The sequence below is a fragment of the Nitrosococcus halophilus Nc 4 genome (genome assembly GCF_000024725.1).
Taxonomy (GTDB): Bacteria; Pseudomonadota; Gammaproteobacteria; order Nitrosococcales; family Nitrosococcaceae; genus Nitrosococcus; species Nitrosococcus halophilus.
Genome location: NC_013960.1, coordinates 1770367 through 1828037, shown reverse-complemented (window position 1 = coordinate 1828037; position 57671 = coordinate 1770367). Strand labels below are relative to the sequence as shown.

General features: G+C 56.3%; 43 protein-coding genes and 2 pseudogenes (2 of these 45 only partly in view). 22 read left to right on the top strand and 23 right to left on the bottom strand.

The features are described from left to right. The 6 genes from NHAL_RS08665 to NHAL_RS08640 all read right to left on the bottom strand — a co-directional run. On the bottom strand, positions 1-805 hold the beginning of the coding sequence (locus NHAL_RS08665) for an amino acid adenylation domain-containing protein (protein WP_013032793.1). Its footprint begins 4577 nt before the window's first position; only the first 805 of its 5382 coding nucleotides appear in the window; its start codon is at positions 803-805; its stop codon lies off the left edge, out of view. Further along, a complete protein-coding gene (locus NHAL_RS21885) occupies positions 802-11628 on the bottom strand; it encodes a non-ribosomal peptide synthetase (RefSeq protein WP_013032792.1) in 10827 nt (3608 codons plus the stop codon). The genes NHAL_RS08665 and NHAL_RS21885 overlap by 4 nt, the downstream gene beginning before the upstream one ends. Before the next feature lie 40 nt (positions 11629-11668). Next, positions 11669-11872 carry an MbtH family protein gene (locus tag NHAL_RS08655; RefSeq protein WP_013032791.1) on the bottom strand — a complete coding sequence of 68 codons (204 nt, stop codon included), beginning with the start codon at positions 11870-11872 and terminating at the stop codon, positions 11669-11671. A gap of 99 nt (positions 11873-11971) precedes the next feature. Further along, positions 11972-13633, bottom strand: coding sequence for a multidrug ABC transporter permease/ATP-binding protein (locus NHAL_RS08650; RefSeq protein ID WP_013032790.1), 1662 nt, complete (start codon positions 13631-13633; stop codon positions 11972-11974). Continuing rightward, on the bottom strand, positions 13630-13857 hold the full coding sequence (locus NHAL_RS08645; RefSeq protein WP_013032789.1) for a TonB-dependent receptor: 228 nt from the start codon (positions 13855-13857) through the stop codon (positions 13630-13632). Before NHAL_RS08645 ends, NHAL_RS08650 begins: the two co-directional genes overlap by 4 nt. Positions 13858-14087: 230 nt before the next feature. Continuing rightward, entirely contained in the window at positions 14088-16049 is a 1962-nt protein-coding gene (locus NHAL_RS08640) for a cytochrome c/FTR1 family iron permease (RefSeq protein ID WP_013032788.1), read from the bottom strand. 363 nt (positions 16050-16412) lie between these two features. Between NHAL_RS08640 and NHAL_RS08635 the strand changes: the two genes are divergently transcribed. Then, the gene (locus NHAL_RS08635) at positions 16413-18152 is read left to right on the top strand and encodes a SulP family inorganic anion transporter (RefSeq protein ID WP_013032787.1); all 1740 of its coding nucleotides are present in this window, start codon (positions 16413-16415) and stop codon (positions 18150-18152) included. Positions 18153-18174: 22 nt separating this feature from the next. Here NHAL_RS08635 and NHAL_RS08630 read toward each other — a convergent pair whose 3' ends face one another. Continuing rightward, positions 18175-19515, bottom strand: a complete 1341-nt coding sequence (locus NHAL_RS08630; protein WP_013032786.1) for a KamA family radical SAM protein — start codon at positions 19513-19515, stop codon at positions 18175-18177. Positions 19516-19938: 423 nt separating this feature from the next. Here NHAL_RS08630 and NHAL_RS08620 point away from each other — a divergent pair, with 423 nt between their 5' ends. After that, a complete protein-coding gene (locus tag NHAL_RS08620) occupies positions 19939-20217 on the top strand; it encodes a transcriptional regulator (RefSeq protein ID WP_013032785.1) in 279 nt (92 codons plus the stop codon). Between the two features lie 112 nt (positions 20218-20329). Next, positions 20330-22009, top strand: a complete 1680-nt coding sequence (locus tag NHAL_RS19790; protein WP_013032784.1) for a phosphoenolpyruvate--protein phosphotransferase — start codon at positions 20330-20332, stop codon at positions 22007-22009. Here NHAL_RS19790 and NHAL_RS20340 read toward each other — a convergent pair. Further along, positions 21950-22249: a hypothetical protein gene (locus tag NHAL_RS20340; RefSeq protein WP_013032783.1), complete on the bottom strand. Its 300-nt coding sequence runs from the start codon at positions 22247-22249 to the stop codon at positions 21950-21952. The two genes, NHAL_RS19790 and NHAL_RS20340, sit on opposite strands and share 60 nt — an antisense overlap. A 3-nt stretch (positions 22250-22252) precedes the next feature. Next, positions 22253-22636 (bottom strand): PH domain-containing protein, encoded by a 384-nt coding sequence (locus tag NHAL_RS08605; RefSeq protein WP_013032782.1) that lies wholly within the window; start codon positions 22634-22636, stop codon positions 22253-22255. A 347-nt stretch (positions 22637-22983) separates the two neighbouring features. Here NHAL_RS08605 and NHAL_RS08600 point away from each other — a divergent pair, with 347 nt between their 5' ends. Continuing rightward, positions 22984-23385, top strand: a complete 402-nt coding sequence (locus NHAL_RS08600; RefSeq protein WP_013032781.1) for a DUF1523 family protein — start codon at positions 22984-22986, stop codon at positions 23383-23385. A 67-nt stretch (positions 23386-23452) separates the two neighbouring features. Here NHAL_RS08600 and NHAL_RS08595 read toward each other — a convergent pair whose 3' ends face one another. Both NHAL_RS08595 and NHAL_RS08590 read right to left on the bottom strand, forming a co-directional pair. Next, positions 23453-24100, bottom strand: coding sequence for a class I SAM-dependent methyltransferase (locus tag NHAL_RS08595; RefSeq protein ID WP_013032780.1), 648 nt, complete (start codon positions 24098-24100; stop codon positions 23453-23455). 4 nt (positions 24101-24104) lie between these two features. Continuing rightward, positions 24105-25151: a hemin-degrading factor gene (locus NHAL_RS08590; protein ID WP_013032779.1), complete on the bottom strand. Its 1047-nt coding sequence runs from the start codon at positions 25149-25151 to the stop codon at positions 24105-24107. A gap of 179 nt (positions 25152-25330) precedes the next feature. Here NHAL_RS08590 and NHAL_RS08585 point away from each other — a divergent pair, with 179 nt between their 5' ends. Next, positions 25331-25957: a hypothetical protein gene (locus NHAL_RS08585; RefSeq protein ID WP_013032778.1), complete on the top strand. Its 627-nt coding sequence runs from the start codon at positions 25331-25333 to the stop codon at positions 25955-25957. A gap of 120 nt (positions 25958-26077) precedes the next feature. Further along, positions 26078-27436, top strand: coding sequence for an FAD-dependent oxidoreductase (locus NHAL_RS08580; protein ID WP_013032777.1), 1359 nt, complete (start codon positions 26078-26080; stop codon positions 27434-27436). Positions 27437-27462: 26 nt separating this feature from the next. On the opposite strand, the gene NHAL_RS08575 is transcribed toward NHAL_RS08580, so the two are convergent. Beyond that, positions 27463-28410 (bottom strand): LysR family transcriptional regulator, encoded by a 948-nt coding sequence (locus NHAL_RS08575; protein WP_013032776.1) that lies wholly within the window; start codon positions 28408-28410, stop codon positions 27463-27465. A 106-nt stretch (positions 28411-28516) separates the two neighbouring features. On the opposite strand from NHAL_RS08575, the gene NHAL_RS08570 reads away from it, so the two are divergent. The 16 genes and pseudogenes from NHAL_RS08570 to NHAL_RS08500 all read left to right on the top strand — a co-directional run bounded on the left by NHAL_RS08570 (position 28517) and on the right by NHAL_RS08500 (position 45862). Further along, positions 28517-28981, top strand: coding sequence for a DoxX family protein (locus NHAL_RS08570; RefSeq protein ID WP_013032775.1), 465 nt, complete (start codon positions 28517-28519; stop codon positions 28979-28981). 129 nt (positions 28982-29110) lie between these two features. Continuing rightward, entirely contained in the window at positions 29111-29935 is an 825-nt protein-coding gene (locus NHAL_RS08565; protein WP_013032774.1) for a DODA-type extradiol aromatic ring-opening family dioxygenase, read from the top strand. Positions 29936-30111: 176 nt separating this feature from the next. Beyond that, positions 30112-30714, top strand: coding sequence for an NAD(P)H:quinone oxidoreductase (gene wrbA / locus NHAL_RS08560; RefSeq protein WP_013032772.1), 603 nt, complete (start codon positions 30112-30114; stop codon positions 30712-30714). 39 nt (positions 30715-30753) lie between these two features. After that, on the top strand, positions 30754-31668 hold the full coding sequence (locus NHAL_RS08555) for a DUF5996 family protein (protein ID WP_013032771.1): 915 nt from the start codon (positions 30754-30756) through the stop codon (positions 31666-31668). 77 nt (positions 31669-31745) lie between these two features. Continuing rightward, complete coding sequence (locus NHAL_RS08550; protein WP_013032770.1) at positions 31746-32486, top strand: intradiol ring-cleavage dioxygenase; 741 nt, start codon at positions 31746-31748, stop codon at positions 32484-32486. A 150-nt stretch (positions 32487-32636) separates the two neighbouring features. After that, the gene (locus NHAL_RS20335) at positions 32637-33569 is read left to right on the top strand and encodes an aldehyde dehydrogenase family protein (RefSeq protein ID WP_013032769.1); all 933 of its coding nucleotides are present in this window, start codon (positions 32637-32639) and stop codon (positions 33567-33569) included. 116 nt (positions 33570-33685) lie between these two features. Beyond that, positions 33686-35521, top strand: a complete 1836-nt coding sequence (nhaA, locus tag NHAL_RS08540; RefSeq protein WP_013032768.1) for a Na+/H+ antiporter NhaA — start codon at positions 33686-33688, stop codon at positions 35519-35521. 36 nt (positions 35522-35557) lie between these two features. Beyond that, positions 35558-36022, top strand: a complete 465-nt coding sequence (locus NHAL_RS08535; RefSeq protein ID WP_013032767.1) for a c-type cytochrome — start codon at positions 35558-35560, stop codon at positions 36020-36022. Beyond that, entirely contained in the window at positions 36012-36725 is a 714-nt protein-coding gene (locus NHAL_RS08530; RefSeq protein WP_013032766.1) for a twin-arginine translocation signal domain-containing protein, read from the top strand. The genes NHAL_RS08535 and NHAL_RS08530 overlap by 11 nt, the downstream gene beginning before the upstream one ends. A 12-nt stretch (positions 36726-36737) precedes the next feature. Next, on the top strand, positions 36738-38294 hold the full coding sequence (locus NHAL_RS08525) for an FAD-binding oxidoreductase (protein WP_013032765.1): 1557 nt from the start codon (positions 36738-36740) through the stop codon (positions 38292-38294). A gap of 81 nt (positions 38295-38375) precedes the next feature. Further along, positions 38376-39926: a phospholipase D family protein gene (locus NHAL_RS08520; protein WP_157862523.1), complete on the top strand. Its 1551-nt coding sequence runs from the start codon at positions 38376-38378 to the stop codon at positions 39924-39926. Between the two features lie 116 nt (positions 39927-40042). Then, positions 40043-40213, top strand: a complete 171-nt coding sequence (locus NHAL_RS20330) for a nitroreductase family protein (RefSeq protein ID WP_238985482.1) — start codon at positions 40043-40045, stop codon at positions 40211-40213. A gap of 78 nt (positions 40214-40291) precedes the next feature. Next, positions 40292-41017, top strand: coding sequence for an IS1 family transposase (locus NHAL_RS08515; protein WP_083761439.1), 726 nt, complete (start codon positions 40292-40294; stop codon positions 41015-41017). Between the two features lie 27 nt (positions 41018-41044). Next, positions 41045-41509 (top strand): annotated as a pseudogene (locus tag NHAL_RS21880) (nitroreductase family protein); the annotation flags it as partial. A 52-nt stretch (positions 41510-41561) separates the two neighbouring features. Further along, positions 41562-42695, top strand: a complete 1134-nt coding sequence (locus NHAL_RS08505; RefSeq protein ID WP_203434377.1) for an efflux RND transporter periplasmic adaptor subunit — start codon at positions 41562-41564, stop codon at positions 42693-42695. Continuing rightward, complete coding sequence (locus NHAL_RS08500; RefSeq protein ID WP_013032762.1) at positions 42692-45862, top strand: efflux RND transporter permease subunit; 3171 nt, start codon at positions 42692-42694, stop codon at positions 45860-45862. Before NHAL_RS08505 ends, NHAL_RS08500 begins: the two co-directional genes overlap by 4 nt. Positions 45863-45968: 106 nt before the next feature. Here the strand turns inward: NHAL_RS08500 and NHAL_RS20325 are convergent. The 11 genes and pseudogenes from NHAL_RS20325 to NHAL_RS08435 form a co-directional block, all read right to left on the bottom strand. Then, positions 45969-46469 (bottom strand): annotated as a pseudogene (locus tag NHAL_RS20325) (IS607 family transposase); the annotation flags it as partial. 181 nt (positions 46470-46650) lie between these two features. After that, positions 46651-47685, bottom strand: coding sequence for a methyltransferase (locus NHAL_RS08490; RefSeq protein WP_013032761.1), 1035 nt, complete (start codon positions 47683-47685; stop codon positions 46651-46653). A gap of 76 nt (positions 47686-47761) precedes the next feature. Continuing rightward, positions 47762-48271, bottom strand: a complete 510-nt coding sequence (locus NHAL_RS08485; protein ID WP_013032760.1) for an SRPBCC family protein — start codon at positions 48269-48271, stop codon at positions 47762-47764. Positions 48272-48627: 356 nt separating this feature from the next. Continuing rightward, on the bottom strand, positions 48628-49029 hold the full coding sequence (locus tag NHAL_RS21530) for a hypothetical protein (protein WP_013032759.1): 402 nt from the start codon (positions 49027-49029) through the stop codon (positions 48628-48630). Positions 49030-49793: 764 nt separating this feature from the next. After that, positions 49794-52901 (bottom strand): efflux RND transporter permease subunit, encoded by a 3108-nt coding sequence (locus tag NHAL_RS08465; protein ID WP_013032756.1) that lies wholly within the window; start codon positions 52899-52901, stop codon positions 49794-49796. 7 nt (positions 52902-52908) lie between these two features. After that, positions 52909-54456 (bottom strand): efflux RND transporter periplasmic adaptor subunit, encoded by a 1548-nt coding sequence (locus tag NHAL_RS08460; RefSeq protein WP_013032755.1) that lies wholly within the window; start codon positions 54454-54456, stop codon positions 52909-52911. Then, complete coding sequence (locus NHAL_RS08455) at positions 54453-55757, bottom strand: TolC family protein (protein ID WP_013032754.1); 1305 nt, start codon at positions 55755-55757, stop codon at positions 54453-54455. The genes NHAL_RS08460 and NHAL_RS08455 overlap by 4 nt, the downstream gene beginning before the upstream one ends. A gap of 3 nt (positions 55758-55760) precedes the next feature. Beyond that, positions 55761-56756, bottom strand: coding sequence for a M56 family metallopeptidase (locus tag NHAL_RS08450; RefSeq protein ID WP_013032753.1), 996 nt, complete (start codon positions 56754-56756; stop codon positions 55761-55763). Further along, on the bottom strand, positions 56756-57160 hold the full coding sequence (locus tag NHAL_RS08445) for a BlaI/MecI/CopY family transcriptional regulator (protein ID WP_013032752.1): 405 nt from the start codon (positions 57158-57160) through the stop codon (positions 56756-56758). Before NHAL_RS08445 ends, NHAL_RS08450 begins: the two co-directional genes overlap by 1 nt. A gap of 156 nt (positions 57161-57316) precedes the next feature. Then, complete coding sequence (locus NHAL_RS08440; RefSeq protein WP_013032751.1) at positions 57317-57631, bottom strand: DUF2442 domain-containing protein; 315 nt, start codon at positions 57629-57631, stop codon at positions 57317-57319. Further along, positions 57586-57671: the 3' portion of a DUF4160 domain-containing protein gene (locus NHAL_RS08435; RefSeq protein ID WP_338040071.1), read on the bottom strand. 142 nt of this gene lie beyond the right edge of the window; only the last 86 of its 228 coding nucleotides appear in the window; its start codon lies beyond the right edge, outside the window; the stop codon is at positions 57586-57588. The genes NHAL_RS08440 and NHAL_RS08435 overlap by 46 nt, the downstream gene beginning before the upstream one ends.

The following is a 57671-nucleotide window of genomic DNA, read 5'->3' as shown; positions in this document are numbered from 1 at the left end:
ACCGCTCCGCGGCAGCCTGACGGAGATCACTGTCAGCCACTGGCGTGTCATAGGGCAGCAACAAGGGCGGTTGTCCCGGCTCCAGCTGATCACGCCAATAGGCCAGTTGGCGCTCCCGCTCACCGGCATTCAACCAGGCCCGCTGCCAGATGGCGTAATCCGCATACTGCACTGCCAGCGCTGGCAGCCCTTCGGTGTTGCCGGCTTGGCGGGTCCGCCAAGCCTGTTCCAATTCCTTGAAAAAGATGCCGATAGACCAGCCATCGGAAATAATATGGTGCATCACCACCTGCAAACGCCAACGCTGGGATGTCAACCGGAGCAGCTGGATTCGCAGCAGGGGCCCACGGCTCAGGTCAAACCCAGCCTGGGCATGATCATCCGCCAGATGCTCAATGGTACTGCTGTCTGCGTCAGTCATGTCCTGTTCGGTAAGCGCCAGGGGCGGATGCTCGTCAATCACCTGCCAGGGTTCACCGTCAATCTCAACAAAACGGGTACGCAGCGCTTCATGACGGCGCTGAATATCCGCCAGCGCTCCGCGCAGTGCTTCACTCTGTACCACTCCGCTAAGTTCAAATGCGCCTACCATGTGATAGGCGCTGTTGTCCGGCTCCATCTGGTGCAATAACCATAATCGGCGTTGGGCCGGTGCCAACGGTGCCCGATTGCTCCTTTTTCCTTTGACGATGGGCAAGCGATCGAAACGGAGACTTTTTTCCCGCAACGCAGCTAAAAAGCGCTCTTGATCAGCGTCACCTAAGGCTAGAAAACGCTGGGCCAGCGCCTGCTTATCTAAACTCATAGTTCCCCCAATTCATTCAGCAGAGCAGCCATGGCATCCAACTCGTTCTGTTCTTCCTCTTCACCCGCCCTGGATTCGTATTCCAGCTGACTGGCCAGTGCCTCCAGGCTCTCACATTGGAAAAATTGCCGTAGAGAAATCTCCAGGCCCAGTTGCTCACGAATTTGTGCCACGGCGCGAACCGCTAGCAAAGAGTGTCCGCCGAGGGCAAAAAAGTTGTCATCCAACCCAATGCGGGGCTGCTCCAACAAACATCGCCAACACTCGGCCAACTGCTGCTGCAATGGGGTTTGCGGTGCGCGATATCCCTTGCGTTGCCCCTCCGGTGCTGGCAATGCCTTACGATCCAGCTTGCCGTTCGGCGAAATGGGAAACCCATCCAGGGACATAAATAGCGCCGGCACCATGTAATCCGGCAACTGGGCTGACAAGGCTGCTTTTAGCTGTTCCCGCCAATCCTCTGCCGGCACCCCATCCAAGATGACATAGGCCACCAACTGGTCTCCAATGCTGTAGGGCTGGGCAATCACAAGGGCATCCGACACGGACGGTTGCTGGCGCAGCAGACTCTCAATCTCACCCAACTCGATGCGCAGTCCACGAATTTTGACTTGGTGATCCAACCGCCCCAGATATTCCAGCACCCCATCCACTCCCCGCTTGACTTTGTCGCCGGTGCGATACATACGGCTGCCGGGAGCGCCAAAGGGGTTGGGCAGAAACCGCTCGGCGGTGAGATCGGCACGGCCGAAATACCCCCTGGCCAGTCCCACACCCGCTAGATACAGTTCACCGGGTATTCCTATGGGCACCAGGTTTAGCTGCTCATCCAGCACGTGCAATTGAATATTGCTAATGGGCATTCCAATGGGCACCGTATGCCGGTTATCCGCTTGACACTGCCAATAGCTGACATCAATCGCAGCTTCCGTAGGCCCATAGAGGTTGTGCAGCTGTAATTTCGGCCTTGCCTGTAACACCTGCTGCTGCAGATCCATGCTCAGCGCTTCGCCGCTGCAAATCACCTTTCTAAGGGAAGCGCAACCGACCAGATGGGTGGCCGCGATAAAGGCCTGCAGCATGGACGGCACAAAATGCAGCGTCGTGACCTGTTCAGCCTCGATCACCCGCTGCAATGCAACTGGATCACGGTGCGCCTCCGGCGGCGCCACCGCCAAACGGGCGCCTACCATGAAGGGCCAAAAGAATTCCCAAACCGATACGTCGAAACTGAAAGGCGTTTTCTGCAAAACACAATCATCGCCGCCCAGCGAATATTGCTCCTGCATCCACAGCAAGCGATTTTCCAAGGCGGCATGGGTATTGACCACCCCCTTGGGACGCCCCGTGGACCCGGAGGTGTAAATCACATAGAGGGCCTGATCTGGATGCCAATCGACCATCGGCGGGTAGGCGGGCTCATCACTGCAGTCCAGATCATCCAGAGACCAGCAAGGACAACCGGGATCTTCCAACCCAGTCAAAGCCAGGGTGCTCTGCGTCAACACCAGCGCCGGCTCCGCCGCCGCCAAAATGTAGCGCAAGCGTTCCTCCGGGTAACTGGGATCCAGGGGCACATAGCCCCCCCCTGCCCGGGTAATCGCCAGAATACCGACCACCAGCTCCACCGAGCGGTGCAGGCTGATGGCAACCCGAATCTCAGGACCTACGCCGGCGCGCTGCAATCGGTGGGCAAGTTGATTAACCCAGCGTTCCAATTCGCCATAGCTCAATTGCCGGCCATTAAAACTCAAAGCAACGGCCTCAGGGGTTTCCATCGCCTGCCGGCTCTGCCTAATGGGTATGGGCACAAACGGATCTCGCGCGACACCGCTATCATTCCAACGCCCCAACTGCTGCTGCTCGGTTTGGCTCAGTAGCGGAAAATTGGCCACAGGCCGACTCCCATCGTTTAATACGGCATCCAGCAGGTTCAAATAATGCCCCCACAAACGCTCAATAGTGGCCTTGTGAAACAACTGGCTGGCATAGCTGAGGTAACCGCGGATACTACCGTCACTATGGAGTTCCGTATCCATAGCCAGGTCAAACTGCACCCCGGCGGCACCAGGATCAAAGGGAGTCACACTCCCATGGGGCCACTCCGCCAATGCCTCTGTAACCATTTGCTGATGATTAAAGGTCACCTGAAACAGGGGATGGTATTCCAGGCTGTGTCCTACTCCCAGGGCCTCCACCAGAGCTTCGAAGGGCAGCTCCTGATGGCTTTGGGCTTCGGCCGAGCGCCCCTTGACCTGCTCCATCAGCCCAGCAAAGGAACTATTCGGGTCGATCTGAACCCCTAGCACCACGGTATTGATAAAGCAACCTAGCAGGGTTTCAGTTTCAGGGCGGACCCGCCCCGCTACAGGAATGCCGACTCGAATATCCCGCCGGCCGCTGTAACGAGATAAGAGCAGCAACCACAAGCTTAGAAGCGGGGTAAAAAGGGTCGTCTCATGGGCTCTCGCCAGTTGCTGTAATCCCTGGGCCTGGACCGTAGTCAAGCGAAAATGGTAGCGCGCACCCTGGGGAGGAGTCGTCCTGCTCCGGGGAAAGTCGGTGGGAAGCTCCAGCGGCTCGGTATCCGTTCCCAGAGCTTGGCGCCAATAATCCAGTTGCTGCTGCGCCTTTTTACCTTGCAGCCAGCGCTGTTGCCAGATTGCGTAATCGGCGTATTGCAGCCGCGGCGGAGCTTCCGACAACAGCTCCCCGGCCACAATGGCCCGATATGCATTGATTAGGGATTCGAGGAAATGGGCGGTTGAGCGGCCGTCGGTGATGATATGATGCTGCACCAGCAACAATTGGTAGCAACGCTCATCCAGCCGGACCACACCCAAGCGCAGCAAGGGATCTCTGGCCAGATCAAAGGGCTGCCTTAACCATTCCTGGAACAGCTCCGCCGCCCTATCCTGGGGCTGTGGCTGCTCGCGCAAATCAATATAGTTTATTTTGAGTGGCGCTTCGGGGAGAATCCGCTGCCACGGCTCACCATTATGCTCCACAAAACGGGTGCGCAATATTTCGTGCTGTTCGACCAAGTGATCCAGCGCCGCTTGCAGCGCAGTCAAATCCAGCGTCCCTTGCAATCTTAACCCGAGCGGTAAATGGTAGGCCCCGCCTTCAGGATTGAGCTGTTGCACAAACCAAAGACGGCGTTGAGCAGATGAGGTGGGCAGATCTTGGTCCCTGGGCGCGGCCACAATGATTTCGTCCTCATCAACGGCATCGATCAAGCGCGCCGCACAGTCGGCCAACCGAGGAGAGTCAAACAGTACCTGCAACGGTACCTGCTTTTGATAATCCCGGCGCAACAGGCTCACGGCCTGCATTGCCAGCAGAGAGTGCCCCCCCAGTTCAAAGAAGCGGTCCTGGCGTCCGACCCGCTCGACCCCCAGCAACTGCCCCCACACCTGGGCCAATACCGCCTCGGCCTCGGTCTGCGGCGGCTCATACCCCTCGGCTGACCACCGCGGCTCCGGCAACCCCTGCCGGTCCACCTTCCCCGCCGGGGTCAGCGGCAACGCCTCCAATCTCACCACCTGGCTCGGCACCATATACTCGGGCAACTGCCCCGCCAACGCCGCCCGTAACCGCTCTCCCTCAACCTCCGGCGGCGCCGCCACATACCCCACCAGCCGCTCGCCCCCCGGCCCCCGGCGCATCACCACCACCGCTTCCCGCACCTGCGCTAACGCCAATAGCCGCGTCTCAATCTCTCCCAGCTCTATCCGAAAACCGCGCAGCTTGACTTGGCCGTCCACCCGGCCTAAATATTCCACCACCCCGTCTGCTCGCCACCGCACCCAGTCCCCCGTGCGGTACATCCGCTCTCCCGGCGCTCCCCACCGGTCCGGCAAAAACCGCTCGGCCGTCTGCCCCGCTCGACCCCAATACCCCCGCGCTAAACCCACCTCTCCGCCAATATAGAGCTCGCCACTGACCCCCGGCGGCACCCGGTTTAATTCTCCATCCAGTACGTACAGCCGCCGCGCTCCCACCGCCGTGCCGATGGGCGCATAGGCGCTGCTCATCGCCGTGCCCTCATCAGCTTCCCACAGCAGCGGCGTGACCACCGTCTCCGTCGGCCCGTAGCCGTTGAGAACCCGCCGCGGCTTGAGCACCCGCTGCAGCCGCTCATAAAGCTCCCGCGTGAAGGCCTCTCCCCCCAACGTCCAGGAGCGCACCTTGAGCTGCGGGCGGCGGTGCTCAATCCAATCCAGCAGGGGCCCCACGTAGCTCGGTGGAAAACAGGCAATCGTCACCCCTTCTTCTTCCAATACCTGGCAGGTCCGCTCCGCGCTCCATAACCCTTGATCCCGTATCACCAGCCGACTGCCAAAGGCCAGCGGCACCGCCCAACGCTCCACCGCTCCGTCAAAACTAATAGAAGCAAAGTGCAGCTCCACATCTTCCGGGCCCATCCCGTAGCGCTCCCCGATGCTTTGCACGTGCATGCTTAGCCCCCCTTGGGTCACCCCCACTCCTTTGGGTTGTCCCGTGGACCCAGAGGTGTAAATCACATAGGCCAGTTGCTCCGGATGCACGGGGACTGCTAAATCCCCGGACTCCTCCGCCCCGTAGTCCAGCCGGTCCAACGCCACTACCCGCAGCCCCTCCACCGCCGGCAGCCGACCCGCCAAACCGCTCTCGCTCAGCAGCAGCTCTACCCCGCTGTCTCGGAGCATGTACCCCAGCCGCTCTTCGGGATAGTCCGGGTCCAGCGGTAAAAACGCTCCCCCCGCTTTGAGTATCCCTAAAAAGCTTTCTATCATCCCCACCCCTCGCTCGAGCAGCACCCCCACCACGGTCTCCGCGCTCACTCCTTGCGAACGCAACCAGCGCCCCAAACGCTCGCTCCTCGACTCCAGCTCGCCGTAGCTGACCCGCTCCTCTCCACTGACCAGCGCTTCCGACTCCGGTCGCCGCGCCGCCTGCGCCGATATCAATCCCGCTAATGTCACCCCACGCCCATACGCCTCACTCCCCCCTGACCACAACTTGAGACGTTCCCTTTGCTCCGGGGTAATGCTTGCAATAGAGGCCAGCGGCGCCTCGGGCTGTGTAGCCAACGCCATTAACGCTTGCTTGAAGGCCTCCGCCAGCGGCGCTATCACCCTTGGCGGCAACACCGCCGCATTATAGGCAAACACCACTTGCAACTCGGTGCCCGGCAATACCGCCAACGTCAGAGGATAATGGGTAAACTCGTAGCTATCTGGAGCGCCAATGGTCAATCCATCAGCCTTACTGTTAAGCAGGTTGTCATCCAGAGGGTAGTTCTCAAATACCATCAGGGTGTCGAACAGTCCCTCACCGGCCCAACCGGCAGCCTGCTGTATTTCAAACAGGGGCAGATGGCCATGCTCCCGAGTATCCAAGCCCGCCTGCTGTAGCGCCAATAGCCAACGCCCGCAGGGCTCAACGGCAGGTATCTTGACTGCTACCGGCAAGGTATTAATAAACAGCCCCAACATACGCTCGCTGCCGGGCAGCTCAGGCGGCCGTCCGGCAACGGTATTGCCGAAGACCACCTGCTGCTGGCCGGTATAACGGGACAATATCAGCGCCCAAGCCCCCTGCATCAGGGTACTCAAGGTAACGCCCTGCTGGCGGGCCTGTTCCTGGAGATGTTGCTGCAGCTTGGAATCCAAGATCACAGAATGACGGCGGAAATCCTTTGCTTCTGAAACCTGCCCCACACTGGAAGCTAGCCAAGTAGGGGAAGCGATAGCTGATAGGTAATCTTGCCAGAAGGCCCGCGCGCGCATTTGATCCTTATCCGCCAACCATTGCAGAAAGGCACTGAATGGAGGCGGTTCAGGCAGGAGCGCCCGGCCATGATACAATTGCAGCAACTCCTGCAGCAGGATACCGGTGCTCCAACCATCCATAAGCAAATGATGCAAGGTCAGCACACAGTGATAATCCTCGTCCCCCGTTTGCAACAGATCCACATGCCACAAAGGAGGGCGGTACAAATTAAACCCCTGCTGCCGGCGCTCGGCCCGAACCCTCTCCATAGCCTGGACCGCATCCTCCTCCCCACGCAGATCCTGCCGGCTCCAGGGCAGCGTTATTGACCGCCACACCCCTAGCAGGGGCTGCTCGACTTTCCCCTCACCAGCCAGCAGGGCGCTTCTCAATATGGAATGACGCTGTACCAGGCGCTGCCAGGCCTGCTCAAAACGAGCGGAATCCAAGCCTGACAGGGGCAAGCTTAGCTGGTTGACATAGGTATCGGTTTGTTGACTCAATTCGCTATGAAATAGCAAGCCCTGCTGCAAGGGTGAGAGGGGCAGAACATTTTCCAGCTCCAACTTCGACAGCTGATCCAAGGCTTCCTGATTGAGGCCGGACAGGGGGACATCGAACGGTGTCAACCAAGGTCCATGCTGCTCGCAGCAATCCATCAGGGCCTTCAGTTCTGCTTCAAAAGCGGCCATCAGTGCCTGCTGCAAGGAAGGCTCAAAATGGACAGGGCTGAATTCCAGCGCCATTATCAACTCCCCCTCCTGCTGGTGGGCATTGATCACCAAGGGGGCATCCCGCCTGCTTCCTGGCGACCGCCAGAGCCCTGCACTCAGAAATGACAACATCCCCTGGCCATCCCACTGCAACTGCCCCAGATAGTTAAACAGCACCTCGATACGATGATCTGCCGGTTCCCAATCACTCCAATGGGATAAGGCCCCAAAGGCCAAGCCTTGATTCTGAACCGCATGGAGCTGTTCTTTGAGCGTTTTAAGCGCTTCCTCCCGAGCCGTGGGCACCCTCAACAGCAGGGGATAAAGACTGGTAAACCAACCCACTGTTCGGCTCAGATCCAAGCCGCTGAAGCTGAGATCCCGGCCATGGCTTTCTCGGTATATGCGCACAGCGGATTGACCACTATGTTGTGCCAAAACCCGGGCTAGAGTCATCACCAATAGATCGTCCAGATTGCTTCGCAAATGGGTCTGCGCGACCTGCATGGCCCGTCGCGTCACCTCGGCAGGGATAACCAGGCGCAACGTCTGCGCCTCGGTGGGTTGTGGGTTCATATTCCAGAGGGAAGGAACATCCGCAGTCATCGCTTGCCAAAAGGCCTGCTGCGCCTGGGCTTCATCCTGGGCCCACGCCGCCAGCGCTCCTGTCCAATCGCGAAGACTGTGTGTTTTGGCGGGCAGATGAAGCGGCTGACCAGCGGCGGATTGTCGATAAGCCAGCAGCAGATCCTCCAGCAAAATACGCCAGGAGACTCCGTCCACGGCCAGATGGTGAATGCACAACAGCAGCCGATCCGGCTGACCGGGGCTGCTGACATACAGGGCGCGCAACAGCTCCCCGGATTCAATATCCAGGCTCTGCTGTGCCGATGCGGCAAACCTTTGGATCTCAGCCTTTGTCTGTGCTTCTCTTACCCACAGCAGTTCCGATTTAACCTTCTCAGGGGCCTGAAAGATTTGATGCCACTGACCCTTATGACGGTAGAAACGGGAACGCAACACATCATGATGGGCGCACAACGCTTGCAACGCCGCCCGCAAATCTTCCGGGTTTAAGGGCGCATCCAGTTGAAACCAAAAATACTGATTGCAGATTGCCACCCCTTCCCGCTCTAGAAAACGCGCCTGGATGGGGGTCATTTCAACCTCACCCACCAAGGGCGTCTGCTCTATCATCGTCGTTTCCGTGGTTTCGGCCACGGCGGCCAGGGCGCTTAGGGTGGGCTGCTCGAACAGGTCCCGGGGACGGAGCGACCAGCCCGCCTGACGGGCCCGGCTGACCACCTGCAAGGCAATAATGGAATCCCCCCCCAGTTCAAAGAAGCGGTCCTGGCGTCCGACCCGCTCGACCCCCAACAACTGCCCCCACACCTGGGCCAATACCGCCTCGGCCTCGGTCTGCGGCGGCTCATACCCCTCGGCTGACCACCGCGGCTCCGGCAACCCCTGCCGGTCCACCTTCCCCGCCGGGGTCAGCGGCAACGCCTCCAATCTCACCACCTGGCTCGGTACCATATACTCGGGCAACTGCCCCGCCAACGCCGCCCGTAACCGCTCTCCCTCAACCTCCGGCGGCGCCGCCACATACCCCACCAGCCGCTCGCCCCCCGGCCCCCGGCGCATCACCACCACCGCTTCCCGCACCTGCGCTAACGCCAATAGCCGCGTCTCAATCTCTCCCAGCTCTATCCGAAAACCGCGCAGCTTGACTTGGCCGTCCACCCGGCCTAAATATTCCACCACCCCGTCTGCTCGCCACCGCACCCAGTCCCCCGTGCGGTACATCCGCTCTCCCGGCGCTCCCCACCGGTCCGGCAAAAACCGCTCGGCCGTCTGCCCCGCTCGACCCCAATACCCCCGCGCTAAACCCACCTCTCCGCCAATATAGAGCTCGCCACTGACCCCCGGCGGCACCCGGTTTAATTCTCCATCCAGTACGTACAGCCGCCGCGCTCCCACCGCCGTGCCGATGGGCGCATAGGCGCTGCTCATCGCCGTGCCCTCATCAGCTTCCCACAGCAGCGGCGTGACCACCGTCTCCGTCGGCCCGTAGCCGTTGAGAACCCGCCGCGGCTTGAGCACCCGCTGCAGCCGCTCATAAAGCTCCCGCGTGAAGGCCTCTCCCCCCAACGTCCAGGAGCGCACCTTGAGCTGCGGGCGGCGGTGCTCAATCCAATCCAGCAGGGGCCCCACGTAGCTCGGTGGAAAACAGGCAATCGTCACCCCTTCTTCTTCCAATACCTGGCAGGTCCGCTCCGCGCTCCATAACCCTTGATCCCGTATCACCAGCCGACTGCCAAAGGCCAGCGGCACCGCCCAACGCTCCACCGCTCCGTCAAAACTAATAGAAGCAAAGTGCAGCTCCACATCTTCCGGGCCCATCCCGTAGCGCTCCCCGATGCTTTGCACGTGCATGCTTAGCCCCCCTTGGGTCACCCCCACTCCTTTGGGTTGTCCCGTGGACCCAGAGGTGTAAATCACATAGGCCAGTTGCTCCGGATGCACGGGGACTGCTAAATCCCCGGACTCCTCCGCCCCGTAGTCCAGCCGGTCCAACGCCACTACCCGCAGCCCCTCCACCGCCGGCAGCCGACCCGCCAAACCGCTCTCGCTCAGCAGCAGCTCTACCCCGCTGTCTCGGAGCATGTACCCCAGCCGCTCTTCGGGATAGTCCGGGTCCAGCGGTAAAAACGCTCCCCCCGCTTTGAGTATCCCTAAAAAGCTTTCTATCATCCCCACCCCTCGCTCGAGCAGCACCCCCACCACGGTCTCCGCGCTCACTCCTTGCGAACGCAACCAGCGCCCCAAACGCTCGCTCCTCGACTCCAGCTCGCCGTAGCTGACCCGCTCCTCTCCACTGACCAGCGCTTCCGACTCCGGTCGCCGCGCCGCCTGCGCCGATATCAATCCCGCTAATGTCACCCCACGCCCATACGCCTCACTCCCCCCTGACCACAACTTGAGTTGCTGCCGGCTGGAGGCTGTCAACATATCTAGCATCGCCAAGGTGGCGTTGGGTTGCTCGGTACACTGTTCAAGCAACCGAAGATACCCCTCGGTCAACTGTTCCATGAACCGATCGCTGAATGTCCCTTGTCCGGCAATAAACCGCAGGGTCAGGCCGTCATCCAGAGCTGGCGCCACATCCAACACCAGGCTAAAGGGCGTTTCAACCGCCGTCATTTCTTCAAAACGAGCGTCCAGCCCCCCGGTAGACCAGGTCTGCTGACCGCCCTGCTGACGGTAATTGAAGGCCACCTGAAACAATGGGTGCAGACCCGGATAACGTTCCGGCGCCAGTGCTTCGACCAAGGTTTCAAAGGGCAACCGGCCATTGTGCCGCGCCTCAGTCAGATGATTTTTGACTTGTTCAATCCATTGCCTCACAGAGAGCGAGGGCAAGGGCCGCCCCGCCACCACCCAATTATTGACCAAGAAACCGACCATCTTTGCCGTATCCGCAGAGCGATTAGCACTAGGGACGCCGACACGCACTTCTTCCTGCCCGGACAAGCGCGCCAGCAAAAGCTTTAAAACCGCCAGCAACACCGTAAAACGACTTGCCCCTACCTGCCTGGACAGCTTATCCAGGCGCTTAGTCAGATCTCCTGCTATCTGAATAGGATAATGCTCTGCCCTCTGGACGCCCCCTGATGGCCGTTGCATGGGCAAATTCAATGGCCCGTGATGTTGCCCTAGGCGTGTCTGCCAATAAGCCAGCTGATCCGCCGCCTGCTCACCTTGCAACCATTGTTGTTGTCTTAGGCTGTAATCCACATAGTGCTGTCGTAGGCGCGGCAACTTGAGCGGTTTGTGGGTAATGCCGCTCTCATAGCGGGACATCAATTCCCCCATAAACACACCAAACGACCAGGCATCAAACACGATATGATGGAATCCCAAGGCCAACATATGGCGTTTTGGCCCTAAATAGTAGAGACGATAACGAAACACCTCCCCTTCATTTAGATCATAGGGTTGAAGAACAAGCTCCCGGCCACGCTCTTTGGCCACCGCCTCAGGTTCAGAAAGAGTGCTTAGATCTTCGTAGCCAAGGGTAAACGGCATCATGGGCATAATCGTCTGCAGGGGCTCCCCCTGATAGTCGCGAAAACAGGCCCGTAGCATCTCATGCCGCTCTACCAGCCCGTTTAAGGCCTGGGTCAGTGCCGCCCGATCCAGTTCGCCTTCGAGCCAGAGCCAGCCGCCAAGGTTATAAGCGCAACTCTCGGGTTCCAGTTGAGCAAAAAACCACAACTGCCGCTGCGCCGCCGACAGCGGATACCACCCATGGTGATTATCAGTGGCGACTAGCGACGGGGACTGACTCATAACTTCCTCCTCATAATGTCAATGCAAACACTTATGCTACTTACTGCTCCAGCGCTTCACGCAGGCTCCGCGGGCGCATATCCACCCAAGTCTCAGAGATATATTGGAGACAGGTTTGCCGGTTTCCCTTAACGCCGACTGACTGCCAGCCCTCGGGAATAGGGTGATATGTCGGCCAAATGCTGTACTGATCCTGATCATTCACAACTACTTCGAACTGGGTATCCTCATGATCGATACTCATTGCACACCTCTAAATAACAATAAATTTAATAATAGTACTAATGCTTATCATTTATATTTAGTAATAAGTAAAACCTACCTAGAGATTCATCCCGCGATGTCAGCCGATACTGATTGCCCGAACCGCATCGGCTGACACTCGGGCCCGTTCGTCACCATGCAATTCTATGAGCTGACCACCATCCATCTTAAGAATCCGATCCGCCCCATCAAAATAATGATCATCGTGGGTAATGGCGACAATAGACTTGCCGGCGATACGCAGTTCCGGTAGCAGCTGACGATAGAAAAAACGTCGAAACTGGGGATCTTGATCGGCCGCCCATTCGTCAAGCACCAAGAAATCGCGCTGTTCGAGCACCATCATCAACAGCGCCAACCGCTTACGCTGCCCTTGGGAAAAACGGGTATCACTAAGCCGACCATCACTGTGCCTCACCTTGTGCTGCATCCCTAAACGTTGCAGCCAATTATCCACCTGTTCAACAGGCACTTCCTGACCTTCTCCCGTTAGCAGACGCTGGAACAGGTGAAAATCGGTAAACACGGTGGAAAAGAGATGGCGATAAGCTTGCCAGCTATCCGCGCTTACCTCAGCGCCATCAACACGCAGCTTTCCTGCCTGCGGACGGTAGAGCCCCGTCAGCAACCGCGCCAATGTGGACTTGCCACTGCCGTTGCCCCCAATGAGAAAAATCAATTCTCCCCGTTCTAGGGTCAAATCCAGTGGCCCGACACTGAAACCCTGCTCACCGGTATGCTCATAACGGTAGGAAATGCCCTGCAAAGAAATGCGGCGGCAACCAGAAAAAGCAGGGGAAACCGATTCAAACGAGGCCCGATAAGGTGTTAGCGCCAGCGACTCCAGCTTGTTCAATGAGACATTAGCGGCGATTAGTGCCGGCATCCCCGCCAGCGCACCAATTAGCGGCGTGCGCAGAAACAGTATCGTCAACCCATAGGTGGCGGCCACACTCATCTCTGCCCAGCCCAAACCTAACGCTAAGTAAAAAATAATCCCGATCAACCCCAGCACCATCGTATTGGCCACATTACCGGCCAACCCATTATAAATATCGGCACGGGTGACATGATCCCGGTATGCCTGCGCATTCCGCTCGAACTCCTCTTCATACAAGCGTTGGGCACGGTAGCGGTTGAGGGCCAACTCCTTGCGACCCTCAATAATGGCCTGATAGTCCCCGTAAAGATAATCGTCATTTTCGCGGACATAACCAATATAATGATTGATACGTCTAATCAGGTATCCGCCCGCCAATAGCAGTATACCCAACCACAAAGCTGTCATTGCGAACAAGGGCAGAGATAACACCGCCAAATAGGCAAGTGCCGCCAAGCTGAGCGCCAGGCCATAGACCATTTCGGGCAAATGCACAAAAGCAATGGTCACATTGCGTATATCCGTGCTTAGGGCCGCGATAATGCGGGAGCCATTGAGCACTTCAAGCCGCTCGATGTCGGTATCTAATACTTGCTTAACTAATTTACACCGCAGGCGATACACAAATTGATGCCCTAACACATGCAAGGCCGTCCGGGCCCCAGTCGCCGTAATTAACAATAGCCCCAATAATGCCGCAAACTGCAGCAACAATCCGGAGACATCGTCTGCAGACTGCAGCATATGCTGATTTACAAACGCAATTACTCCCACACTCAAGAGGGCACTCAACAGGCTGAGAAAAACTACTCCGGCAAACGCCCATCGTCTTTCTGCAAGCAATAAGCGAATGAGTTTCATTCCATTTCATCCTGGGCTGTATTGGTAATGATATTGATAAGCCCCCCCGCGCCGAATCCATAGGCCGCAGTACCCCCCCGTATGACCTCGATACGTTCAATAGCGTCCACGTCATCTGAAGTGTTCTGCGCAAGCACGCTGCCAGGGAGCGCACAGCCTATAAACAAAAAATTGATGTTCCGTAAAACCCGCCACTTATTATTTGGATGAAGTATTTCGAGCATTTTCTCAATACAGATAAAAATTTAAAATTTAAACTTATTAATAATCATTATTATTTAGATTGTTTCATGTGCTCTACATCTTGTCAATTATTCTGGAAGGGAAAAGTGTTAACCATGGATGGATGCGGGCGATTGGCTGATGGGGTTGGCCGGGATGACGATGCTAGTCTCCAGCATCGTCATCCCGGCCAGATTTTTAGGAAGTTCTCCGGCCGGACAAAGAAATCCAGCTAAGCATTATTTGCCGCCGGTAGCCGACGAGAGGCGATATGGGTATAACCAAAACCCACCACCACGGCTATGAGCAAGGTGCCTTGCAGGAGCAACACCTGCCAGTTGGGGTAAACACCCAGCGCGGGCATACTTGGAAAAGTTACCGGATGCACCGGAATCATCCCCGCTTCTTGCAGGGCACCGATTCCTTTTCCAGTCAGAATCACTGCCAATAGCGCTAACAACACAGAAGTGACCCCGAAGAAGAGTTTAATCGGCAGCCGAACGCTATAGTAAAAAATTAAGCCACTGACAATCAGCAGCACCACCACCCCGACACCAAACCCACCGAGCACTGCCCCGTGCCCCTCTGAACCCGCTTGGGCCCACAAGGCCTGGTAAAACAACACCGTCTCGAAAACCTCCCGGTAGACCGCAAGAAAAGATAGCAGAGCCAGTGCCCACAAGGTCCGTTGATTCAAGGCCCCCCTCACCTGTTTGGCGATAAATGCTCGCCAGCCTTTCGCATAGGCCTTGCCATGCAGCCAAAACCCCACGTAAAGCAAAATGACGGCCGCTACTAAGGCAGCAATGCCTTCGGTCAACTCCCGGCTGGCCCCGCTAATGGAAATAAAATAAGTGGCTGCAAACCAAGTTGCCACCCCCAGCACCAGCGCAGGAATCCAACCTAAATGCACATACATCAACGCATCACGCCGTCCGGATCGAATCAAGAAGGAAATAATGGCCCCTACAATCAGGACCGCTTCCAGGCCTTCCCGCAGGATAATGGCCAAGGCACTCAGTCCAATGGCCGTGGGGGAAAGTTGGGTCTCCTCCAGCCGTTTCTGGGCTTGGCCCAAGAGTTCCTGCAACGCTTTTTGTTCGGCTTGCAGCGCCGCTACCGGCGCACCTTCCCGAATCAACGCCCGATAGGCCATCATTTCCCTCTCGATGTGGGCCCGCAGGGTGGAGTCCAACGTATTCAAGCTGGCCTCCACCAATTCGAAACCTTCCAAATAGGCTTCTACCGCCAATTGCTGAGCCCGTTCATTATTGCCTTCCCGGTAAGCTTCGAGACTCTGCTCAAGGCGTTTCAAACTCAAGTTCAGTGGCGATTCTTGGGAGCGCAGAAGAGCAGGCTCACTGCGCAAATAGGCCAATACCTGACGGGCCTCTTCCCCATGTTGAGCACTGACCTCCCGAGGCGTTTGACTGGTCAGGGCTTGCAGATCGGGGAAGATTTCCTTGCCCAGTCCCTGTTGCCATAGAGCGGCCCCCCCCTTTTGCTCCTCTGGAGTGGTGGCAAAAGTGCTCACATAAAAGGCCAGCGCCCAGCGCTGCTGCTCACTCAGAGGCTGCTGGAAACTAGGCATCGCCGTACCGGGCACCCCTAAGGTGATGGTGCTGAAAAGGCTATAAATACTGCGCTGTTCCTGACGGGCCTGATCGTGAAAATTGGTCGGTTCCGGTTCTAAACCCTGGGCGGCCGGACCGTCCCCATGGCCCTCGACACCGTGACAAGTCGCGCAGCGGGCCTCGTAAAGGGATTCGCCTGTCTCCAAATCAGGCGCTTGTTGAGGTGCGATTTCAATTTGATAGATTCGAATAATCTCCCAGCGCAACCCATTGGCTGCTGCGGCTACCCTTTCTCCGGGGGCTTTGTTTTGAATCGATGCCAGGAGCTGATGGGCTTGCTCTGCTATTTCCCCCTTTTGAGGCGTTACGGGTAATTGCTCAACGATTCCCAGAACTTCATGGGCAAACTCGAGCTGCTCCTGATACTCTTCTGCATTCAACACCTGACCATCCTGGATAAACTCAGGATAATCCACGCTAATATAGTCCAACATATGTAAAGCGGTTTGCGCCCGGCCTTCTGCAACCTCAGCGCTGCCCACTCCACCGTAGCCCATCAAGCTGATAAGCAAGGCTAACCCACTAAGCCATTTTCCTAAAGAGGGTATCGTCAATCCCATTATTCGCACCCTTATCCTCGATTTTATCCCATGAGTTCCGCTAATATTTATCCAGAAAGGGACCCTATTTTCAAAGAATAAATCAAATGAGAAGAATTTAAAATAGCATTTGCAGGATTACTAGGACTCAATATGAGAGTGACCATGTGGAGGGAATTCTATTGGGCTTGGGAAGGCGCAACCCGACCGTCGGCGGTAAAGATGAGCTGGAACCATGGGATCCACGCAGATGGGTGAACGCCCATCCCAGGAAGGAGTAGCTAAGCCAGCCTCGAACTGCCAGGGAATGCTATAGCCTCTTGAAATGAATTATCACAGGTTATATAAAATGCCCGCCATAAACTGGCACAACACAACAGGGTGATGACCCACCGCAACTCAACCCCTCCACCCTCCGAGCAATGGCTACCCGCCCTCGGGTGGCTACGCAACTATCGACGGGCAACTTTCAGCGCTGATCTCACCGCCGGCGTGATCACCGCTATATTGCTGGTACCCCAGGGCATGGCCTACGCCGTACTCGCAGGGCTACCCCCGGAGGTGGGCCTGTACGCCAGCGTGGTGCCCCCGCTCCTCTACGTGCTGACCGGCACCAGCCGCGCCATGTCCGTCGGCCCGGTGTCAGTCGCAGCGATCCTGGTGGCCGAAACACTGGCCACGACCGGCCAGACAGCCGGCGATGAGAACTATCTAGCGGGCGCCATCCTGCTGGCGGCCCTGTCCGGCGCAGCCTTGCTCCTACTGGGCGCACTGCGCCTAGGGGCGCTTGCTAATTTTCTCAGTCACCCGGTGCTTTCCGGCTTTACCAGCGCCGCTGCCCTTATCATTATTGCCAGCCAGCTCGGTAACCTCACCGGCATTCCCCTTGCGCGGGGCGACCTCTGGCGCACGGTGGAGGGGTTGGCGACCCACGCCCTCGACGCCAACGGGCCGACCCTTGCTCTTGGTGTGGGCACCACCTTGGCACTTATAGGGCTGCGCGGCCCCCTCGTCAGGCTGCTTAGCCGGCGCGGCATGAGCCAGGACAAGGCCCAACTCCTAGGGCGGGCAGCCCCTTTGCTGCTGGTCATCCTCACCACCACGGCGGTGGCAACCCTCCATCTCGACGCCCTCGGCGTGGCTACAGTAGGTGAGATTCCGGCCGGTTTGCCGCAACCTACCCTGTCATTCTTAACTAACCCCGCATGGCGTGAGCTGTTGCTGCCCGCATTCATGATCGCCTTCATAGGCTATGTGGAAAGCGTCTCGGTGGCCAAGGTACTGGCACGCAAGCGCCGCCAGAAGATCGATCCCAACCAGGAACTAGTGGCCTTGGGACTCTCCAATCTGGGCGCCGCAGTGACCGGGACCATGCCCGTTGCCGGCGGCTTCAGCCGTTCCATGGTCAACTTCGCTGCCGGGGCCCAAACCCAGTTCGCCGCACTCATCACCGCCATTCTTGTCGGCACGGTGACATTGTGGCTTACACCGTGGTTTTACTACTTGCCACAGGCCGTCCTGGCGGCGATTATCATCGTCTCGGTGGCACCGCTCATCGATCTGGACACCGTCCGCGAGAGCTGGCGCTACGACCGCGCCGATACGATGTCGCTGGCCATCACCTTCGGCGGAGTCTTGGTGGTGGGACTCGAAGGGGGGCTCGTCCTCGGGGTGCTGTTATCGGTGGCGCTGTATCAGTGGCGCGCAGCCAAACCCCACATCGCCCTTGTGGGACGGGTGCCTGGCACAGAACATTACCGCAATATTCACCGCCACCGAGTCGAGACTTGGCCTGAACTGCTACTCATACGCATTGATGAGTCATTATATTTCGCCAATGCCGCTTATCTCGATCAATTTGTCGCCAATGCCGTGGCAGAACGCCCCCAACTACGCCATTTGGTGTTTCTCATGAACCCGGTAAATCACATTGATTTGTCGGCCATCGAAACACTCATCGGCCTCACCATCGGGCTCCGGGAGGCGGGTATCACGGTACACCTTGCGGAAGTCAAGGGACCGGTCATGGACCGCCTGCAGGAGTCCCACCTCCTTACCGAGCTGCCTCCGGGGCGAGTGTTTCTATCAACTGAAGAGGCGGTGCAGGCACTCACCCAGGCCTGACTGCGAAGCGGTCAACTGCGGTTTATTGTTCGAAAAAGAATTTCTCTTCACCGAAGGCCGGTTGCAGATGGTCGAGCCAGGTGGCATTGGCATCGTAGCGAGCGAAAAAGGGACGCTGTACCCAATCCGAGTTACGCCCCTGGATCATCCGCAGGACAATCGCCTTTTCACCCTGGATTTCGGTGACCCCCTGGATCTCCACTTTACCGGGATGGGCGCTCATCGAAGGGCCCCGGGCAGTGCGGCCAATCCCCGAAACCTTCTGGATCGCATCGCGGTAAATCTGCCAAGCTTTGATTAGAGGCACTTCAAAGTAATTCCGTGCTCCGGTATCCCGCTCCACAAACATATAGTAGGGGATAATACCCAGCCCAACCTGGGTTCTCCACAGGCGCGCCCAAATATTGGCGTCGTCATTAATGTGTGCCAGTAATGGCCCTTGAGAACGAATTTGGGCGCCGGTAGCACGGACCCGGCGGATGGCTTCCCGGGCGATAGCCGGTTCCAGTTCCTGCCAGTGGTTATAGTGGGCCATCAATGCCAGGTGTTTCCCGGCCCCTTGAATTTCTTCAAACAGGGCCAACAAATCATCAGCATCATCATCAGTGACAAAACGCTGGGGCCAGAAGGTCAGGGACTTAGTGCCAATGCGGATAGTTTTTACATGGGAAAACGCCTCGCCCAGTAAAGGTTCAAGGTAGGCTCGCAAGTTGCGGGTTTTCATCACCAAGGGGTCGCCCCCTGTAACCAGCACATCCGTCACTTCCGGATGGGCTCGCAGGTAGGCCTGCAACTGGTGGGTCTCCTTGGCCGCGATCTTCAGCTCCTTGTCCCCAACAAACTGGGCCCAGCGGAAACAGAAAGTACAGTAACTATGGCACACCTGGCCGGAGCTGGGGAAAAAGAGGACTGTCTCGCGGTATTTGTGCTGCAAACCTTCGACCCGCTCCCCATTGAGGGTGGGAATATTGTCCTCCATCTGTCCGGCTGGATGGGGATTCAACTCGGCACGCACCTCACGGATGACGGCATCCAGGGTTTTCCTGTCGGCACCCCGGATAATCGCGCTTGCCACCCGGTTGAAATGCTCCGGAGCCAGCATGTCCCGCTGCGGAATAGTGAGTTGAAAGATGGGGTCATCCGGCACATTCCCCCAATCAATCAATTCATTGATTACGTATTCATTGACCCGAAAAGGCAAAACACGGGCAACCACTTCCATCTCAAACCGCCGCTCGGCGGAAAGCTTTTGTAACTGAGGTATCTGATCCAATTGCCGGGCGGTAAACACCTTGAAACGCGGCTGGCCAAAATCGGGCCAATTTTTAGTGCGGCTAATTGCCACGATATTTTGCTTAGACATCGATCGGGCTCCCCAACGATTGTTTTGCAAACTGGGTTACGCCACTTGGCACAACTTGAAGCGCAGGCAATCGCTGCGCGTTAACAAAGGCATGGCGGAGGTGCTGTACCACGCCCAAAGAACGCCAAACTCAATTGGCTCTAGAGGATAAAATTGACACCACCGTTTATTGGCGGGGCGGCAATGCTAACAAATTCAGGCCACTTTTTGAAATTTTGTACGCGACTAATGCCCCGAAAGTAACCATCATTCCCACGTCCCGGGTAGTCGCGCAGATAGACCTGTAGTAGCAGAGAATTTTCGGGCAAGAGAAGGTAGACTTTATCTCAATCTGATGGACCAGTACTATCCTTGCTATCGCACCGATGAAAATCCGCGCCTGGAGCAGCGACAACTGCATAACCGGCTGATACGATAGTCCCCATGTACCGAAAAGAACTCATCAAGATTCTGCTGAACAATCCCATGTCAGTGCATGAACTGGCAGTAGCCATGGAAGAGCCCATCAAGGAAGTAAGAGATGATCTCCAGCATCTACATAAATCGCTGCGCCACAGTCCCTACCAGATAGAGATCACCCCAGCAAAGTGCAATCAGTGCGGTTTTGTGTTTAATCGGGATAAGATGTCAAAACCAAGCAGGTGCCCCCAGTGCAAGGGGACTTGGATCAGTGCCCCCCTCATCCAAATCAGAGAAAAATAATAATTTAACTGAACATAATAAAGAACCCAGAGTCTAATTAAAGTTAAGAGCCAACATAGAGCCTATAGGCTCCAACCCAGCTAAGCGACTTTCCTCGGCAGGGGGTAAAGTCATGCTTTATACCACCACAGGAATCCAACTCAAGGGTATCCCGCTTTCACCCGGGGTCGCCTGGGGACGCGCCTGCTTCTATGGCGAAGCTACACCTTTCCTTACGTTTGATCATCGAGAAGCGATTGATGAAGCAGGCCGCCTTAATGAGACCCTAACGTGGATGGTAAAACGCCTAGAGGTCCTCGCCCAGGAAGCCGAAGCGAAGTTGGATTCGGGGATGGCGGACGTCTTTCGAATGCAGCGGATGATTCTGGAGGACCCGAACCTACAGCAACGCCTTTTCGCCTTCATTGAACATCAGGGATTAGACGCCGAACGGGCAGTAGAGAAGCAACTAGAGCAATACCAAATCCAATTGCAGACCCTAGAAACGGAATACTTACGACAGCGCGCTGCGGATATTGCTGAGATTAAACAAGGATTGCTGGATCATCTCCGCAGGGCAACCCCCTTTCTTCACTGCAAGGACATGCCCCACTGTGAGATCGGGGAGTGCCGTCTTAAAAATGACCATATTGTGATTGCCTCTGAACTCACCTCCCACTTGCTTATTGAAGCAGATTGCCATGTCAAGGGCTTTCTGGTAGAAAAAGGAGGAATCCACTCCCATGCAGCCATCCTAGCCCGTGCCTTAGGCCTACCAGTCATCGGCGGTATTCAACACCCCCACCAAGCCATCCCTCCCCATGCAAAAATCTTAATCAACGGGGATACCGGAAAGGTCATTTTAAATCCATCTGCCAAAACCCTCCATCAGGGGACCCGTCAAGCCCAACCTAAGCCGTCGAAAATCGGTCCCATTCCCGAACTTCAGGTCATGGTCAATATCGACACCCCGGCTGATCTTCAGGAAGCGCTCACGGTCGCTGCGGAAGGAATCGGGCTATATCGCACGGAAACAGAGGTCCTCATGAAAGGACGTTTGCTCACTGAAACAGAGCAAGAGGCCCGCTACACCGAAGTGGTAAAAACAATGGCTGGACGGCCCGTGTATATCCGTCTATTAGATTTGGGAGCCGATAAGGCAGCACCTTGGCTAAGACTGCCTCCCGAGGAGAATCCGGCGTTAGGATGTCGTGGTGCCCGCCTCTTACTTTCCCATCCCGAAATCCTTAGGGAGCAGGCGCGCGCGCTGGCCCGGGCCTCTATTCATGGGCCCATTCACGTGATTTACCCCATGGTCACTGATCGGGATCAGTTCCATCAACTACATGCCCTCTTCAACTCGGCCCTAACGGACTTGCCCTCGGAGTCCTTACTTCATGGGATCATGTTTGAAGTCCCCTCCGCTTACCTGCAAGCGGGGCAATTATTCCAGGAAATCGACTTCGGCTGCATTGGCACCAACGATTTGGTGCAATACCTCTTCGCCGCCGACCGAACCAATGACAATACAGGATACGATGCCCTACTTAGCCATCCCGTATTGTGGGAGCTCATACAGGAGCTTGCGAAAGCAGCCCAGGCAGCCGCAAAACCCCTCTCATTATGCGGGGAGCTTGGAGGCAATGCCCATTTTACCCAAAAGATTATCGCGGCAGGTATTCAGGCAGTCAGCGCCAACCCCAAACAAGTTTTTGCGGTGCGGCAGGCAGCTCGAAGGGTAACCCTTAACAAGTCAAAAGGCCCAAGCAATAAGCAGGGTGATAATGCCGAAGAAAGAAAAAAAGCCCCATAATATATACTGAAGCTCACCCAAGAGGCCATCGCCAGCGGCTATCGCAAACCCGATAAATAATAGGACAGTGACTCCAAACGACCACTTGGCTGCTTCTTTAAGGCCAACCCCTGGCTCCAGCGCCGCCATTGCCCCCGTCACGAAAACTCCCCCCGCCACAAAGGTAACGATTACCAACGCAGCGGCAACCACAAGCACAATCGCTAGAATTTTGAGATCGCTTCGAGAGCCTGCCCCCATGGCCTATCCCCCTTGCTCATTCTGACCCTTGATGTAGTTACGGATATTGTCCGGCTCGGGAAGACCTTGAATCGACACTTCAGGATTGTCCCCAGCCGTGAAAATCACCACATCGCCTGCGTTTAGCATTCTTTGCAACAAGGACTGATTGACCTTGACCGTGCGTACGGAATTCATATTGATCTCTGTATAGGATTTATTCAACAGGCCATGGACCCAAATAATCTCGTCCTCTTTGATCGTGAGCTTGTCCATTTTCGTCTTGATATACATCCATAAGAGAATGATAATTCCGATCCCGACAGGAATCAGCAAGATAGAGAGTACTGTGATAAACGGATTCATCCGCAGCATGGAGGGGTTGGCCTCATAAAGTATTGTCGACACAATAGGCTTTCCTTTGTTTTGTTTGATTCTAAAACCATTTTATAACTATAGTATCAAACCTACGAGTTGAGGCCCCATTAGGGCCGTTTGCCCGAATAGGCCAATCTCGAGAAAGTGCCTTTTAAAATCCAGGGACCTGGAAAACCGCTCCAGGAGAAACACCACTTACTGAATTCGCTGGAATATTTCGCAACGCTGGCCCAGAGAGCAACCCCTGTTGCCTTTGTCAAACTAGGCAGTTAGACTGCCACCACGAAGAATTTATCAAGTTTTTCAAAGTCGCACTTGCCAACAAGCGATGTTCACCTCAAGTTAATCGATAACACCAATTAAGCGAAGGACTTCGTGTGAAAACACTTAAAAGAATTGTCACCGTCATCGCTATGACACTGGTCCTAGGCGCCCTTGCTGCCTTAATCAGCTACCACTGGCCTAGGACTGCCCAGTTCAAGATTGTGGATACTGAAGTCAAACGCATTGACACTCAGGACCAATACCGCATTACTGCTGTCCGCCAAAAGGACGACAAGCGGATGGTATTCCGTAACGAGGACGCCTGGCATCGGCTCAAATTTGACAGTGCTGACATCCAGGGCGATGCAGCGATTGCCGCGCGGGATGATCTCGTGGCGGAAATTACCTATTATGGCTGGCGCAGCAATCTCTTGTCGTGGTTCTGGAATGTCAGTGATCTGGAAATCCTACGGGAGGAGACGGAAGCAAAGCCGGAGCCAATACCCCAAGAATAGGAGGAGCCCCTCCTCCTATTCGGCCCATACCGCAATATTCAGCCGATTGTCTAGCTGCTGCCCGTCCTTATTTTTGTGCTTCCCAAAAGGTCAATAAATTGAACCATCGCCCCACCGGCTGTACCTGGCGAAAACCCGCTGCGGACAAATAATCCGGAATTTCACCCCGAACATGGGCGGCGACAGCAGGCATGAACAACTGGGGCCATAGCAGCAACCACCATAGAGGATGACCCGGCCGGTCAAAATCCACCGCCAACAGACGCCCGCCAGGCTTGAGGACGCGATAAATTTCACTCAATCCCTCTCGTTTCAACCCTACAGGCAAATGGTGCAACATCAAGCTAGATAACACCACATCGAAGCGCCTGTCCTCAAAAGAGAGACCTTCCACAACCCCCAATTCAAACTGAGCCTGGCTCCCGGCACGGCTTGCCTTTTTTCTGGCCAAGGTAATCATTGGGGGAGAAGGGTCAATCCCCACCACCGCCCCTGAAGGACCCACTTCCTCCGCCGCCAATTGGGTTAACACTCCCGTACCGCACCCCACATCCAGGACTTGCTCGCCAGGGCTTAGCCAAGCATGGCGCAGCGTCTCCCGTCGAAATTTCTTTCTCAAACCCACCAGGGCACATTCTGCATCGTAAAACGGCGCTTGCCATTTCAGCACGGCTCCCTGGGTTTTGGGCGCCACTTCCCGGCTTGAATCATTCATGTTGTTATCCTGTGGGTAATAGACTGCACTCTGAAATTGGCGCGGTTTCCAACGCTGTCAACAACCGCTGCCAGATCCCATACTCGACCTCTCCCGGCCGGGAGGGGCTGAAGATCTGCAACACATTTTCTCCTGCCCAATTATACAGCTCCAGGCAGCACAACGTACCTTCCTTCCCCGGCTTACGCAGAATCCAGACACTAGCAATCCCGGTTCCTCGCAAGTAGAGGGTAAAATCAGTATCCAAGGCCGTGAGCCAAAGCCCCGTGATCCCCACCTGCTTGACCATTCCTGTATGAATTTGCACCGCTCCCCCATTGCCCACATGAAAGCTCAAGGGCAACGCTACCTCCCTCAACGCCTCCATAAATACTTGCAGATCAGGCAAGGCAACGGGGGTGGCTAGGTCCTCTCCCACCAAACGCAAACCTTGAATTCGGGTTATCCCAAAATTTTTAAAAAGCGCCGGAAGGTCATGGATATCCTGAAGAGCGCACCATGACTGGCGGAGTAAAGCCACGTCGATTTCTTCGTCGGCGCAAAAAAGGGGCCGAGGCACCGGCGCTACCGATTGTCGGGGCCTTTGATCGGCACTGCGGTAACAGGCTATTAGGTTTTCATAGGCTTCCCGATGACTGTCCCTGGTCAGGTAAACCTTATGCACGCCAACCCCATCTCGATCAAAGAACTGCAAACTATGGCGGAAGCCATCATCCCATTTCTCTTTAACCGCAAAACCATAGTGCCAATGGTTGAGAAACAAACGCAAATCGATGGCGTCGCCCTGTATCCGCCCATAAGAATCAAGTAATTTAATGGCCTGGTATTGGCCTACTTTCTCCTGGACCGCGTGGCGGTTACCCGTTACCACCTTCACCTTCCCTAGCTGGGGTAACTCCTTGATTAAATCCCGCAGACCACATAAGCGAGTGACCGTTTCTCCGCAAGAGGCCGCCAAAACTTCAACTTCACTGATATTCCCATGGGCAGCTCTCCTGGGAAGGCAAACCCTGGGCTTTTCTTGGTCATGCCGCCATTGCGTTGTCAACATCTTAGGCCTACCCCTGTTTAGAAAGAGAAGTTTATTATATGCAAATGATAATTATTATCATTTAAATGTCAATCAATTTACAAAAATAATGATAATAATTTGCATTCGTTCTCAAATCGATTAGGATTATTAATAAATGGGTAAGGATTAAAATAAGGATTAAAATAAGGAATACTAAAATGCGCTTTTTTGTGACTGGAGAACAACGCCGCAGCACACTATTAAATACCATTATCTTGCTTTTCCTGGGCTACATCGCCCTACTTTGGGTCAGCAATGGATTGATGTATTTTCACAAAATGGGTTTAACGCCTAGCTCTGTGGCGGACTATTATCTAGGCTCGGAAGAAGACTTCACCCAACCCATTAGCTACCAAAGCTTGCTGGAAGTCTCCCACTTCCACCTTTTTTCCATGGGTATTCTCGTGCTCACCCTGGCTCATCTGATGCTGTTTACGGAACTTCCCATGTCTCTCAAGGTGTGGCTCTCCGGCCTGACCTTTTTTGCCGCAGTGGCTAATGAAGCGGGCGGCTGGCTGGTGCGCTTTGTCCATCCGGGTTTTGCCTATTTCAAGATTGGTGCTTTCCTCTTATTAGAGGGCACCCTGGCTGCCCTGCTCGTTTTCGTAATCGCCTCCCTCATCCAAACAAGGCGTCGTTTACGCACCCATCAACCTGTTCCCCCCCCCAAACGCGGGGAGAGCTATGCCCCCATGCAGGCATCAACCCGCCATGAAAACCACGAAGCGACAAATCCTGTCTTTGAGGGCAACCTAAGCCACACCTCAAATCGCTCATCCCATTAACTGGCGGGAAAAGGTTGAAGGAAAACTTTAGGGAAGGTGGTTCACGTAAGGAGAGTAAATTCCTCGGCAAAAGTGAGGTATTGAAGCGAAGGAATCGCCTAACTCTCCTGTGAGGCTTCAATGAGAAATTCCCAGGGTCATGCGGTGGTCATCGGGGCCAGTATCGCTGGCTTGCTGGCGGCCCGGATTCTTCAAAATCATTTCCAGCGGGTCACCTTGGTGGACAAGGATATTGAAACACCAACGCCAAATCCGCGAAAGGGAGTCCCCCAAGGGCGACACGGCCATGTTCTGTTGGCAAGGGGCGCTACTGCAATCGCCAAGCAATTTCCCAAGCTCTTCGCAGACTTAGTAGAACAGGGCAGCATTGTAGTCGATATCTCTACTGAAGAACTCCAGTGGTTCCATCATGGCGCCTGGAGACTGCCTCCAAGCACTAAAATTTTTGGATACTCACAAACTCGCCCATTTCTTGAGTGGCATCTAAAACGCCACTTGGCATTGCATCACCCTGTTCAATTTCTTACTGCTACCTCGGTCGTCGGATTACAGACCGATGCCCGGAAACAACGCATCACCGGAGTCCACATTCGACCAGCAGACAAGGGAGCTGTGAAAACTCTTGCGGCAGATCTAGTCATTGATGCCAGCGGTCGAGGCAGCAGAAATCCGAAATGGCTGGAAGCATTGGGTTATCCTAGACCGGAGGAAACTAGAGTGGGGATCCATCTGGGGTATGGGAGTCGACTCTACCAGCCACCTCCAGATTTCAAATCTGAGTGGAAAATTCTAGCTATCTACCCCAAAGCCCCCTCCAGCACTAAGTTTGGCGTTATCTTCCCTGTCGAAAAAAAACGCTGGTTGGTGACCTTAGTTGGTGCGTTGCGGGACTATCCCCCCGAAGACGATGAAGGCTTCCTCCAATTTGCCAAAGCATTGGATCACCCAGGAATTTATCAGGCCATTCAAAATGCCAGCCCCCTTACCCCCATTACCAAATACCGGTTTCCCACTTATCTTCGCCGACATTATGAACGTCTTGCACCATTCCCTGAAGGTTTTCTGGTCATGGGAGATGCCATGTGCAGTTTTAATCCCATTTATGGTCAGGGAATCACCGTCTGTGCCCTGGAAGCAGAGGCTTTAGAGACATGTTTACAGCACTTTAGGGATGACCTATCAGGGCTCTCCAGAGACTATTTTAAAAATGCCTCCCGCCTCATTGATAACGCCTGGAGGATGGCAACCAGTGTTGATTTTCTGTACGCCCAAACGGAGGGCAAGCGGCCCCTAGGGACCTCCTTAATGAGTTGGTATAACGCCCGGCTACTTGAGCTATCAGCCCGGGACAAAAAAATCGCCACCACTTTCCATGAAGTGTTGCACTTCTTGAAACCCCCGACCGCCCTATTTCATCCCTATATTATTAGGCAAGTTTTGAAGTCGGGCTTAAGATCTACCATTAGATCTTGCAGGTAGTGGGCGAACTTTAAAATAAAGTTAGCCTAATTACGATCTGAAGCGTGCGCAGCCACAGTGCTCATGAGCTTACTGCGGATGAATTCTCGAAATAGCCGCACCCGCGCCGGGGCCTCCAACCCACTTAGACTGATCGCATAGAGCTTACCTGCGGCGACGGCCCACCCGGGGAGGACCGGGACCAGGGATCCACCGGCAAGACTGGCGGCTGCCACCATGCTGGGAAGGGGACCGATGCCGCCTCCCGCCAAGATAATCCGATGCACACTAGCGTAGTCACTTGCACGAGCGACAGGCCGAGTAGACACTTCCACGGCCCGACCCCGGCGGTCAGTCAGCACCAGTTTCGCAGCGCCGATTCCCTCTTGCCGGGCAACCCAATCATACTCGACCAACGCCTGAGGCATGGTGGGGAGGTTGTGAGCGGCAAGGTAGGCCGGTGAGGCATACAGCCCAATATGGAAACCGATGACGGTGGAGGCGCGATAACCCATATCCGGCAACTCGCCAGGGATCGCCCTGAGCGCCAAATCAATGCGGTGGGCAGCCAAATCCAGGGCGACGTCAGTCAGGAGCAATTCGACCGTGATCTGAGGATACAAGGCGCGGAATTTAACAACCAGGGACGGCAGCACATCGACCCCCAGGTCGATCGGCGCGGTCACCCGCAGGTGGCCTTGGGGAACCGAGCGGGACTGCCGGGCACCCTCAGCCGCATCAGCAAGCAGGGACAGGGCCTCGCGCGCCTTAGCATAGAAGGCGAGCCCTTCTTCGGTGGCGCTAACCGCCCGCGGCGTCCGTGCCAGCAGGGCCGTGCCCAAGCGACGTTCTAGGCGTGAAATACGCCGACTGATACTCCCTTTGGTTTCACCCAATGTCCTGGCCGCGCCCGAGACCGTGCCAAACTCGATCACCGCGCAGAAAGCCCGAATATCTTCCAGGGCGCCGCCTAAGGTTTCCGATTCATCAACCATGGGTTCCGATTTAGCCGTCTTCTAAATAAAAGGAAACTACCATAAAGTGTATTCCATCGGTAGGATGCAAGCCTCGCCTCCCGCCACAACCCAACGGAGAAGTGCAATGAACACCCTAATATCTACGGCAACCACCACCCCCGGCCCGACCTTCTTCAACCGCTTAGCTCCCTTGAGCTACCCGCTGGTGCGGGTGACCACTGGCCTGCTGCTGATGCCCCATGGGGCGCAGAAATTATTCGGCGGGTTTGGGGGTCATGGCCTGACCGCCACCGGCCAATATTTCGCCAGCAACTTGGGGATGGAACCCGGTATTTTATTCGCCCTGTTGGCCGGCCTCATCGAATTCTTCGGCGGCCTAGCCCTGGTGTTGGGCCTGCTGACCCGTCCGGCGGCGCTAATCGTGGCCGTCTTCATGGCGGTAATTATATCCGTCCATGTGCCCAGTGGTTTCTTTTGGAACAATGGCGGTTTTGAATATCCCCTGATGTGGGGGCTGATGGCCCTGGCCATCTTTTTCCGTGGCGGCGACCGCTATTCCCTGGATGCGCAATTGGGTCTACGAATCTGAGTATCTGATACCAATTTAGTTAAAGAATGCAATTTATTGAGGCTTCAAGTGGTTGTTTAGACTGAATATATAGAATGCAAAATTACATGAAATTGGTATGATTAGGCACACACAGAGGAGAACACTGAGATGCCCGAAAACCGTTTGCCGAGTATGTTTGTGCCCCATGGGGCCGGACCGTGCTTTTTCATGGACTGGAATCCCCCGGGGACCTGGGAGCGGATGGAATCCTGGCTGCGGGGCCTCACGGGCCAGGTGGGCGCAACACCAAAGGCCCTGTTGGTGGTCTCCGCCCACTGGGAAGCCGAGGTCTTCACGGTTAATGCCCAGGCCCAACCCGGCCTGCTCTACGACTATAATGGCTTCCCCGAGCATACCTACCGCCTCACCTGGCCCGCACCGGGTGCTCCTGCGTTGGCCGCGGAGGTTGGCGCACTGCTGGCGGCGGAGGGCTTTACGGTGGCCGAAGACCATGAGCGAGGTCTGGATCACGGGGTGTTTATCCCCATGAAGCTGGCCTTCCCGGAGGCCGATGTGCCGGTGGTGCAGTTGTCGCTACGATCAGGCCTGGACCCCGCCGAGCACCTCAAGGCAGGCCAGGCCTTGGCGCCCCTTCGCCGCCAGGGGGTGCTGATCGTCGGCAGTGGCATGAGCTACCACAATATGGCGCAATTGCGCCACGGCGGCACAGCCCTCGATCCCGCCTCGCAGCATTTCGATGCCTGGCTAGCGGAAACCGTGGCTTTGCCGCCCGCGCAAAGGGAACCACGGCTGCTCGATTGGGCCCGTGCGCCGGGGGCACGGGACTCCCATCCACGGGAGGAGCACCTATTGCCCCTCCATGTGGTGGCCGGTGCGGCGGATGGGGACTCAGGGTTGAAAGTGTTCGAGGACCAGGTGCTCGGCAGTGTCCAGTCCGCCTTTCTTTTTGGGGATACCTATGGCCAACCGTAACGGTCCGAATCATGGAAAGCTTTTCAAAAATTAATCGTTTAGGTAACAACAGTGACTATTTGGAGAGGGGAAAGAATCGATTTCAGCGCTCCCATTTTTTCCAAATTGCCGGCGCCGTTCGCTTTGACGGGTAAGGCTCAGTCAACACAATAGCAAACACCTAGGAGGTATGACCCATGGCAAAACTACTCGTTCTTTATTACAGCATGTATGGCCATGTGGAGACGATGGCTCACGCTGTAGCCGAAGGAGCTCGCTCCGTGGATGAGGTCGAGGTCACCCTAAAGCGGGTGCCGGAACTGATGCCAGAGGAGGTCGCCCGCAATGCGGGGGCCAAGCTCGATCAAGAAGCCCCCATTGCCACGGTTGATGAATTGCCGGAATACGACGGGATCATTTTCGGAACGCCCACCCGGTTTGGGAATATGTGCGCTCAAATGCGAAACTTTCTTGACCAGACGGGGAAGCATTGGATGAGCGGTGCGCTGATTGGTAAGGTGGGCAGTGTCTTCACCTCTACCGCTTCTCAACACGGCGGACAGGAAACCACGATCACCTCCTTCCATAGCACGTTGCTGCACCAAGGCATGGCGATCGTCGGTGTTCCCTATTCCTGCCAAGCGCTGCTCAACATGAATGAAATTACGGGCGGTTCCCCGTATGGTGCAAGCACGCTGGCAGACGCCGATGGTAGCCGGCAACCCTCAGAGAACGAGCTGACAATCGCCCGCTTTCAAGGTGAGTATGTGGCTAAGTTTACGAAAAAGGTCGTGGAATAACCGCTCTACATCCAGTTTTACAGCTGAGGAGAAAGCTTCATGACCCTACCCAACGCACAGTGGCCGAAGTTGCCCTTGGAACAGTGGCAGGATACCTACGAGACGCTCCACCTCTGGAGTCAGATCGTAGGAAAGATCCGGCTAGCGCAGATGCCCTGGATCAACCACTCCTGGCATGTTCCTTTCTACGTCACGGTCCGTGGGCTGACGACCTCCCCCATCCCCTATGGCGCTGGCGCTTTCGAGATCGCTTTCGATTTCCATCGCCACGCCTTGCAGGTGACGACCGCCGTGGGCGAGCAGCGCTCCTTTGCGTTGGAGCCCATGTCGGTGGCGGACTTCTACCAGAAAGTCATGGGAGTCCTCGGCGAACTGCACATCGAGACGCCCATTTGGCCGATGCCCGTCGAAATTCCCAACCCTATCCAGCCCTTCCCCGAGGACGAAGCCCATACAGCCTACGATCCGGAGCCGGTCGAGCGCTTCTGGCGTGCCTTGCTGCAGGTGCACCGGGTCTTTACAGACTTCCGCGCCCGTTTCATTGGAAAGGTGAGCCCGGTGCATTTTTTCTGGGGCGCGTTCGATCTGGCGGTGACCCGCTTCTCGGGCCGGACCGCGCCGAAACACCCGGGGGGCATCCCCAATTGTGCGGATTGGGTGGCGGAAGAGGCCTATTCCCATGAGGTCTCGAGCGCCGGCTTCTGGCCGGGCGCCGGGCTAGGCGAGGCCGCCTTCTACGCCTATGCTTACCCTGAGCCGGACGGCTTTCGGAAATACGCCGTGGGACCGGAGGCGGCCTACTACCACGAAGCGCTGGGCGAATTCATCCTGCCCTACGAGGCGGTGCGAATGGCTGACGAACCCGACACGGTGCTGCTGGAATTCTTACAGCGCACCTACGAGGCGGCTGCTGACCTCGCCGGGTGGGACCGCCATGGGTTGGAGCGAAGATAGGACCATCGAATGGGGCACCCACGGATGTCCTTACGAGGTAACGACGAAAAGCAATTCCACTGGGAGATAAACACATCATGAAGCGAAACTTTGGGAATAAGATGGGGGTAGGACGTCATCTCAGCCGACGAGAGATGCTCCTTCTAACGGGGGTCACAGCCGCCTCTCTGGTGATGGGAAGGCACGTACGGGGGCAGTCCACACCTGGGATGCCTACCTGCGTGGTGAGACCCCAGCAGACGGAAGGCCCCTATTTCGTGGATGAGAAGCTCAACCGCTCCGACATCCGCTTCGAGCCCTCGGACCATGCGATGAAAGAGGGCGTTCCGTTGCGTTTGGTGTTTCGCATCTCCCGGATAGAGGGTAGCGCTTGTACGCCACTGAGTGGCGCCATGGTGGATGTTTGGCAATGTGATGCGCTGGGCGTTTATTCGGACGTTCAGGACATCAACGGGTTATTCGATACCCGGGGGAAGAAGTTTTTGCGGGGATATCAGATAACGGACGCCAGCGGGAAGGTGGAGTTCGTCACTATCTATCCGGGATGGTATCCGGGCAGAACCGTCCATATCCATTTCAAGATTCGCACCGATCCTACCTCGCCACGGGGCCATGAATTTACCTCACAGCTTTATTTCGACGACTCCCTCACGGATCGAGTGCACGCGCAGGCGCCCTACGCCACAAGAGGACAGCGCACTTTGAGGAACGCCGACGATCGTATCTTCCAAGGGGGCGGCAACGAGCTGATACTCCCGCTCGCCAAGGAGGCCGCAGGCTACGTCGGAACGTTCGATATCGGACTTCAGATGACCTGAAATATCGCTTGGCTTTGCTCAGGGTTCAGCGCCACCCTGGTCAACAGCGATTGAAGTTGTCGAGGCCAAGGAGACCCGGCGCCGATGGTGGTGATCAAATCTGGGCGAATGCTTGGCTATCTGATAAGTCGGTTGGCGGGTGAATAATGCATGCCAAGCGATACCCCGGTAACGGGCGCTTTGATGCTGGCGAAGATTTATGAGGAAGCGGGTCTGCCCGCCGGTCTGTTCAATGTGGTCGTTGGGTCTGCCCGCGAGATCGGGTCCGCGTTTACCTCGCACCCGATCCCGCGTCTGAATTCGTTCACCGGCTCCACGGCAGTCGGTATGGACATTGGCATCAATAGCATGAGGAGTCCGATCATCAAAAAGGTCGCTCTCGAACTGGGAGGCAACGGCCCACTGGTGGTCCTGGATGACGCGGATATGGATACGGCCGCCGATGCCGCCGTCTTCGGGAAATTCATCAATCAAGGGCAGATCTGCATGATTGCCAACCGGATCATCGTCCATCAGGCTGTTCATGATGAATTCGTGCACCGGTTTGTGGAGCGGGTGAAGACTCTCAAAGTGGGGGACCCCAAAGAGGCGGATACGGTGATCGGGCCCATCATAAATAAGCAGCAGTGCGAGGGGATCATGGCCCACATCGAATCGGCCCGCCAAGAGGGCGCCAAGGAACTCCTGGGAGGAGCCCCAAAGGGGTTGCTCATTCCACCTCATATTTTCACGGGCGTCACCATGGCCATGAGGATCGCGCGCGAGGAGATTTTCGGGCCTGTTGCTCCGATCATCAAGGTGAAAGACGAAGCCGAAGCCTTGCGGGTAGCCAATGATACTGACGCCGGACTGACCGGTGCCGTGTTCACGCGAGATGAAAATCGCGGACTAGCCTTTGCCCTCCAGATGGAGGTCGGTATGGCCCACCTCAACGACCAGCCGGTGAATGATCTCGCCAATAATCCCTTTGGCGGTGAGAAGAACAGCGGATTGGGTCGTTTCGGCGGTGACTGGATCATTGAAGAGTTTACGACCCCCCAATGGGTCACCGTGCAGCATACGCCACGACAGTATCCATTCTAAATGAGGTATCCTGAGAAAAATGGACACCCCTGAATTGCCAGGACACCTCAGACTTCGACGGCAGCGCCATCTCGATAATCGCTGTCCGGCTCGGCAAATGCGTCATTGGAGACGCAATGTCGGCTGAACGCACCCACCAACTGGACCGGCCCGTCGTTCCAGGACGCGATCACGTCCTGGGTCCTTCGGACGCACCCATTACTCTCGTTGAGTACGGCAGCTATGCCTGCCCGCGCTGCCGTGCGGTCAACGAGCAGATCGCCAAGATTCGTGACCAGTTCGGCGACCGCCTCAGGTACGTCTTCCGGCACAAGCCCCTGACCGGTAACGACCTGGCGCTTCGCGCCGCCGAGCTGGTCGAGCAGGCCGAAACTCCGGAGCAGTTCTGGAAAGCGCACATCGCCCTGATGACTCGCTCTCCGACCCTGACCGAGGAGGATCTTTCCGCGATAGCCAGTAATCTGGGCTTGCCGCCAAGAGGTAGTGCCGCGGCCACGACGGCCGCCGACCGTGCGAAAGCGCATGTGGCGGCTGACCTCATGAGCGCGCAGGCGAGTGGCGCCCTTCTAACGCCTACCTTCTTCATCAATGGTCGGCGCTACGACGGTCCGTGGGACGAAGTTTCATTCGCCGATGCCTTGCTCGGTTCACTGGGTCATCGCGTGCGAACCGCTGCGCTCGAGTTCGCGGCTTGGACGCCCGCACTCGGTGTGCTCCTTCTGCTGGCCTCGCTGGTGGCGGTCGCACTGACAAACTCTCCCTTCGCCGCCGGTTTCAGCGCGTTCTGGCACCGAAGCCTAGGTTTTACATGGGGCGACACCGGCTATCAGCTGCCGTTGTTGAACTGGGTAAACGACGGTCTGCTAAGTATTTTTTTCCTGGTCGTCGGTCTGGAAATCAAGCGGGAGTTCACTATCGGCCATCTGTCAAGCCGGAGGCTCGCGGCGCTGCCGGTCGCAGCCGCGATCGGCGGGATGGTGGTTCCGGCGTCGTTGTACGCGCTTGCCATACCGGGTGGCCCGTGGGCCTCGGGGTGGGGCGTGCCGATGGCGACCGATACGGCTTTCGCCGTGGCGCTGATCGCCATGATGGGGAAACGCGTTCCAGTGGAATTACGCATCTTCCTAACTGCGGCAGCCATTGTCGACGATATCGGCGCAATCACTGTCGTGGCATTGTTCTACTCCAGTGACCTGCATAGCGGGTTTCTGGTCGCCGCCTTGGCGATCGTTGGTTTGCTGATGCTGCTCAACAAATCCGGCATCTACCGCGTTGCTCCTTATGCGCTGCTCGGACTGGCGCTCTGGGTCTGTGTGCACGAAGGAGGCATCCACGCCACTTTGGCCGGCGTGGTTCTAGCCCTGTTGATTCCAACCCGTCCTCCGCCGAACCTGTCTGCTCTGATGGCGCAGGCAGATACCATCATTGCAGTGGAAACGTCAGAAGGACCCGAAGGCCTGGGGCACAGATTATCCACACCGGCGCTCCAGGCACTCGATGCCATTCATGATCGGCTGGAATCCCCTGCCGCCCGCGTCCTGCGGCACGTGGAGCCTTGGTCAAGCTATGTGGTGTTGCCGGTGTTCGCGCTGGCCAATGCGGGTGTCGCATTGACGGTTGATGTACTGGACGGCCACGAATCTCTGTTCGCCGCGATCACTCTCGGACTGGTCGTCGGCAAACCCGTTGGGATGGTCCTCGTTCCAGCGCTCGCTGTCCGACTCGGCCTCGCGACGAAGCCAGCCGAGTATTCCTGGATGCAGGTGATAGGCGCCGGAGCTTTGTCTGGGATCGGCTTCACGATGTCGCTATTCATCGCGGGACAGGCATTCCCGCTGGAGGCGGATTTCGCGGCCGCAAAGATCGCCGTGTTCAGTGCTTCCCTACTGTCGGCGATCATCGGTGTGGCGATACTCGGGTGGGCGGGGACAAAGGAGAAGGAGGCTAGCTAGCCCTGTGACAACAAAGTACAGATATACGCCTTGAGCATGCGGGCCGAAGTTGAACCTACGGTCACCATGGCGGCACTGTCCTTGATCCTGGCTCGCAGCCGCGCCGTACTCGACGGCGTAAGCAATGATAAGCACTTGGAGGATGAAATGGTTGCTTCAGCTAAACGCATCACGCTCAAATGGTCACTCGCCGTTGGGATTTCAAGCCTTGCCTGCCTGCTGCCCCTGACAGCCTGGGCGGGAGCGGACGGTTCCTGGAAAAATGGCGCAGAAGTTTACGCTAAAGTCTGCGGCTACTGCCATGAGGGAGGTATTGTCGGCCCGGTCCTCAAGGGCCGCAAACTACCCCCGGAATACATTACTTTCATCGTGCGCCATGGCCTGCGAGCCATGCCCGCTTTCACGGCCGCGTTTATTGACGATGAGGCCCTAAAGGGAGTCGCCGACTACATCTCGAAATCCGCCGCAGAATCGAAAGAAGGGGAAGAAAATGGACGTTAACCGCCGTGCGTTTCTCAAGGGATTGGCGCTCTCCGGTCTTGCCGCCGCGACTCCCGGCTTCGCTTCCAGCAGCATTCTCGCTGACAAAACTCATGCCCTTAAAGGAGGCGCTCACTTGCCCATCATCGCCTTAATCCATGACTCAGCCGGCGAATCGGCTTTCCTTGCCGGCCTTCGCTCCGCCCAGCAGCCGCAGCGCAGTAACGATTCTCTGAGGGTACAGCGCTGCGACCGGGGGCTGGATTTTCTGCAATCCCTGCACACTTTGCTGCATTCGGGTAAACCCGCTCAGATCATTGGACTGGTCGATGATGCCAGTGGCGCGATCATTGTGAACATGGCCCGCCCGACCGCTGCTCGCCTGTACTGGCTTGGCCAGCATGCCGTAAGTGGCGGACAATCGCGGCACACCCTCCTGGCCGCGGAGGCCGGACATGATTGCAGTCGGCGCTTTGCACGGGAACTCGATGCCTGTGGCCCTAGTTACCACCTCACCGAACAGCCCGTGGCGGGGCCCGCCGGCTTAAGCCAGATGACCTTTACCGCCCGGCAGACTCCCCAGGACGGCGGCTGGACGGTGGCCCTGGGCTTTGCTCTAGCCAGCCTAGCAAGCAATTCTACGGACCCATCGCCGGGAGTCAGCAACAGCATCGCAGCGGCCCCCTTGCTGGGAAATTTTGTTTCTTTCGCGTTCAAGACCTGAGGAGTCAAAGACATGCCTACTAATAACTATAATGTACTGCCCCGGGGCGTCGAGCAGAGTGAATTCCACACGGCGGTTGAAAAGTTCAAGGCGCTACTCGGGCCGGAGAATGTGCGGACGGAGTCGAGTCGGCTCGCCCCCTATATGAAAAATATGATGCCGGTCCCCGAGTCCGAACACGCCCCTTCGGCCGCCCTGACGGCTACCACCGTGGAGCAGGTGCAAGGCATCGTGAAGATCTGCAACGCCCACAAAATTCCGATTTGGACTGTCTCCACTGGCCGTAACTTGGGTTACGGCACGGCGGCGCCCCATCATCGCGGCCAAGTCATCCTCGACCTGAATAAGATGAATAAAATCATCGAAGTCGACCCAGTGCTCTGCACCGCCTTGGTCGAACCCGGCGTCACCTACCAGCAGTTGGTCGATTACCTCAAGGAAAAGGACTACAAACTGTGGGTCGACCCACCCGCCCCCTCGGCCATCGTCGGCCCGGTCGGCAATACCCTGGATCGCGGCGTGGGTTATACCCCCTATGCCGAGCATTTCATGTTCTCCTGCGGCATGGAAATAGTCTTGGCCAATGGTGAGGTGCTGCGCACCGCCATGGGCGGTATACCCAACTCCAACACCTGGCAGACCTTCAAGTGGGGCTACGGTCCTTATCTGGATGGCATCTTTACCCAGTCCAATTACGGCATCGTCACCAAGATGGGCTTCTGGCTGATGCCCGAACCGGCAGTGTTCAAGCCGTTCGCTATCCGTTACGATAAGGACGAGGATATCGAGGATCTGGTGGAGATGTTCCGCCCCCTGAGCATCAGCGGCATCATTCCCAACGGGGTGGTGCTGGTCGGCACCCTCTACGAGGCCAGCGCTACGGTGCGCCGCTCCGACTACACCACGGAGAAGGGCGCCACCTCCAAGGCGATTATCCAGCGTATCCGCGACGAGCACCAGATTGGCGCCTGGACCGCTTATGGCGCTTTGTACGGCACCCAAGAGCAAGTCGATGTGAACTGGAAGATCGTCACTGATTTAGTCGAGGCGGCCGGCAAGGGCACCATCATTACCGAGAATGAGGCGGGTGACGATCCGGCTTTTAAATACCGGGCCGATCTCATGCGCGGCAATATGACCATGACCGAGTTCGGCCTCTATAACTGGCGTGGCGGCGGCGGCTCCATGTGGTTCGCGCCGGTGAGCCAAGCCAAGGGATCGGAAACCCGCAAACAGGTTGAGTTGGCCACCCAGATCCTCAACAAACACGGCCTCGACTACGTCGGTGAGTTTATCGTTACCCAGCGTGCCATGCACCATATTATCGATGTGCTATTCGATCGCACCGATCCGGAAGAAAACAAAGCCGCCCATGCCTGTTTTGACGAGCTGCTCGATGAGTTCGCCAAGCACGGTTATGGCGTTTACCGGGTGAATCCCGCGTTCATGGACAAAGTGGCGGATTTATACGGTCCGACCCAGCGCGCCGTCAACAAGACGCTCAAACGGGCGCTGGATCCGAATAATATTTTTGCCCCTGGCAAATCGGGTATTGATTTGGAGTCTTGAGCCACGGCCGATAGGCTGGGCCATAGAGTTCAGCGCTGCGTCATAGCTCAAAGTAATCAAGGCTAGGCAATGCTCAGTGCAATGAGCACGCGTATCAGTATTATCGCCCTATGCCTGCTCGCGTTTTGTATGGGATTGATTTGGGAATACAGTGCGCTGCCCTCCCTAGAAAGTCGTAGCCCATCCAGCGCGCTTTTCGACACTGCTAGAACTCGACTCGGGAGGGCCATTTCTCCGCGGGTTGACGCCCATCCAGGAAAATCGGGCATTTACCCGCTGCCGAATGCACATGATGCGTTTGCCGCACGGGCGTTGCTGGCACAGGCAGCCGAGCGTACCCTCGACGTTCAGTATTATATCTGGCGCAAGGATATGACGGGCACGTTGTTATTCGAAGCCCTTCATGCCGCAGCCAATCGGGGCGTTCGAGTGCGACTGCTCCTTGACGACAATAATACCTCCGGACTCGATACGATGCTTGCCGCGCTGGATTCTCATCCCCATATCGAGGTTCGTCTGTTCAATCCCTTTGTAATTCGTAAACCGCGCCTGCTTGGCTATTTAACCGATTTCTCCCGGTTGAATAGGCGTATGCATAACAAGTCCTTTACCGCCGATAATCAAGCTACCATTATCGGCGGCCGTAATATTGGAGACGAGTACTTCGGGGCAACCGAAGGTGTACTGTTCGTTGATCTGGATGTAATGGCCGTGGGTCCGGTTGTTACCGAAGTGTCGAAAGATTTTGATAGGTATTGGGCCAGCGCATCGTCTTATCCTATTGCTCGATTGCTACCGCCCGCTGATCCCGCAATGCTTGCAGAGATCGCGGCGGCTGCGCCGCTGATCGAACAGGATCCGGCAGCCGCAGCTTACACGAGCACGCTACGCCATTCTTCCTTTGTACGTGACTTGATCGAAGGAAAATTGCCGTTGGAATGGGCTGCAGTGCGTATGATTAGCGATGACCCCGCTAAAGGGCTAGGACTTGCTGCGCCTGACACGCTTTTGCCCTATAAACTGGAAAAAATCATCGGCAAACCGAAAACGGACATGGAACTTGTATCGGCCTATTTCGTACCTACCGCTGCCGGCGTCGACTGGTTCACTGCTTTAACGGGCCGGGACGTGAGAGTCAAGGTACTGACTAACTCATTTGAAGCCACAGATGTTGCCATCGTCCATGCCGGCTATGCAAAACGGCGCAGGGCTCTGCTTAAGGCCGGCATCACACTCTACGAGTTGCGGCGCTTGTCGCCAGAGAGGGGGGCGAGTAAAAGCGCTGGCCCGATAGGCAGCTCTGCTTCAAGCCTGCACGCGAAAACGTTTTCGGTGGATCAACACTGTGTTTTCATTGGATCGTTTAATTTCGATCCGCGCTCGGCAAAGCTGAACACTGAATTGGGTTTTGTTATTGATAGCCCAGTATTGGCCCAACAAATCAAAGCCGCACTCGATAGCAGTGTTCCTGCTAGTGCTTATGAAGTGCATTTGTCGGATACCGGGCAATTATACTGGATTGAGCATCAGAAAAGGAAGCGGGTGCGGCATAATACGGAACCGGGCACAAGCTTTTGGCAACGTGCCGGAATCCGGTTTCTGTCGTGGCTACCGATTGAGTGGCTATTATAGACTGGGTGCATAAGGGTGAATATTAGGTTTCAATATTCAGACGGTTTTACAACTCCAAAAACCCCCCCCTCTCCACGCACAGGGTGAGGCATCCCACAGACAGCAAGGAGTAGTTTATGGCTGACAAGAAAGCATCGACGAACCATCCTATCCAGGAACTGCTCGCGGAACGCTGGAGTCCCTATGCGTTTGCAAGCCAACCGGTTGAAGAAGCAGATTTATGTGCCCTGTTCGAGGCGGCACGCTGGGCTCCCTCTTCTGGTGGTGCTCAAAAAGTAATGCTTTGAGTTTGTGAAAACAGAGCGACTCCGTTGTAATAGGAAGCGACCAAACTTTCTTCACAAGGAGTCGCTCTGATGAACAACTTGCGTTGCCCACGTTGCGAATTATCGCACATTAAGAAAAACGGTCGCACCCACTACAGTAAACAAAATCACGCCTGTCTGAACTGCGGGCGGCAGTTTGTGGCCGACGCCCATCGTATTGACGAGACCACGCGCGCCTTGGTTAAAAAATTGCTGCTAGAGCGGCTGTCGTTGCGAGGCATTTGTCGGGTACTGGAGGTGAGTTTGACGTGGTTGCTGCAGTTTATCGATGAGCTATACGCGCACTTGCCTGATGACCTGGGTGTTCAATCGGTCTCACCCGATCGGGCCATTGAGATGTTTTGTTTAGAAGTCCAAGCCGATGAATTATGGAGCTTTGTTGGCTGTAAAGCGAACAAGCAATGGCTCTGGCTGGCGCTCGATCCCTGCTCGCGCCAAGTATTGGCCTTCTATGTTGGTGACCGCTCACGGGACAGTGCCCGTGAGCTGTGGCTACGCCTTCCGGCAAGCTATCGCAAATACGCCACTTTTTCCACTGACGACTGGGAGGCCTATCGGGGCATTATTCCCCCAGCGCAGCATCAAGTGTGTCCCAAGGGCTCGGGGCAAACCAATGCCATCGAACGGTTTAACTGCACCTTGCGTCAGCGCGTCTCGCGCTTGGTTCGTCAAACCCTTTCATTTTCGAAAAAACTGGCCAACCACATCGGGGCAATCAAATTCTTTATTTGTCATTACAACCAAGAAGTTATACGACAACCCTGAGCAGCATTACTTTTTGAGCACTACCCCTCTTCTTATAACGAGCAACCGTGGCGCTATATCGTGGCCACCAAGGAGGACCCGGAACAATTTCAACAGCTACTTTCCTGCCTTAACGAGGGAAATCAGGTCTGGGCGCGCAATGCGCCGGTTCTCGCTTTGGGCGTGGTGAGTCTGAAATTCACGCGCAATGGCAAGGATAATCGAGCCGCCGTTCATGATCTTGGCCTTGCGGCCGGCAACCTGGTTCTGGAAGCAACGGCACGAGGTCTATTTGTCCATCAAATGATTGGCATACTGCCGGATAGGGCACGCGAGGTATACGGAATCCCTGAGGGATGCGAGGCCTGGACGGGGCTGGCAATCGGCTATAAGGGGGATCCGGCTAACCTTCCCGAGCGCCTACGCGAACGCGACCGGACGTTGAGACAACGCAAACCGTTGAGTGAGTTCGTCTTCGGTGGAAAGTGGGGGAACCCGCAGCGGTGGTGTTAAGGATGTGAATCCAAGATGCCTACTTTCAAGCCTCCTGGAATGAAAGAAGAAGATGAAGATGCCCTTACCATGGCTACGGGCGTTTGTGCGCCTATCATTACTCGCCGGCGCACTCCTACTCGGTGCGTGCGGCGAGGAAGAGCAGGCCCAGCAGGTCGCGCCGCCGCCGGCAGTAATGGTCGCCAGCGTCGAGCAGCAGGACGTCACACCCTCTGTCACGTTCAATGGCCGCATCGAGGCGGTCGATACAGTGGATCTGCGTGCCCGGGTCGAGGGGTTCATCGAGCAGCGTCGCTTTAAAGAAGGTGATGACGTCAAAGCTGGGGAACTGCTGTTCATGTTGGAAAAGGCCCCTTACGAGGCGGAGATCAAAAAGATTCAGGGCCAGATCACGGCGGCTAAAGGGACGCTGCGCCTGGCCCAGATCGAGGTCGATCGCCGGGAGAAGCTAGTGAAGCGTAAGCTGGTCGCCCAGGCAGAGTTGGATCAGGCCGAAGCCAAGCATGTACAGGCGCTCGGCGAGCTGCAGCGGCTGCGGGCTATCCTCGAGCGTGCCAAGCTCGACCTGGGCTACACCGACATCACGGCCCCCATCGACGGCAAGATTAGCCGCTCCCCCTTCTCTGTCGGCGACTTCGTGACGCCCTCCAGCGATCCGCTCGCGACCATCGTCAGCCAGGATCCGATGTACGTTAGCTTTCCGGTGAGCGCGCGCCAACTGCTCGAGGTGCGCAGGACCGCCGAAACCCGCGGTCGGAATCCGCGAGCCGTCGCGGTGAAGGTCCGGCTGCCGGATGGCTCGACCTACGGCGAGACTGGGACGATCAACTTCGTCGATGTCCAGGCCGATCCGACGACCGATACGGTGACGGTCCGCGCGACGATTCCCAATCCCCAGCAGATCCTCGTCGCTGCTCAGCTTGTCGGCGTGATTGTCGAGCAGGAACGGCCTGAGCAGGCGCTGGTGATCCCGCAGGCGGCAATCGCCGTTGACCAGGCGGGCCCGTACGTGCTGGTTGTCAACAAGGAGAGCAAGGCCGAGCAGCGCCGTATCCGCACGGGCAGCCCACAGGGCAGCGGCATCACCGTTACCGAAGGTCTCCGGAAAGGCGAGCAAGTCATTGTTGAGGGCCTACAGAAGGTTCGGCCAGGACAAGTCGTCGCGGCATCGGAGGCTAAGCCATGATCTCCCGGATCTTCATCGAGCGGCCACGGTTCGCCTTCGTTGTTTCGATTGTCCTCACCCTCGCCGGCGTTCTCGCCATCTTTGCGATTCCGGTCGCGCAGTTTCCGGACATTGTCCCCCCCCAGGTCCAGGTGACGGCCAGCTACCCGGGCGCCAACGCGGAGGTGGTTGAGGCGACCGTGGCCCAGCCCATCGAGCAGCAGGTCGTCGGCGTCTCCGATATGCTCTACATGCAGTCGACCTCTTCCGCCGACGGCGGGTACACGTTGACCGTGACCTTCGCCCTCGGCACCAACCCCGATATCAATACGGTGAACGTGCAGAACCGGGTGGCGCTCGCCGAGCCGTTGCTTCCAGAAGAGGTGAGCCGGCAGGGACTCTCGGTGGAAAAGCGGTCCTCGGGGCTACTACAGGTTATCCAACTTTACTCGCCCAATGGCACCTTCAATCAGCTCTATCTGAGCAACTACGCAACGATCAACGTCATTGACACCCTCAAGCGCATCCCCGGCGTCGGCGACGCCATGCTGTTCGGCGCCCTCGACTACTCGATGCGCATCTGGCTCGATCCCGACAAGCTCACGAACTTCCAGCTCACCCCAGTCGAAGTCGCGGCGGCCATCCGGGCCCAGAATGTTCAGGCGGCGGTCGGGCGTATTGGCGCCGCACCGCTAAACCCGGACCAGCAGGTTCAGCTCACCATCAGCACCCAGGGACGCCTGACGAGCGAGCAAGAGTTTGGGAACATCATCGTCCGCGCCAACCCCGACGGCTCGGTGGTCCGGGTCCGTGACGTGGCTCGGGTCGAGTTGGGAGCCCAGACCTTCGACCGGTTCAGCCGCTTCAACGGTCAACCGAGTGCCGCGATCGGGATCTATCAGTCGCCCGGCGCGAACGCCATCGCCGTTGCGGAGCGGGTCACCGCCCGTATGGAGGAGCTCGCCCAACGTTTCCCGGACGATCTCGAATATCTGACCATGTACGACACGACCGTGTTCGTGACCTCGACCATCAAGGCCATCATCCAGACGCTATTGGAGGCGTTCGTGCTCGTGGCGCTCGTGGTCTTCGTGTTCCTCGGCAAGCTGCGAACGACGATCATCCCGCTGGTGGCCGTGCCCGTGTCGATCATCGGCACCTTCGCGGTGCTGCTGGTCATCGGCTACAGCGCCAACACGGTCTCGCTCCTCGCCCTCGTGCTCTCCATCGGCATCGTCGTCGACGACGCCATCATCGTGATCGAGAACGTCGAACGGGTGATGGAGGAGAAACCCCACCTCTCAGTCAAGGAGGCGACACGGAAGGCAATGGACGAGATCACCGCGCCCATCATCGCCATCACCCTGGTGCTGCTCTCCGTCTTCGTGCCGGTAGCCTTCATCCCGGGCATCTCGGGCGAGTTGTTCCGCCAGTTCGCCGTTGCCGTGTCGACGGCGATGGTGATTTCAGCGATTAACGCCCTGACTTTGTCGCCGGCGCTGTGTGCCATGCTGCTCCAGGCGGGCCACCACCGGCCGCGAGGCCCGGTCGGCTGGATGCTCGCCGGCATCGACAAGCTGACCACGGGCTACACTTGGGTGGTGCGCAAACTCGTCCGGATCAGCATTGTCTCCATCGTGTTGATTGTTGGCGCGTTCGCGCTCACGGGCGGCGTCTTCAGCGTGACGCCCCAGGGGTTTCTGCCCGAGGAAGACCAAGGCGCGATGTTCGCGATCCTGCAGCTTCCCGAGGGCGCCTCCCAGAACCGCACTTCGGCGATCGCGCGCGAGGTCGAGGCGATCATGCAGGCCGATCCCGCCGTTGAGCACGTGCTCGGCGTCATTGGGATGGACTTTATCAGCAACAGCGCCGCCTCCAACAGCGCGTTCTTCGTAGCCCGGCTCAAACCCTACGCCGAGCGCGAAGACCCGGACCTGAGCGTGGCGGCGGTGATTGAGCGCCTACGGCCGCAGTTCGCGGCGATCTCCGGTGGCACCGCCGTTCCCCTCAACGTGCCACCGATTGTCGGTCTCGGCTCGACTGGCGGGTTCGAGTACGCGCTGGAGTCCCTCCAGGGGCAGTCGGCAGCCGACATTGCGGCCGTGGTGCGGGGATTGACCCTTGCCGCTAACCAGGAGCCGGCGCTGGCCGGCGTCTTCTCCACCTTCGCCGCCGACACGCCGCAGATCTATCTCGACGTCAACCGCGAAAAGGCCCAGACGCTTGGCGTGGCCATCGACGACATCTTCACTGCCCTGCAGGCCACACTCGGCGGCTATTACGTCAATGACTTCAACCTGTTCGGCCGGACCTGGCAGGTCAACATCCAGGCCGAGGTCGATTACCGCTCCCAGATCAAGGACATTTATCGGATTCACGTGAAGAACGACCAAGGCGAGATGGTGCCGATCCGAGCCCTCGCCGAGGCGCGCCTGGTGCTCGGGCCCCGGGCGCTGACCCGCTACAACAACTTCCGAGGGGCCATCGTCAACGGCGCTCCGGCACCCGGCTACAGCAGCGGTGAGGCGCTCGTGGCGATGGAGCGGCTGTCGGCGACGACCCTGCCCGCAGGCTATGCTTTCGAGTGGACCGGAACGGCGTTTCAGGAGAAGGAGGCGGCCGGAAAGACCGGCATCGTGCTCGGGCTTGCGGTGGTCTTCGCTTATCTCTTCCTCGTCGCCCTCTATGAGAGCTGGAATGTCCCAATTCCGGTGCTGCTCTCGGTCATCGTCGGCGTACTGGGGGCCGTTGTGGCGGTCTGGCTCGCAGGATTGACATTCGACGTCTATGCGCAGATTGGGCTTGTGGTGCTGATTGCCCTTGCGGCCAAGAACGCCATCCTGATCGTCGAGTTTGCGCTTGCCCAGCGCAACGCCGGCAAGTCGCTGATTGATTCCGCCATTGAAGGGGCACGGCTGCGCTTCCGTCCCGTGATGATGACCAGCTTTGCTTTCATCCTAGGGCTTCTGCCGCTGGTGATCGCGACAGGGCCGGGTGCTGCGAGCCGGCAGGCTGTCGGCACGCCGGTCTTCTTTGGCATGCTGGCGGCGTCCGCCATCGGCGTGTTCGTTATCCCGATGCTCTACGTCGTCTTTCAATGGATGCGAGAGAAGACCAGCCGGAAGCCGGAGCGACCGAGGCCAGAGAAGCTGGCAGCGCCACCACCGACGTCCTCGTCCGCTGAATGACGATGCCATCAACCCTGCCCGCTGGCCTATCAAAAATGAAGGCAGATAAGGACATTGTCTTAACCTCCTCTTGCTGTCTGTGTGTTGTGTGTATTGGGTCCATCCCAAAACTGGGTGGCTCACCTTTATGGATAATCACAATCTCAATGCCTTGAATTTCGCAGAGGGTAAAAATCAACTCTGCGCCAAACCTCAATAGCCGGTCTTTGTGAGTAATCACTAGCCGCCGCATCTTTCCCCGTAGAATAAGCTCAAGCAGCCTGTTTAAGCCTTTTTTCCGGTCATTCATCCCTGAACCGAGATCTTTAATCGTCTCGGCTTTCCATCCTTTGGCCGCACAGTAAGCCTCTAGCATGGCATGCTGACGATCAAGCTCTTCCTTTTGCTCATCGCTGCTGACACGGGCATAGCAAACCGTTGGGCTGCTCTCGCCCGCTAAACCAAGCAAATCCGCTACAGCGTAATAACGGGTTCCGCCTTTGGTTTTTCTGGCGGGTAACAGCTCCCCGGATGCTTCCCATTTTCTGAGCGTATCCGGGGTAGTGCCTAGCAATTTGGCGGCTTCACCAATTTTTACTAATCTCTGAGGACGGGGACGGCATTTCAAGCCTAGTAAACTGCTCTCACAGCCACTGACCCCAAGAGCCACATCCCCATCCTAAACCTAGGCTAACCTCTTTAAAGTTCGCCCGCTACCTGCAAAATCCGATGGTAGACCCTTCAACTGCTTTCCGGAAGAGCCGTTGGAATTTCAGTCGCGGTGCGTAATATCTAGTTGATCATACTTGCTATGGTTTTAGGCCAGTAACTATACTGTAATATCCAAAAGACGGCTGTACTTGAATTTCCTCAAAGCCAGACTTCTGCAACATTTCAGACAATTCCAATCCAGAGTATTGCCTGCCTTCTGTCCAACCCATCATCATCATGCTGTATGCAGCTGGTGCAAAAGAACCTGTTTTTTCATCATTATAAAGCATTTCATGGATAATGATTCGCCCTCCGGACTCCAGGCTCATAAAGCTCTTATCCGTCAAAAAACTACACTTTTCTATTGGCCAATCATGATACATATTTGAGAAAAAGTGAAGATCGGCTGACGGCCAATGATCGCTCCAGATATTGGCTTCATGTGTTTTGACCCGGTCTTGTACTCCATACTGAGTGATGTATTTTTGAGCTAATTCACACACTTGAGGAAAATCAAGAACTAATGCTTGTAGATTTGGCAGTTTTAAAGCCGCGCCGATCGAGTGAGCGCCAGAGCCTCCACCAATATCCAGCATCAGACGATGCCGGGAAAAATCCATGAGCTTTGGCCAAAAGAGGGAAGAAGCTTGGCTGATACTATGCATTCCATGGGTAAAACGGTGAAGCAGCTCTATTTGTTCTTCATGGGACTTGAAAATATCGCCTCCTCCATAGGCCTGAGGAGAATCTGTTGCTACCGCCCTTTCTAGATTCTGAAAGGAGCACACCTGATAGTTGTCAATCATCAGATCCCAAAAGAATCCGAAATAGTTAGGGCTGCTTTCGAGTAAATAATCTTTGGAAATTGTAGTAAGCGCATAACGTCCATCTTGTAAAGATAAAAAGCCCAATGACGTAGCAACTGTTAAAATTGCTTCGGCTGGTCGTTTTTTAATGTTTAGCGAGTTGCAGATATCTGCAAGTGTACGCGCACCATCAGCAAGAAAGGAAAAAATTTTCAGTTTATGCGCTAGCAGTAATGCAGGATAGCCGTAAACCGCAAATATAACATCCCACATTGGGCGGTCGTCTACTTGGGGTGCCTGCATTTTCAAGAAAAAATCTTGTGCCATAAGTTATCCTTTTACTTTAATGTGTTAGTGAAGACTAAAGTAATCACTACTAAATTAAAAATTGAGCAATACTTAATTATTGAGATGGGGTATTCGCGACTTGATCGGTTTCAATTAGTTGCTTAATATTTTGCACCGTTTTCACGGCGCCATTTTTTACCGCCGCACGGACAAGCCCTTCTACAGGCCGCATGACTGCTAAGAGTTCAAGTAATTCAAAAGAAAAAGTTAGTTTAACCGATTCTTCAGGGGTGATTTCCTGTAATTCATAAGTGCAACGAAAAGGTTCAGAAACCCCAGTAAATGTTAGCCGTACATCAGGTTCAAATGCAGAAACTTTAAACTTCGATTCGCTGCGGCGTCCCTGGTCTACACGCACCTGCCTGCCCACAGTTCCCAGTTTTACTGGGCCGGAAGTGAGCTGCGCCAGTTCTTTGACCTCTGGCGACCATTTTGGGTAATTCTGAAATAGATCTTCTCCAATATATTTGAACAACTCTCTGCTTGAGCACCTGATTATGGTATCCGCTTTACCAATTACTGGATCAGTAGAGCCTAAATTGAGCATGTTGCCTAAATTGAACATATCGCTCAGCCCTTTTCTTTCTGGTTGATATTAAACATTAATTTTCTTAGTAGATTTCTATCAATAGTTCGGACAGTTTTTATACCCCGTTGCTGCCTGCTGAAATCGGAAAATGGTGTCTACCACAACGCCATTTTTTGACGATAACCGGAGGCCCCTACCTTGATAATAGACCCCCTTTTAGCTCAAATGTCCAGTCTCTCCACAGCACAACGTAAGTTCATGAAGGTGTTATTGACGACGTGGATATGTCTCCGTGGCAAAACCACCTTTCGTCATTTAAGCCGCTATAGCCCACTCAACGAGAAGACGTACGCCCGGTGGTTCCGGCGAGCGTTTGATTTTGTCGAGTTCAATCATCTGTGTGTAGCCGATATTTTGAAACTGTGCCCGGGCATCGAAACAAACGCAGCCAGATACCCCTGGCCGATGCGCTGATGTCGGGGCTGGTGGTGTTTGGGTTGAAGTATCCCTCGTTGCTCAAGTTTGAGGAAGCCTACAACGAAGGGGTCATCCGGCACAATCTCCACACGCTCTATGGACAGGCTCATCACTTCCAAGCCCCGTCCCCGATGCGCTCCCGACACCACCGCTCTATGCCGTCCCATCAATCCTACACTGTCCCAGCCCGCCTCAAATACCGTCGTGTGCATCGCCCGTCGACTCACCCCTTGAGCCTCCGGCCACACCTGCTGGGCGTAAACTCCTTGCAGCGTTTTATTGGAGCTGAGCAACAGACCCGTCACGTATCGGCTCACATGTTCAAAACCTACCTCCCGGCAGAACAGATCCCGGTAATACCAATTTCATGTAATTTTGCATTGTATAGATGCAGTCTAAACAAGCACTTGAAGCCTTAATAAATTGCATTCTTTGATTAAATTGGTATAAGGTGCTAGACCCTCTTTGATGAAGCGGGGCACACTCACTAAGGGTAGCCACAGCTCTCAGCATTTCCTTGAGCTATTTTTCCCCTATCATGCTCTTTAGACCCTTGACTTTCCAAGTCGTGTCTATTAAACCGAGACCAGGGGAGGCTGCGTGTCCGTTTTCCACCAGCCTGAAAAACTCTAGGATACCTACTTAACCGTTCAGAGCGGGAATTGCTGTGGAAGCAGAGGCTTTAGAGACATGTTTACAGCATTTTATCCCCACCACTTTCCATGAAGTTTCGACCGCAAGAGCTCTATAGTTGAGGCCAACTCGGGCTGGCCAGAACTTTCCAACTTTCTTGAAATGAAGAGAAGGATATTGAGGGTTGGTCCTGAGTAATGAGAAATTTTTCCGTGCCAATATTTGTGCCTCTTCTGGAAGCTTTTCCAACCATTCCCAAAACCGGTTCGTGGCCCTATGCATTCAAAGTTCCTTAAGTCGTCCCTGACTTTTTTCCTCAACAGCCTCTTTTATGAGGAAATCTAATTTGCCCGATTTAGCCTCCTCCTCAATTTGTTTATCCCATTGTTCCCAATCTTTCTCAGAAAACCACTGCCTTTCAGACGACAATCTACTTTCACAAACACAATTAAGCACCCCTATCATAGAGAATCTGCCTCACCGCACCAAAGCGCAGATACAGAGCTGGCACCACCACCATGTTGAGCATGGTTGAGGTCAAAAGACCAAACAGGATCACCATGGCCATGGGCGCTTGGATCTCACTTCCCGGTTCGCCGGCGCTCAACGCCAGGGGAATAAGGGCCAGGGCCGTACCCAAAGCGGTCATGAGAATGGGAATAAGGCGTTCCCTGGCTCCCCGGATGACGGCGGTAAGGGGCTCCCGCACCCCCTCTTTCTCCACTAAGTGATGGATATGGGCAATCATCATCACCCCATTACGGGTCGCAATTCCAAACAGGGTAATAAAACCAATCAGGGAAGCCACGGAAAGTATTCCCCCGGACAAGTAGACGCCGATCACGCCTCCCATGAGGGCCAGGGGCAGATTCACCATGACCAGACCGGCATCCCGCGCTGAATTAAAGGCCATAAACAGCAACAAAAAAATCCCAAAAACCACCAGCACCCCCAGGATGGAGAGGGTGCGGGAAGCCGCTTCCGCGCTCTCGAACTGACCGCCGTACTCAATGTGGTAGCCTGCCGGCAGAGAGGCCCCTTGCCGGACACTCTGTTGTATTTCCTCCACCACGCCCACCAGATCCCGCTCCGCCACATTGGCCATGACCACCATTTTGCGCTGCACATTTTCCCGGCTGATGGTGTTAGGCCCCCGATCCTTGCGGATCTCCGCCAGGGCGTGGAGGGGCAAGCGGGCGCCGCCCGGGGTAGTGATCAAGGTGGCCCGAACGGCCTCCAGATCAGCTTTAACTCTCGGGTCATAGCGCACTACCAGATCAAAGCTGGACTGGCCTTCTAGAATTTTAGAAACAGACTGCCCATAGAAAGCCGTGGTCACTGCCTCCGCCACCTCTTGCACCTGCAGGCCATGGCGGGCGATGGCTTGGCGTTTGAATTTAATCGTCAGAAAGGGAATATCCGCCTGCTGCTCCATAGCCAGGTCCACCACCCCGGGTATTCCTTCCATCACGGTCTTGACCTGCTGCCCAATCCGGCGCAATTCATAGAGATCAGGCCCAAAAATCTTGACCGCAATATTGGCCCGCGTGCCCGAGAGCATATGATCGATCCGGTGGGAAATGGGCTGGCCAATATTGATTTGCATCCCAGAGACAGCCGCTAAATCTGATCGCAGGTCGGCGAGAAAAGCCTCTTTGCTCCGCTCTCCCCTGCTCAAGCTCACATCAATCTCGGAGGCATAGATAGCCTGGGCATGGGGGTCGAGTTCGGCGCGGCCGGTGCGGCGGGCGGTGGCCACCACCTCCGGATACTGGAGCAGAATTTTTTCCACCCTTTGGCCTAGGCGATCAGACTGGGCCAATGAGGTCCCCGGTAAAGTCACTGCGCTGATGGTGAGACTGCCTTCATTAAAGGGCGGCAAAAAGGATTGCCCCACTCCAGCAAAAGCCCCTAACGTAGCGGCTAGGGCGATAAGTGCCATCAGGGCAATGGTTTTCCAACGGGTTACCGTGGCGGCAAGAAACCGCTCATAGTGCCTTTTAAGAGACCCTACTAACCGGGTCTCCCGGTAGGTGTGGACAATCCGTGCCCGAGGCAAAAGCAAAAGGCTCAGCACAGGGGTGACGGTAATGGCGACCAGTAAGGAAGCCGCCAGGGAAATGATGTAGGCCAACCCTAGGGGCTGCATCAAGCGGCCTTCCACCCCGGAGAGAAAAAACAGAGGCAAAAACACCAAGATAATGATCAAGGTGGCAAAAACAATGGAGCCTTGGATCTCCCGGGTCGCGGCCAAGACCACCCGACCGGGGGAACGCCGTTGCTCCTTTTCTCGCTGTTGATTTTCCCGAAGACGGCGGACAATATTTTCCACCACGATAATCGCGTCGTCCACCAGGGCCCCCAGGGCAATGGCCATTCCCCCTAAGGTCATGGTATTGAAGTTCGCTCCCAGGGCCTTCATGGCGAGAATGGCCGTCACCAGGGACAGGGGAATGGCCAGCAAGGTAATCACGCTGGCCCGGAGGCTCATCAGAAAAGCAAACACAATGACCACCACCAGGATGGCCCCATCCCGCAGGGCCTCTAACAAGTTCTCAATAGCTACGGTGATAAAATCCGCCTGCCGAAAAATATGGGTTTTGAGAATCATTCCCGGCGGCAAGGCGGTTTGGATCTCAGCCAAAACCTCATCGAGACGTGCGGTCAACGCCAAGGTATTGGTGTCGGGCTGCTTTTGGATCCCGATGATCACCGCTGCTTCCCCATTATGAGCGCCGGTACCCCGCTTGGGGGCCGGACCCAGGGCCACCTCCGCCACATGGCGTACCAGCACCGGCTGGTCGCCACGCTGGGCGATGAGGGTTTCGCGGATATCTTCCAGGCGCTGGACCCGGCCTATCCCATGAATAAGGTATTCTTGCCCTCCTTGCACATAGAACCCAGCCGAAATATTCTGATTGGTCTTTCGTAACGCCTCCACCACTTGGTCCACCGCAATATCGTAGGCGGCCAAGCGTTCCGGCTGAATGATCACCTGGTATTGTTTGGTATCGCCGCCGATGGGAATCACCTGGGCGACCCCCGGGACAGCCAGCAAGCGGCGGCGCAATACCCAGTCCGCCTTGGTCTTGAGCTCAAGGGCGCTGTGCCGATCGGAGGTCAGGGCAACGAACATAATCTCGCCCATGATGGAAGTCACCGGCGCCAGCACCGGCGGCGGAATCTGGGGTGGAAGGGCGCCGCGCACCAATTGCAGTTTCTCGGCCACGATCTGCCGCGCCCGATAAATATCCATCCCCCAGTTAAATTCGATCGTGATCACCGCAATCCCCACACCGCTGGAAGAGCGCACCCGCCGCACGCCGCTAGCCCCATTAAAGGCCGTCTCCAGGGGAAAAGTGATCAAGGTTTCCACCTCCTCCGGGGCCATGCCATGGGCCTCGGCCACCACCGTCACCCTAGGCGCGGTCAGATCGGGAAACACATCCACCGGCATCCGCCCGGTCTCCACGCCGCCCCATACTAAAAGGGCTGCAGCGCCAAGAAGAATTAACAAGCGTTGCTTCAGGGACCATTGGATGATTTTGGCAATCATGGAAGCCTCAATGGGCGTGACCGTGACCCGGCGCGGCGGGCGAAGCCGCCGCCAAGTGAACCAGGTAGGCCCCTTGGGTAACTACCCACTCGCCAGCGTTGAGTCCTTTCAACACCTGCACAGTGTCCCCTTCGCGAATACCCAATTGCACGTTGCGGCGCTCAAAAGACTCCCCTCCTACCAGCACGTAGACCACCTCTTGGCCGTTGTGATCCACTAGGGCTGAGCGGGGAACAGCGATATCATGAACCTTTTTACCCGTCAGCACCCGCACCCGGGCAAACATCCCAATCCGCAGGGCCTGATTGGGGTTAGGAAACTCAAATATCAAAGGTGTTGTCCGGCTGACTTTATCCACCACCGTGCTAAAAGCCACTCGTTGCCCTCCCTGCTCCGGGTTAATCCGGAAAGGCTGGTCAAAGCCGTCCACTTCAAACCAAGCGGCGGTAGGATGGTGCAAGCGTCCCAGATCCGCCTCCGCAATTCGGGCTTCCAACCAAAGGCGGTCCGTTTGCACCACGTGGAATAAAGCCTGCCCTACTTCCAAGTAACTGCCTGCCGCCACCTGGACCTGGGCCACAGTGCCGCTGATAGGCGCCCGGACGGGCACCCCCGAGACAGCCCCAGAGGATTGGAGTTGATACTGCTCTAGGCGGCGCCGGGCGGCTTCCAGTTCCGCCTTGGCGATGGCCTCCTCCTTCCGCGCCGCCACTAGACGATGTTTGGGGGCCGCGTTTTGCGCCCACAACCCTTCCAAGCGCTGGCGCTCATGGACAGCGAATTGATATTGGGAACGGGCCTTTTGCACCGCCAATTCTAAGGAGGCGAAATCGGCTTCAGCGGCAAGATGGGGGGCAATTACCGCCAGGATTTGACCCTGCTCAACGGACCTGCCAACCTGGGGAAAATCGGCGCCATGGGTAAGGAGATGGCCCGCCGTCGGCGCATGAATCTGAGCTTCTCCATCGGCCCGGGCACCCACTACCCCCGTGGCGGCAACGGACTCCTGGAGGGTATGCTGGCGGACCGCTTGGAGGGCAAAGTCTACCCGCCATTGCTGCTCAAGCAAGAAAGTGATCCCGCCCTCCTCCTCCGCTTCAGGGGGATGGGCTTGAGCGGCTGCCTCCCGATCCGGATAAACAGTCACCGCTCCCAGTAGATGAGTCACAGTCATTCCTGGCGCCACCAAACGGATAGCCAATTGCCGCCGCCCTGAATGCTGAGGCGTAACTACCGGCCGGAAAATCCCGGGGATTTGGGGGGCATCAACGACAAATTTTTCGAGGGGACGATCTCCCCCGCCCAAGAATACGGTCACCCGCCCCTCCGCTATGGGCTGGAAACCCTCAAGCCGGGTCAAATGGGCTGCAAAGGGAGATTCCTGACCCACCACCAGGGGAGGAAACTCCACAAAGAGCTGGGTCTTATCCGTAAAATCAGTGGCACTGATCCCTGCCAGTTCAGGCGCATTGTCCTGGACCGGCGCTTGGGAAGCGCTACAGGCCACCAATAAAAAGAATAGCCATAACCACCCGGTTCTCCTCAATCCCCTCATGACAAGCCCTCTCCGGCCAACCGCTCAAGTTCAATCTGGGCCTGGCGGGCGCGTCGCTCCAGTTCCAAAGCGCGGGTCACCGTATTCATTTCCTCCCGATAGGCATCAAGCAGCTCTAAGATTCCAATTTCCCCCCCTTCATAGGCGACCTTTGCTGTACGCACCAACTCTCTGGCCGCAACCACATCCCTACGGCGCACTTCCCGGGCCGTGGCGGCCAACTGCCGCACCTCCTGCCAGCGGCCACGAACCGCCCCTTGGGCCTCGGTTAGGGCCAATTGGTACTCACTGCGCACCACTTGGAGCCTGGCCGAAGCCCGATCCCGTTTCGCCTGATGACGATCAAACAGGGGCAAATTGATCCCGGCGCTGAAAAAAGGCCCCGCATCACTGCCAAAGGCATCTTTCGCCTTTTTACTCCCTAGACTGAGGGTGAGATCCGGGATCCAACCCCGGGCGGCGGCCTGGCGCTCCAAGGCATGGGCATTGGCCTGCTGCTCCAGGCTTTGCAAATCGGGGCGATAGATGAGAGTTTGCAACAACCGTTCTAATGGCGGCAGGGATTGGGGCAACAGGGAACCGGTTACCCCCCTGTAAACCGTCTTTTTCTCCTTCGCCCCTAATATCCCCAGGAGCTGTTCCCAAGCCCGATAATAGACAGCCTCTTCGCTCTGCATCTGAGCCCGAGCCGCCGCCTGCTCCCGGGTCAGCCGCAAACGGTCATAGCCCGAGATCTCACCGGCGGCCTCCCGCTTCTGGACCACGGTTTCGATCACCCCCAGGCGTTCAAACCACTGTTCCAAGTTCTGCAGCAACTCCCACTGGTGCAGAACCTGATAAAACCCCTGTCGTATCTTTGCTGTCAGCACTAAACGCCGAAACTCGGCTTCCTGTCGAGTCGCTTGAACCTGCTGCTTCGCCGCATTCACCTGTAATCCCCGGCGGCCAGAAAAATCGAATTTCTGAGTCAGCCATAAGAATTCATCAATGGAAGCTCCCCCACCGGTATTGGTTTCCTCCCGCTGATATTGAAGCTGGGGATTGGGCCAAAGGGCTGTTTGGGCGGCTTCGCTCTGAGCCACGCCAATCTGGCCTTCCACCCACCGATTCACCTCCGGACGGGACAGCCCAAGACGAATGGCTTCCTGTGCGGTAAGCCATTCAGCAGGAGAATCGTGGGTTTCCGAGGCAGCCAAAAAACAAGGAACCGACAGCAACCATACCGTCACCGCCAACCGGATTCCTAAAAACCGATAGAGCATCGGTTTTTTGTCAGCACCACTTGGCAGCTGAGGTCTCATCGCTTATTCCACCAAAAATCCCAGCATAGCTTCAGTCAGTTGATGGAGGGGATCAGCAGCGAACAGGAGGGCGATCAACACCAAACCCATGGAAACACCAATCATCATTCGATACATCCAGCCGGGTTTCTGGGAGCTGGCCAGCAAAGATTCCACCCGCGCCACCACCTGGCTGCCCACAAAGGAAGGCAGGGGAACAGGTGCAGAGCGGCGTTGCTGATGGCACCAACGCTCCACTTGCACAATGGCATCCGCCACCAGCAAGCGGTCGCCTACCTGCTTGGCAGCCTCCTCGTCACAGGCCTGCTCGGCGGCCAGGGATAAGTCTTCTAGCAATTTTCGGCGGAGCCAAGAAACATGGAGGCAAGCCATGGCCCGGGCGAAAAAATACCGGGCCGGATCATGACGACAGAGATGGGCACGCTCATGGGCCAGGACGACCGCCAGTTGGGGCGGCGCAAGGTCACGCACTAATTTCTCGGAGATGAAAATCCGAGCCTGGGAAATACCGGCCGCAAAGGCTAGGGGCCATTCGCTTTTGACCACCCAGATACCACGGGAAGCATCAGGAGCGCTTGCCAGGGTGAGGGAACGCACTAACCGGCGCACACGCCACAATTCCCATATCATCTGCCCCAAAAAAAATAACCCCAGCGCAGTCAATGGGAAAAGTAGAAACCAGGGAAGTTCTCTTTCCATTGATATGAAGGGATGCAACAAGCAATGATAGGCAAAACCCGCCCCATCAGCCTGGCAATGATCGGAGGTGATCCCCAAAAGACTTAACACGGTGGGTAAAAAAATAAAGCTGGTCAACAACAATCCGACTGCGGCAGGAGCCACCGTCCAGGCCAACACATGATTAGCCCGTATCGCCGGCGGCAGGGACCAAAACCAATGACGAGCCACAGGATAAAGGAAAACGCAGAGCAATGCGGTCACCCCGGCAAACCCGAACCAGGCCACGAAAGCAAACGAAAAAACTTCTGCAAACGCCATCACGACGAGTCCTCTGGCTGCTGCTTACGACGCTCTGCAATTAACTGCTCCAAGCGATCCAGGTTATGTTCATCCACCCGAGCCGCAAAATCCACAAAGGCTGATAACAAATCGTGGTCCTTGCCTTTGGATAAGACATGAACCACTTGCCCCACCCATTGAGCCATCAGTTCCTCCCGCTGCACCGTAGGCGCATAAACATAAGCATGACGGACCTTCTCCCGGCTCAGCAGTTTTTTTCGATACAACCGCTCCAAAGTCGATTGGATGGTATTCAAAGAAATCCCCCGCTGGATGCCAATCCCCTGATGCACACCTTTAGCCTCCATGGCCCCTGCGGACCACAGGTGTTCGAGAACGGCAATTTCCAGCTCTCCCAGGTATGAAGACCGAATCGATAACATCGCCCTGCTACTTCCAAACTGACCATTATTGTCGCGAGACCAAACACCGATTGTCAATCGGTTTTTGGTGGAGTCCATATCTTGGCGGTAAAAGCAGTCTCCAAGAAATCGCTGAAACTCTGGGATCTTCCATGACTCCCGAGTACTCGGCCACACTCAAAGCACCCATTTGCCATTTTTTCTAATCTCGTCGTACATGGCGTCTGGGGCCAAGTCGATATCGCCAGGCCAGGTCACCGCGCCGAGACTGACCGTCACTTGCGCGAATAACGCCCTGTCACGGAGCTTTTCAAACACACCCGCTTGCACCCTGTTTACTAGTCCCGTCATGTCCACCTCGCCTTCGGTGCCATCAACAAACCGAACGCGTAGGCAATAACCTGAGAGAGGGGTAACTTGGATAACCCGCCAGGGGACATTCGGCGTTAATCCAGCGGATCGATTTTCTTTGGCTGTTGCAGGGACTCGCATAGTTTCCAATTCTCCATTAGTTCCTCGCGATGAAGCGAGG

Bases quoted from the DNA above. Each gene is read 5' to 3' on its own strand.
- NHAL_RS21885 (WP_013032792.1), bottom strand. From the start codon at position 11,628: ATGAGTCAGTCCCCGTCGCTAGTCGCCACTGATAATCACCATGGGTGG.
- NHAL_RS08655 (WP_013032791.1), bottom strand. From the start codon at position 11,872: ATGAGTATCGATCATGAGGATACCCAGTTCGAAGTAGTTGTGAATGAT.
- NHAL_RS08650 (WP_013032790.1), bottom strand. From the start codon at position 13,633: ATGAAACTCATTCGCTTATTGCTTGCAGAAAGACGATGGGCGTTTGCC.
- NHAL_RS08645 (WP_013032789.1), bottom strand. From the start codon at position 13,857: ATGCTCGAAATACTTCATCCAAATAATAAGTGGCGGGTTTTACGGAAC.
- NHAL_RS08640 (WP_013032788.1), bottom strand. From the start codon at position 16,049: ATGGGATTGACGATACCCTCTTTAGGAAAATGGCTTAGTGGGTTAGCC.
- NHAL_RS08635 (WP_013032787.1), top strand. From the start codon at position 16,413: ATGACCCACCGCAACTCAACCCCTCCACCCTCCGAGCAATGGCTACCC.
- NHAL_RS08630 (WP_013032786.1), bottom strand. From the start codon at position 19,515: ATGTCTAAGCAAAATATCGTGGCAATTAGCCGCACTAAAAATTGGCCC.
- NHAL_RS08620 (WP_013032785.1), top strand. From the start codon at position 19,939: ATGTACCGAAAAGAACTCATCAAGATTCTGCTGAACAATCCCATGTCA.
- NHAL_RS19790 (WP_013032784.1), top strand. From the start codon at position 20,330: ATGCTTTATACCACCACAGGAATCCAACTCAAGGGTATCCCGCTTTCA.
- NHAL_RS20340 (WP_013032783.1), bottom strand. From the start codon at position 22,249: ATGGGGGCAGGCTCTCGAAGCGATCTCAAAATTCTAGCGATTGTGCTT.
- NHAL_RS08595 (WP_013032780.1), bottom strand. From the start codon at position 24,100: ATGAATGATTCAAGCCGGGAAGTGGCGCCCAAAACCCAGGGAGCCGTG.
- NHAL_RS08590 (WP_013032779.1), bottom strand. From the start codon at position 25,151: ATGTTGACAACGCAATGGCGGCATGACCAAGAAAAGCCCAGGGTTTGC.
- NHAL_RS08585 (WP_013032778.1), top strand. From the start codon at position 25,331: ATGCGCTTTTTTGTGACTGGAGAACAACGCCGCAGCACACTATTAAAT.
- NHAL_RS08580 (WP_013032777.1), top strand. From the start codon at position 26,078: ATGAGAAATTCCCAGGGTCATGCGGTGGTCATCGGGGCCAGTATCGCT.
- NHAL_RS08575 (WP_013032776.1), bottom strand. From the start codon at position 28,410: ATGGTTGATGAATCGGAAACCTTAGGCGGCGCCCTGGAAGATATTCGG.
- NHAL_RS08570 (WP_013032775.1), top strand. From the start codon at position 28,517: ATGAACACCCTAATATCTACGGCAACCACCACCCCCGGCCCGACCTTC.
- NHAL_RS08565 (WP_013032774.1), top strand. From the start codon at position 29,111: ATGCCCGAAAACCGTTTGCCGAGTATGTTTGTGCCCCATGGGGCCGGA.
- wrbA (WP_013032772.1), top strand. From the start codon at position 30,112: ATGGCAAAACTACTCGTTCTTTATTACAGCATGTATGGCCATGTGGAG.
- NHAL_RS08555 (WP_013032771.1), top strand. From the start codon at position 30,754: ATGACCCTACCCAACGCACAGTGGCCGAAGTTGCCCTTGGAACAGTGG.
- NHAL_RS08550 (WP_013032770.1), top strand. From the start codon at position 31,746: ATGAAGCGAAACTTTGGGAATAAGATGGGGGTAGGACGTCATCTCAGC.
- NHAL_RS20335 (WP_013032769.1), top strand. From the start codon at position 32,637: ATGCCAAGCGATACCCCGGTAACGGGCGCTTTGATGCTGGCGAAGATT.
- nhaA (WP_013032768.1), top strand. From the start codon at position 33,686: ATGTCGGCTGAACGCACCCACCAACTGGACCGGCCCGTCGTTCCAGGA.
- NHAL_RS08535 (WP_013032767.1), top strand. From the start codon at position 35,558: ATGCGGGCCGAAGTTGAACCTACGGTCACCATGGCGGCACTGTCCTTG.
- NHAL_RS08530 (WP_013032766.1), top strand. From the start codon at position 36,012: ATGGACGTTAACCGCCGTGCGTTTCTCAAGGGATTGGCGCTCTCCGGT.
- NHAL_RS08525 (WP_013032765.1), top strand. From the start codon at position 36,738: ATGCCTACTAATAACTATAATGTACTGCCCCGGGGCGTCGAGCAGAGT.
- NHAL_RS08520 (WP_157862523.1), top strand. From the start codon at position 38,376: ATGAGCACGCGTATCAGTATTATCGCCCTATGCCTGCTCGCGTTTTGT.
- NHAL_RS20330 (WP_238985482.1), top strand. From the start codon at position 40,043: ATGGCTGACAAGAAAGCATCGACGAACCATCCTATCCAGGAACTGCTC.
- NHAL_RS08505 (WP_203434377.1), top strand. From the start codon at position 41,562: ATGAAGATGCCCTTACCATGGCTACGGGCGTTTGTGCGCCTATCATTA.
- NHAL_RS08500 (WP_013032762.1), top strand. From the start codon at position 42,692: ATGATCTCCCGGATCTTCATCGAGCGGCCACGGTTCGCCTTCGTTGTT.
- NHAL_RS08490 (WP_013032761.1), bottom strand. From the start codon at position 47,685: ATGGCACAAGATTTTTTCTTGAAAATGCAGGCACCCCAAGTAGACGAC.
- NHAL_RS08485 (WP_013032760.1), bottom strand. From the start codon at position 48,271: ATGTTCAATTTAGGCAACATGCTCAATTTAGGCTCTACTGATCCAGTA.
- NHAL_RS08465 (WP_013032756.1), bottom strand. From the start codon at position 52,901: ATGATTGCCAAAATCATCCAATGGTCCCTGAAGCAACGCTTGTTAATT.
- NHAL_RS08460 (WP_013032755.1), bottom strand. From the start codon at position 54,456: ATGAGGGGATTGAGGAGAACCGGGTGGTTATGGCTATTCTTTTTATTG.
- NHAL_RS08455 (WP_013032754.1), bottom strand. From the start codon at position 55,757: ATGAGACCTCAGCTGCCAAGTGGTGCTGACAAAAAACCGATGCTCTAT.
- NHAL_RS08450 (WP_013032753.1), bottom strand. From the start codon at position 56,756: ATGGCGTTTGCAGAAGTTTTTTCGTTTGCTTTCGTGGCCTGGTTCGGG.
- NHAL_RS08445 (WP_013032752.1), bottom strand. From the start codon at position 57,160: ATGTTATCGATTCGGTCTTCATACCTGGGAGAGCTGGAAATTGCCGTT.
- NHAL_RS08440 (WP_013032751.1), bottom strand. From the start codon at position 57,631: ATGCGAGTCCCTGCAACAGCCAAAGAAAATCGATCCGCTGGATTAACG.